The organism is Peribacillus sp. TE19612, assembly GCF_056279465.1.
In genome coordinates, this window is record NZ_JBWCCL010000014.1 from 57,672 (window position 1) to 113,778 (window position 56,107).

At 41.4% G+C, this 56,107-nt stretch carries 62 protein-coding genes, 1 pseudogene and 1 other annotated feature (2 of these 64 only partly in view); of the genes and pseudogenes, 20 read left to right on the top strand and 43 right to left on the bottom strand.

The genetic code is table 11. The features are described 5' to 3' along the window. From nikB to ACZ9AO_RS21730, 6 genes are all read left to right on the top strand, one after another. Positions 1-527: the 3' portion of a nickel ABC transporter permease gene (gene nikB, locus ACZ9AO_RS21705; RefSeq protein ID WP_241591365.1), read on the top strand. 394 nt of this gene lie to the left of the window's left edge; only the last 527 of its 921 coding nucleotides appear in the window; the start codon falls outside the window, past its left edge; the stop codon is at positions 525-527. Between the two features lie 12 nt (positions 528-539). Then, positions 540-1,562, top strand: coding sequence for an ABC transporter ATP-binding protein (locus ACZ9AO_RS21710; protein ID WP_063594781.1), 1,023 nt, complete (start codon positions 540-542; stop codon positions 1,560-1,562). Next, a complete protein-coding gene (locus ACZ9AO_RS21715; RefSeq protein WP_476110373.1) occupies positions 1,562-2,551 on the top strand; it encodes an ABC transporter ATP-binding protein in 990 nt (329 codons plus the stop codon). The genes ACZ9AO_RS21710 and ACZ9AO_RS21715 overlap by 1 nt, the downstream gene beginning before the upstream one ends. 88 nt (positions 2,552-2,639) lie before the next feature. Next, a complete protein-coding gene (locus ACZ9AO_RS21720) occupies positions 2,640-3,404 on the top strand; it encodes a sensor histidine kinase (protein WP_476110375.1) in 765 nt (254 codons plus the stop codon). Continuing rightward, a complete protein-coding gene (locus tag ACZ9AO_RS21725) occupies positions 3,401-4,099 on the top strand; it encodes a response regulator transcription factor (RefSeq protein WP_251544204.1) in 699 nt (232 codons plus the stop codon). The genes ACZ9AO_RS21720 and ACZ9AO_RS21725 overlap by 4 nt, the downstream gene beginning before the upstream one ends. A gap of 3 nt (positions 4,100-4,102) precedes the next feature. Beyond that, entirely contained in the window at positions 4,103-5,428 is a 1,326-nt protein-coding gene (locus tag ACZ9AO_RS21730; protein WP_476110378.1) for a sodium:solute symporter family transporter, read from the top strand. Positions 5,429-5,486: 58 nt separating this feature from the next. On the opposite strand, the gene ACZ9AO_RS21735 is transcribed toward ACZ9AO_RS21730, so the two are convergent. Further along, positions 5,487-6,074, bottom strand: a complete 588-nt coding sequence (locus ACZ9AO_RS21735; protein WP_476110379.1) for an NAD(P)H-dependent oxidoreductase — start codon at positions 6,072-6,074, stop codon at positions 5,487-5,489. A gap of 120 nt (positions 6,075-6,194) precedes the next feature. Between ACZ9AO_RS21735 and ACZ9AO_RS21740 the strand changes: the two genes are divergently transcribed. Next, positions 6,195-6,623 (top strand): MarR family winged helix-turn-helix transcriptional regulator, encoded by a 429-nt coding sequence (locus ACZ9AO_RS21740; protein WP_251544197.1) that lies wholly within the window; start codon positions 6,195-6,197, stop codon positions 6,621-6,623. Positions 6,624-6,714: 91 nt separating this feature from the next. Here the strand turns inward: ACZ9AO_RS21740 and ACZ9AO_RS21745 are convergent, their stop codons facing one another. Further along, positions 6,715-8,172, bottom strand: a complete 1,458-nt coding sequence (locus ACZ9AO_RS21745) for a protein adenylyltransferase SelO (RefSeq protein ID WP_476110381.1) — start codon at positions 8,170-8,172, stop codon at positions 6,715-6,717. 354 nt (positions 8,173-8,526) lie between these two features. Beyond that, positions 8,527-8,913: a hypothetical protein gene (locus ACZ9AO_RS21750; protein WP_476110383.1), complete on the bottom strand. Its 387-nt coding sequence runs from the start codon at positions 8,911-8,913 to the stop codon at positions 8,527-8,529. 720 nt (positions 8,914-9,633) lie between these two features. Between ACZ9AO_RS21750 and ACZ9AO_RS21755 the strand changes: the two genes are divergently transcribed. Continuing rightward, the gene (locus tag ACZ9AO_RS21755) at positions 9,634-10,329 is read left to right on the top strand and encodes an FHA domain-containing protein (RefSeq protein ID WP_144528787.1); all 696 of its coding nucleotides are present in this window, start codon (positions 9,634-9,636) and stop codon (positions 10,327-10,329) included. Positions 10,330-10,425: 96 nt separating this feature from the next. Here ACZ9AO_RS21755 and ACZ9AO_RS21760 read toward each other — a convergent pair whose 3' ends face one another. Then, the gene (locus ACZ9AO_RS21760; protein WP_476110385.1) at positions 10,426-12,228 is read right to left on the bottom strand and encodes a hypothetical protein; all 1,803 of its coding nucleotides are present in this window, start codon (positions 12,226-12,228) and stop codon (positions 10,426-10,428) included. Positions 12,229-12,419: 191 nt separating this feature from the next. On the opposite strand from ACZ9AO_RS21760, the gene ACZ9AO_RS21765 reads away from it, so the two are divergent. After that, complete coding sequence (locus ACZ9AO_RS21765) at positions 12,420-13,808, top strand: hypothetical protein (protein ID WP_476110387.1); 1,389 nt, start codon at positions 12,420-12,422, stop codon at positions 13,806-13,808. A 371-nt stretch (positions 13,809-14,179) separates the two neighbouring features. Here the strand turns inward: ACZ9AO_RS21765 and ACZ9AO_RS21770 are convergent, their stop codons facing one another. Together ACZ9AO_RS21770 and ACZ9AO_RS21775 are read right to left on the bottom strand one after the other, a co-directional pair. Further along, positions 14,180-15,145 (bottom strand): quinone oxidoreductase family protein, encoded by a 966-nt coding sequence (locus ACZ9AO_RS21770; RefSeq protein WP_251544220.1) that lies wholly within the window; start codon positions 15,143-15,145, stop codon positions 14,180-14,182. 114 nt (positions 15,146-15,259) lie between these two features. Next, positions 15,260-15,406: a hypothetical protein gene (locus ACZ9AO_RS21775; protein WP_100298038.1), complete on the bottom strand. Its 147-nt coding sequence runs from the start codon at positions 15,404-15,406 to the stop codon at positions 15,260-15,262. A 158-nt stretch (positions 15,407-15,564) separates the two neighbouring features. Between ACZ9AO_RS21775 and ACZ9AO_RS21780 the strand changes: the two genes are divergently transcribed. Continuing rightward, the gene (locus tag ACZ9AO_RS21780) at positions 15,565-16,089 is read left to right on the top strand and encodes a GNAT family N-acetyltransferase (protein WP_251544187.1); all 525 of its coding nucleotides are present in this window, start codon (positions 15,565-15,567) and stop codon (positions 16,087-16,089) included. A gap of 204 nt (positions 16,090-16,293) precedes the next feature. Here ACZ9AO_RS21780 and ACZ9AO_RS21785 read toward each other — a convergent pair whose 3' ends face one another. Together ACZ9AO_RS21785 and ACZ9AO_RS21790 are read right to left on the bottom strand one after the other, a co-directional pair. After that, positions 16,294-17,124 (bottom strand): STAS domain-containing protein, encoded by an 831-nt coding sequence (locus ACZ9AO_RS21785; protein WP_476110390.1) that lies wholly within the window; start codon positions 17,122-17,124, stop codon positions 16,294-16,296. Between the two features lie 128 nt (positions 17,125-17,252). Beyond that, positions 17,253-17,684, bottom strand: a complete 432-nt coding sequence (locus ACZ9AO_RS21790; RefSeq protein ID WP_034304284.1) for an Lrp/AsnC family transcriptional regulator — start codon at positions 17,682-17,684, stop codon at positions 17,253-17,255. 150 nt (positions 17,685-17,834) lie between these two features. Between ACZ9AO_RS21790 and ACZ9AO_RS21795 the strand changes: the two genes are divergently transcribed. Continuing rightward, positions 17,835-18,419: a DJ-1/PfpI family protein gene (locus tag ACZ9AO_RS21795; protein WP_251544180.1), complete on the top strand. Its 585-nt coding sequence runs from the start codon at positions 17,835-17,837 to the stop codon at positions 18,417-18,419. A 218-nt stretch (positions 18,420-18,637) separates the two neighbouring features. Here the strand turns inward: ACZ9AO_RS21795 and ACZ9AO_RS21800 are convergent, their stop codons facing one another. Both ACZ9AO_RS21800 and ACZ9AO_RS21805 read right to left on the bottom strand, forming a co-directional pair. Beyond that, positions 18,638-18,793 (bottom strand): hypothetical protein, encoded by a 156-nt coding sequence (locus ACZ9AO_RS21800; protein ID WP_476110392.1) that lies wholly within the window; start codon positions 18,791-18,793, stop codon positions 18,638-18,640. Between the two features lie 62 nt (positions 18,794-18,855). Continuing rightward, on the bottom strand, positions 18,856-19,026 hold the full coding sequence (locus ACZ9AO_RS21805; RefSeq protein ID WP_153246157.1) for a hypothetical protein: 171 nt from the start codon (positions 19,024-19,026) through the stop codon (positions 18,856-18,858). 321 nt (positions 19,027-19,347) lie between these two features. Here ACZ9AO_RS21805 and ACZ9AO_RS21810 point away from each other — a divergent pair, with 321 nt between their 5' ends. Next, positions 19,348-19,779, top strand: a complete 432-nt coding sequence (locus tag ACZ9AO_RS21810) for a DUF1641 domain-containing protein (RefSeq protein ID WP_048687523.1) — start codon at positions 19,348-19,350, stop codon at positions 19,777-19,779. A 39-nt stretch (positions 19,780-19,818) separates the two neighbouring features. Further along, on the top strand, positions 19,819-21,000 hold the full coding sequence (locus tag ACZ9AO_RS21815) for an NAD(P)/FAD-dependent oxidoreductase (RefSeq protein WP_063594794.1): 1,182 nt from the start codon (positions 19,819-19,821) through the stop codon (positions 20,998-21,000). A gap of 111 nt (positions 21,001-21,111) precedes the next feature. Here the strand turns inward: ACZ9AO_RS21815 and hxlB are convergent, their stop codons facing one another. The 6 genes from hxlB to ACZ9AO_RS21845 form a co-directional block, all read right to left on the bottom strand. Continuing rightward, positions 21,112-21,663, bottom strand: a complete 552-nt coding sequence (gene hxlB, locus ACZ9AO_RS21820) for a 6-phospho-3-hexuloisomerase (RefSeq protein WP_476110394.1) — start codon at positions 21,661-21,663, stop codon at positions 21,112-21,114. After that, positions 21,660-22,292, bottom strand: coding sequence for a 3-hexulose-6-phosphate synthase (gene hxlA, locus ACZ9AO_RS21825; protein WP_476110396.1), 633 nt, complete (start codon positions 22,290-22,292; stop codon positions 21,660-21,662). Before hxlA ends, hxlB begins: the two co-directional genes overlap by 4 nt. Beyond that, complete coding sequence (locus ACZ9AO_RS21830; RefSeq protein WP_048683980.1) at positions 22,289-23,572, bottom strand: MFS transporter; 1,284 nt, start codon at positions 23,570-23,572, stop codon at positions 22,289-22,291. Before ACZ9AO_RS21830 ends, hxlA begins: the two co-directional genes overlap by 4 nt. A gap of 2 nt (positions 23,573-23,574) precedes the next feature. Continuing rightward, on the bottom strand, positions 23,575-24,525 hold the full coding sequence (locus tag ACZ9AO_RS21835; RefSeq protein WP_476110398.1) for a sugar kinase: 951 nt from the start codon (positions 24,523-24,525) through the stop codon (positions 23,575-23,577). After that, a complete protein-coding gene (locus ACZ9AO_RS21840; RefSeq protein ID WP_476110400.1) occupies positions 24,512-25,282 on the bottom strand; it encodes a sugar phosphate isomerase/epimerase family protein in 771 nt (256 codons plus the stop codon). Before ACZ9AO_RS21840 ends, ACZ9AO_RS21835 begins: the two co-directional genes overlap by 14 nt. Positions 25,283-25,354: 72 nt before the next feature. Then, positions 25,355-26,392 (bottom strand): LacI family DNA-binding transcriptional regulator, encoded by a 1,038-nt coding sequence (locus ACZ9AO_RS21845; RefSeq protein WP_476110402.1) that lies wholly within the window; start codon positions 26,390-26,392, stop codon positions 25,355-25,357. A 254-nt stretch (positions 26,393-26,646) separates the two neighbouring features. Between ACZ9AO_RS21845 and ACZ9AO_RS21850 the strand changes: the two genes are divergently transcribed. Further along, positions 26,647-27,069, top strand: a complete 423-nt coding sequence (locus ACZ9AO_RS21850; RefSeq protein WP_476110404.1) for a hypothetical protein — start codon at positions 26,647-26,649, stop codon at positions 27,067-27,069. Positions 27,070-27,150: 81 nt separating this feature from the next. Here ACZ9AO_RS21850 and argS read toward each other — a convergent pair whose 3' ends face one another. From argS to ACZ9AO_RS21870, 4 genes are all read right to left on the bottom strand, one after another. Continuing rightward, positions 27,151-28,824, bottom strand: coding sequence for an arginine--tRNA ligase (gene argS, locus ACZ9AO_RS21855; RefSeq protein WP_251543998.1), 1,674 nt, complete (start codon positions 28,822-28,824; stop codon positions 27,151-27,153). A gap of 40 nt (positions 28,825-28,864) precedes the next feature. Continuing rightward, positions 28,865-29,083 (bottom strand) — a binding site (T-box leader). 67 nt (positions 29,084-29,150) lie between these two features. Then, complete coding sequence (locus ACZ9AO_RS21860; RefSeq protein ID WP_476110407.1) at positions 29,151-29,696, bottom strand: response regulator; 546 nt, start codon at positions 29,694-29,696, stop codon at positions 29,151-29,153. Positions 29,697-29,789: 93 nt separating this feature from the next. Next, complete coding sequence (gene desA, locus ACZ9AO_RS21865) at positions 29,790-30,821, bottom strand: Delta(5) desaturase DesA (protein WP_048683962.1); 1,032 nt, start codon at positions 30,819-30,821, stop codon at positions 29,790-29,792. Positions 30,822-31,084: 263 nt separating this feature from the next. Then, positions 31,085-31,594, bottom strand: a complete 510-nt coding sequence (locus ACZ9AO_RS21870) for a DinB family protein (protein WP_048683959.1) — start codon at positions 31,592-31,594, stop codon at positions 31,085-31,087. A 189-nt stretch (positions 31,595-31,783) separates the two neighbouring features. Here ACZ9AO_RS21870 and ACZ9AO_RS21875 point away from each other — a divergent pair, with 189 nt between their 5' ends. Next, entirely contained in the window at positions 31,784-33,274 is a 1,491-nt protein-coding gene (locus ACZ9AO_RS21875; protein ID WP_476110409.1) for a LysM peptidoglycan-binding domain-containing protein, read from the top strand. Between the two features lie 24 nt (positions 33,275-33,298). On the opposite strand, the gene ACZ9AO_RS21880 is transcribed toward ACZ9AO_RS21875, so the two are convergent. Together ACZ9AO_RS21880 and ACZ9AO_RS21885 are read right to left on the bottom strand one after the other, a co-directional pair. After that, a complete protein-coding gene (locus ACZ9AO_RS21880) occupies positions 33,299-34,195 on the bottom strand; it encodes a DMT family transporter (protein WP_476110411.1) in 897 nt (298 codons plus the stop codon). Between the two features lie 43 nt (positions 34,196-34,238). Further along, the gene (locus ACZ9AO_RS21885) at positions 34,239-35,372 is read right to left on the bottom strand and encodes an NADH-dependent flavin oxidoreductase (RefSeq protein ID WP_476110413.1); all 1,134 of its coding nucleotides are present in this window, start codon (positions 35,370-35,372) and stop codon (positions 34,239-34,241) included. 133 nt (positions 35,373-35,505) lie between these two features. On the opposite strand from ACZ9AO_RS21885, the gene ACZ9AO_RS21890 reads away from it, so the two are divergent. Further along, positions 35,506-36,372, top strand: a complete 867-nt coding sequence (locus ACZ9AO_RS21890) for a LysR family transcriptional regulator (protein ID WP_476110415.1) — start codon at positions 35,506-35,508, stop codon at positions 36,370-36,372. Positions 36,373-36,437: 65 nt separating this feature from the next. Here the strand turns inward: ACZ9AO_RS21890 and ACZ9AO_RS21895 are convergent, their stop codons facing one another. The 8 genes from ACZ9AO_RS21895 to ACZ9AO_RS21930 all read right to left on the bottom strand — a co-directional run bounded on the left by ACZ9AO_RS21895 (position 36,438) and on the right by ACZ9AO_RS21930 (position 41,700). Beyond that, on the bottom strand, positions 36,438-36,641 hold the full coding sequence (locus ACZ9AO_RS21895) for a zinc ribbon domain-containing protein (RefSeq protein WP_034304303.1): 204 nt from the start codon (positions 36,639-36,641) through the stop codon (positions 36,438-36,440). 427 nt (positions 36,642-37,068) lie between these two features. After that, positions 37,069-37,611 carry a hypothetical protein gene (locus ACZ9AO_RS21900; RefSeq protein WP_471798819.1) on the bottom strand — a complete coding sequence of 181 codons (543 nt, stop codon included), beginning with the start codon at positions 37,609-37,611 and terminating at the stop codon, positions 37,069-37,071. Positions 37,612-37,691: 80 nt separating this feature from the next. Further along, positions 37,692-37,847, bottom strand: coding sequence for a hypothetical protein (locus ACZ9AO_RS21905; protein ID WP_251544013.1), 156 nt, complete (start codon positions 37,845-37,847; stop codon positions 37,692-37,694). Between the two features lie 152 nt (positions 37,848-37,999). Then, a complete protein-coding gene (locus ACZ9AO_RS21910) occupies positions 38,000-38,953 on the bottom strand; it encodes an ABC transporter permease (RefSeq protein ID WP_476110418.1) in 954 nt (317 codons plus the stop codon). Next, positions 38,953-39,885 carry an ABC transporter ATP-binding protein gene (locus ACZ9AO_RS21915; RefSeq protein ID WP_476110420.1) on the bottom strand — a complete coding sequence of 311 codons (933 nt, stop codon included), beginning with the start codon at positions 39,883-39,885 and terminating at the stop codon, positions 38,953-38,955. Before ACZ9AO_RS21915 ends, ACZ9AO_RS21910 begins: the two co-directional genes overlap by 1 nt. Before the next feature lie 261 nt (positions 39,886-40,146). Continuing rightward, complete coding sequence (locus ACZ9AO_RS21920) at positions 40,147-40,389, bottom strand: hypothetical protein (RefSeq protein WP_251544017.1); 243 nt, start codon at positions 40,387-40,389, stop codon at positions 40,147-40,149. A gap of 49 nt (positions 40,390-40,438) precedes the next feature. After that, the gene (locus ACZ9AO_RS21925; RefSeq protein WP_476110422.1) at positions 40,439-40,933 is read right to left on the bottom strand and encodes a GNAT family N-acetyltransferase; all 495 of its coding nucleotides are present in this window, start codon (positions 40,931-40,933) and stop codon (positions 40,439-40,441) included. A gap of 113 nt (positions 40,934-41,046) precedes the next feature. Beyond that, entirely contained in the window at positions 41,047-41,700 is a 654-nt protein-coding gene (locus tag ACZ9AO_RS21930; RefSeq protein ID WP_476110424.1) for an HAD family hydrolase, read from the bottom strand. A 290-nt stretch (positions 41,701-41,990) separates the two neighbouring features. On the opposite strand from ACZ9AO_RS21930, the gene ACZ9AO_RS21935 reads away from it, so the two are divergent. After that, positions 41,991-42,788, top strand: a complete 798-nt coding sequence (locus ACZ9AO_RS21935) for a peptidoglycan-binding protein (protein WP_202311830.1) — start codon at positions 41,991-41,993, stop codon at positions 42,786-42,788. 93 nt (positions 42,789-42,881) lie between these two features. Here the strand turns inward: ACZ9AO_RS21935 and ACZ9AO_RS21940 are convergent, their stop codons facing one another. From ACZ9AO_RS21940 to ACZ9AO_RS21955, 4 genes are all read right to left on the bottom strand, one after another. Then, entirely contained in the window at positions 42,882-43,397 is a 516-nt protein-coding gene (locus ACZ9AO_RS21940) for a GNAT family N-acetyltransferase (protein WP_251544023.1), read from the bottom strand. An 11-nt stretch (positions 43,398-43,408) separates the two neighbouring features. Then, positions 43,409-44,413, bottom strand: coding sequence for a phosphotransferase enzyme family protein (locus ACZ9AO_RS21945; RefSeq protein WP_476110427.1), 1,005 nt, complete (start codon positions 44,411-44,413; stop codon positions 43,409-43,411). Between the two features lie 195 nt (positions 44,414-44,608). Further along, entirely contained in the window at positions 44,609-44,803 is a 195-nt protein-coding gene (locus tag ACZ9AO_RS21950; protein WP_476110429.1) for a hypothetical protein, read from the bottom strand. A gap of 61 nt (positions 44,804-44,864) precedes the next feature. Then, positions 44,865-45,128 carry a hypothetical protein gene (locus ACZ9AO_RS21955; protein ID WP_476110431.1) on the bottom strand — a complete coding sequence of 88 codons (264 nt, stop codon included), beginning with the start codon at positions 45,126-45,128 and terminating at the stop codon, positions 44,865-44,867. A gap of 576 nt (positions 45,129-45,704) precedes the next feature. Between ACZ9AO_RS21955 and ACZ9AO_RS21960 the strand changes: the two are divergent. Beyond that, a pseudogene (locus ACZ9AO_RS21960) lies at positions 45,705-45,893 on the top strand (SDR family oxidoreductase); the annotation flags it as partial. A 52-nt stretch (positions 45,894-45,945) separates the two neighbouring features. Here the strand turns inward: ACZ9AO_RS21960 and ACZ9AO_RS21965 are convergent. From ACZ9AO_RS21965 to ACZ9AO_RS21990, 6 genes are all read right to left on the bottom strand, one after another. Then, positions 45,946-46,341, bottom strand: a complete 396-nt coding sequence (locus ACZ9AO_RS21965; protein ID WP_476110474.1) for a VOC family protein — start codon at positions 46,339-46,341, stop codon at positions 45,946-45,948. An 89-nt stretch (positions 46,342-46,430) separates the two neighbouring features. Then, entirely contained in the window at positions 46,431-47,330 is a 900-nt protein-coding gene (locus tag ACZ9AO_RS21970) for a DMT family transporter (RefSeq protein ID WP_251544028.1), read from the bottom strand. A gap of 765 nt (positions 47,331-48,095) precedes the next feature. Then, complete coding sequence (locus tag ACZ9AO_RS21975) at positions 48,096-48,593, bottom strand: SRPBCC family protein (RefSeq protein ID WP_251544029.1); 498 nt, start codon at positions 48,591-48,593, stop codon at positions 48,096-48,098. A 22-nt stretch (positions 48,594-48,615) separates the two neighbouring features. Continuing rightward, on the bottom strand, positions 48,616-48,927 hold the full coding sequence (locus ACZ9AO_RS21980) for a hypothetical protein (protein WP_476110433.1): 312 nt from the start codon (positions 48,925-48,927) through the stop codon (positions 48,616-48,618). A gap of 96 nt (positions 48,928-49,023) precedes the next feature. Further along, complete coding sequence (locus ACZ9AO_RS21985; protein ID WP_476110435.1) at positions 49,024-49,668, bottom strand: Type 1 glutamine amidotransferase-like domain-containing protein; 645 nt, start codon at positions 49,666-49,668, stop codon at positions 49,024-49,026. Between the two features lie 130 nt (positions 49,669-49,798). Then, the gene (locus ACZ9AO_RS21990; RefSeq protein ID WP_476110437.1) at positions 49,799-51,001 is read right to left on the bottom strand and encodes a macrolide family glycosyltransferase; all 1,203 of its coding nucleotides are present in this window, start codon (positions 50,999-51,001) and stop codon (positions 49,799-49,801) included. A gap of 288 nt (positions 51,002-51,289) precedes the next feature. Between ACZ9AO_RS21990 and ACZ9AO_RS21995 the strand changes: the two genes are divergently transcribed. Beyond that, positions 51,290-51,865: a pyridoxamine 5'-phosphate oxidase family protein gene (locus ACZ9AO_RS21995; protein WP_476110439.1), complete on the top strand. Its 576-nt coding sequence runs from the start codon at positions 51,290-51,292 to the stop codon at positions 51,863-51,865. 44 nt (positions 51,866-51,909) lie between these two features. After that, on the top strand, positions 51,910-52,557 hold the full coding sequence (locus tag ACZ9AO_RS22000) for a DUF2306 domain-containing protein (RefSeq protein ID WP_476110441.1): 648 nt from the start codon (positions 51,910-51,912) through the stop codon (positions 52,555-52,557). A 329-nt stretch (positions 52,558-52,886) separates the two neighbouring features. Here ACZ9AO_RS22000 and map read toward each other — a convergent pair whose 3' ends face one another. The 3 genes from map to ACZ9AO_RS22015 form a co-directional block, all read right to left on the bottom strand. Further along, positions 52,887-53,627, bottom strand: coding sequence for a type I methionyl aminopeptidase (gene map, locus ACZ9AO_RS22005; protein WP_476110443.1), 741 nt, complete (start codon positions 53,625-53,627; stop codon positions 52,887-52,889). Positions 53,628-53,797: 170 nt separating this feature from the next. Continuing rightward, on the bottom strand, positions 53,798-55,153 hold the full coding sequence (locus ACZ9AO_RS22010; protein WP_476110445.1) for a TrkH family potassium uptake protein: 1,356 nt from the start codon (positions 55,151-55,153) through the stop codon (positions 53,798-53,800). A 453-nt stretch (positions 55,154-55,606) separates the two neighbouring features. After that, on the bottom strand, positions 55,607-56,107 hold the 3' portion of the coding sequence (locus ACZ9AO_RS22015; protein WP_476110447.1) for a cysteine hydrolase family protein. The gene runs 57 nt beyond the window's last position; 501 of the gene's 558 nt are visible here — the last part of the coding sequence; its start codon lies off the right edge, out of view; its stop codon occupies positions 55,607-55,609.

Below are 56,107 nucleotides of genomic sequence, written 5' to 3' on the forward strand. Positions count from 1 at the left end.
TCATGATCGTTGCTTTATTGGGAATCTCGTTACCTAGTTTTTGGCTGGGCCTCATGCTTATCTACTTCTTTTCCGTCAACCTTCATTTGTTTCCGGTTTCAGGTTGGGGAACCTTCAGCCATATGGTTCTCCCAGCCATAACCCTTGGGGCCGGCGGTGCGGCCATCGTTGCCAGGATGACCAGGTCGAGCATGCTTGAAGTCGTTCGCCAGGACTATATCCGGACCGCAAGAGCCAAGGGATTGAAAGAATATATCATCATTTATAAACATGGCCTGAAAAATGCGCTTATCCCCGTCATCACCGTCGTTGGCCTCCAGTTCGGTGCACTCCTCGGCGGCACGGTATTGACAGAATCCGTTTTTGCCATCAATGGACTTGGGAGATTGATAGTCGATGCAATCAGAACGAGGGATTTGCCGATGGTCCAAGGCGGGGTCCTCATCGCTTCCGTCATCTTCGTATTCATGAATTTGGCAGTGGATGTCCTCTATCGATACTTTAACAAAAGAATAGACTTGAACTAAGGAGGTAGGATGATGAAACAGGTTGCTGATAAAATACTGGAGGTAAAAAACCTGCAAACCCACTTTTTCACTGATGAAGGAACGAGTAAAGCAGTCAATGGGATCAGTTTCTCCCTCAATAAAGGGGAAACGCTTGGAATCGTCGGGGAGTCGGGAAGCGGGAAAAGCATAACATCGCTCTCATTGTTAAGGCTCATTCCATCGCCACCCGGCAAGATTGCCGGCGGCAGCATCCTTTTTAAAGGGGAGGATCTGCTTACGAAATCTGAAAAACAGATGCGGTCCATACGCGGGAATGAAATTTCGATGATATTCCAGGAGCCGATGACGTCATTGAATCCCGTATATTCAGCGGGCGAGCAAATTGCGGAAGCGATCCGGCTCCATCAAAAGCTGGGAAAAAAGGAAGCATGGGATAAAGCCGTCGACATGCTTCGGCTCGTCGGGATTCCTTCACCTGAAAAGAGGGCAAAACAGGAGCCGCATGAGCTAAGCGGCGGAATGAGGCAAAGGGTCATGATTGCCATGGCACTTGCCTGCCACCCTGAGGTTTTAATAGCCGATGAACCTACAACAGCACTGGATGTAACGATCCAAGCCCAAATCCTCGAACTGATCAAGACGCTGCAAAAGGACTTCGGGACGGCTGTCATTTTGATTACACATGATTTGGGTGTCGTATACGAGACCTGTGATCGTGTCGCTGTCATGTACGCAGGGAAAATCGTTGAATACACCTTGGCCAAGGAAATATTCACAAACCCAAAACATCCTTACACCATTGGTTTATTGAACTCCCTTCCGCGTCTGGACATGGACCAGGAAGAACTGACTACAATTCCAGGGACCGTTCCAAGTCCTTACAATATGCCCAAGGGATGCAGCTTCGCTCCCCGCTGTGCACATGCGAAGAGCATTTGTGAACAAGCCGTACCGGATCTCCAGGCCATCGGCCCAAGCACAGAGGTCAGCTGCTGGATGTTCACCCCTCAATGGGAGAAGGAATATGACGCTCAAGAGAAGGTGGGGGTTTAATGATGGGTGTACCAGCTGCAGAGAAAAAGGTTCTGCTTAAAGTGGATCAATTGAAGCAATATTTTCCGATCAAGGGAGGATTTTTCGGAAGGACCATCAATCATGTAAAAGCCGTTGATGACATTACCTTCGATATCAAACAGGGTGAAACCTTAAGCATCGTCGGCGAATCCGGCTGCGGAAAATCGACTACCGGAAGGGCCATCCTTCGATTGGATGAACCGACGAGCGGGAGCATTCACTTTCAGGATAAGGATTTACTGAGTTTAGGCAAAAAAGAAATGCGGCGTACCAGGAAGGATCTGCAGGTTATTTTTCAAGACCCCTTTGCCTCCCTTAACCCAAGACAGACGATCGGCAAAATTCTCGGGGAAGCTTTGGCGATCCAAAATGTAGTCCCTAAAGAAAACCGGAAGAGCCGGATTGAAGAATTATTGGGACATGTCGGGCTGAGACCTGAATCCATGGAAAGATACCCGCATGAATTCAGCGGCGGCCAGAGACAGCGGATCGGGATTGCGCGGGCCCTGGCAGTGGATCCCAAATTGATCATATGTGACGAAGCTGTATCTGCACTGGATGTCTCCATTCAAGCGCAAGTGCTGAATTTATTAAAATCCTTGCAGCGCCAGTTCGATCTTACCTTTCTTTTCATTTCACATGATTTAGGTGTGGTCAGGCATATCTCGGATCGGGTGATGGTCATGTATCTCGGAAAGATAGTCGAAATAGCCGATAAAAAGTCCATTTTCGAACAGCCGCAGCATCCATATACAAGGGCATTGCTATCGGCCATCCCAGTACCGGATCCTGTACATGAAAGAGAACGGATCCTATTGACGGGTGATGTCCCGTCACCTATCGACCCGCCAAACGGCTGCCGCTTCCATACACGGTGCCCTTTTGTACAGGATATCTGCAAGACACAGATGCCCGAACTGAAACGATCCGCACAAAACCATCAAGTGGCTTGTCACATTGTGTCATAAGCTGTAGATTTCCCGTGGGGACTTTAGTATGATACTAATAAACAGAATCATTCAAGTTATTTAAAAATATAACCAGCAGAGGTTCTCCATGCTAAGTTACGAGGGATTCACGTTAATTATCATGCTCTTCATTTTAGCTCCCATCATGGGAGCTATCGCTCTTTTATTTCTATTCATATTCGAGAAAAGGATCGATCTTCTTGAAAATAAAAACAAGGAGATCCGCCTGGAGCAAGCACTGCAAGAAGCACAATATAATAAATTGAACCAGCAGATCCAGCCGCACTTTTTGTTTAATACACTGAATGTCATTCTGGGCTTGGCCCGCCTGAACAGGACGGCAGAATTGATACGGGCCTTAGAGGCTTTTTCGCAATTCCTGAAATTCAAGTATAAAGCATCGGAACCATTGATCCCCCTTTCCCAGGAAATCCAGTATACCCAGCATTATCTCGACATCCAGACCCTTCGCTTCGGTGATCGGCTCAAGATTGATATGGAGTGCCCGGAACCGTTATCAACCGCACTGGTCCCCCCCTTCATTCTCCAGACACTGGTGGAGAATTCATTTAAACACGGGTTGGAAAAAAAAGTCGGTGAAGCCCTGCTGCATATCCGGTTCTATCTGGAATCGCAGATGGTGTATCTGGAAGTGGCGGACAATGGATTGTTGGGAAATGAATCTTCCGTTACGGACGAAGGCGGCCATGGCCTTGATAATATCCAAAAACGTTTATATTTTTATTTCAATGACCGTGCACAATTGAATATAGCTTCCAATGAATCGGGAACAAAGGTAGAGGTATCATGGCCACTGGTTTTTGATAGGAAAATGGAGGAGGCGGAGAAATGAATGTATTATTAGTTGATGACGAACCATTGGTCCTTGAACAAATGGAATATATGATTCAGTCCATATACCCTTTTTGGAAATTTCACAAAGCTGCTGATGCCTGTCAGGCACTGACCCTCAATCAAAATCATAAAATCAACCTCGCTTTCCTGGATATTAATCTGCCGGGGCGATCGGGTCTTGAATTTGGTGAAGACTTAAGGGCGCTGAACAAAGATGTCGAAATCATCATGGTGACCGCGCATCAAAGCTTCGATTATGCCCAGCAATCCATCAGGATAGGCGTCGTTGATTATTTAACGAAACCTGTAATAGAAAGTGATTTGCATAAAGTCCTGGCCAAGTATGATAAAAGGGAATCTTCCCATAACTATTCAACCCTAATTCACCATTCGCTTTCATTCATTCATGAAAACTATGCCGAAAAACTCTCCCTTTCGGACATCGCCAGTGAAGTGCATACCAATCCGACTTATTTAAGCAGGAAATTCCATGAAGAAGTCGGCACTTCGTTTTCGGAATATTTAATGCACTATAGAATAAAGGCCGCAAAAAGGACCTTAACCAATAACACCAGCTGGAGCATATCAGACGTCGCTGAAAAATCGGGTTTCAATAGCCAGCATTATTTCAGCACTTTATTCCGGAAGATAGAGGGAATCACGCCCAAGGAGTTCCGCGAGAAAGGAAAATGAACATTGCGATCACGTACATTTCAAGAATACGTACAAGGCCCCATTCAAATCGGGATGGGCTTAGGGATCATCTCCCTCCTGGCACGCTGGGTGACAGGAACCACAATATTATCCTCCCCCGAATCGATGGTGAAGTATGGAGTTTTCGGAGGGATCGGATACGCCCTGATGGGAGCGATCGCCCTGTTCATGTTCAGCTTCATCGGGAAGAGGGTCCGGCAGGATTTCCCCGTGGGCTTGACCATGGGGGACTATTTGAAAGCAAGGCTAAATCCGCTAGGATATTGGATATTGATCGTGATTCTGGTCATAACCAATCTACACATTCTATTCATTCAGGGAATGGCCGCGTCCACCCTATGTCAGTTTCTTTTCGATACCCCGCTCTATGTCGGGCTGTTCTTTTTTTTCGCTTTCTGTGTCCTTTATGCTGGATTCGGCGGGTTAAAGCTCATTCATGGATTCGCCGCTTTTCAGGTCATTTCCATGTTTGCCGCAGTTATCTTGATTCCTTTATACTTTTTCGTCAAGGAAGGGATTCAGCCAGTTTATGATGGGATTCGTTTATACCATCCATACATGCTCGTAATCAATAAGTATGATCTTTGGAGTTTTCTTTTTGCAGGACTCCTTGTCGGGTTCGGCCAGTTTTTCTTTGACCTGACTTCGTGGCAGCGATTATTCATGATAGAGATGAAAAAGGTTCGATTGACATTCTCTTTATCAGGCCTTATATGGATCATATTCCCGCTCTCCTTTTCATCCCTGTTCATCATGGTAATCTTTACGGGCGGCTTCACTGATATACACTCGATTCTGGCTGGATTGGCAAATAAAATAACGACACCATTCTTTTTCATCCTTTTTGTGCTCTGCGCGTTCAGTGCAATCACCTCAACATTCGGTGCCTGCCTGCATTCATTGGTAAGCCTGATCGTAGCCAATATCCTTGAACCATTACAAACAAAAAAAAGCGACCAGCAAAAAATAAGGATGGCCTGCCTGCTTTCGATCTGTATTGGAGGATTGGTTTTCGTTGCTACACTCTTCTATTCTCCAAACCTATTGGAGCTCTTATTTTATTCAGGCAATATATACTCGGCATTGCTGGCTCCGATCCTGGTTATCGTATTCAGTAAAGGAAAAGTCGCTGATTACATACCGATAAGCGCGGTCCTGGCGATTGTGGCTTCATACATCATCCAGCCTCATGTAAGCGAATTCCAAAGCATATGGTTCAGCGGTTTGGTTTCATTGACGATCCTAGTGATTTGTACGATCCTTACCCTCATCAAGAACAAATGGAGGATCGTGAAAACAAAACTATGAATACGGCCAACCCCATTCATTATGCATGAATGGGGTTCTTCTTTAATCTCGTAAAAACTTAGCTAGTCACCTTCCTGAAATACCGATAAACCTTTTCTAGCTTTTGGGTTTGTTTCCCCTTTGGGCTTTCCATATTCCCGAATTCGAAAAACTTCACTTTCTTGATTCCGACAAAATTGAATAGTGCTCTTTTCATCAATATTTTATGCGCATCATTCAACCAGAGAAGCGGATACTTTGCAGGTCCCTTCATCGTGGACACACATACGACCGACTTTCCTTTCAAAAGGCCTTCCGGGAACAAGCCCTTTTTGTCCCTGTAGGCAAAATTCGCAGAAAATAATTGATCGATGTATCCCATCAGCATGGCCGGTGGCCTCCCCCACCAGATCGGATAGACAAAGACAATTTTGTCGGCCCAAGTAATTTGATTTCTATATTTTTCAAGCTGAGGATCACGATGCATATCACGCCTTCGTTTATGCTCATTGAACTCCAAGAGCGGATTGAAGCCCTCTTCATATAAATCCAAGACCTGCAGCCCCTTTATGTTCGGGTTCTCCTTACTTCCCTTGACGACTTTTTCTAAAAAAGCATGGCTTAGGCTTTTATGATTTGGATATGTGTAGATGACCAGCATGTTCATGACGTACCCCCTATTTACTTATCATTTGATAACAATCATATAACACCATCTTTTTTGTTGTCAAATGATAATTGTATTTTGATAATATTTTTGATATCTTCTCAGTAAGAGGTGAAAGTTATGGACAAAAAAGCTCTTTTTGAAAAAATGGTCACATTTACAACTTCCGTACATCAAGTGACACATGAATTGACACAAAACGCCAAATCCGATTCCATCACGCCGGTACAATATAAAATTCTTGAATATATAACCGTCAGTCAGCCTGTCACACCAAGTGAAATCAGTGACTGTCATCATATCTCCATGCCTAACACGAGCCGTGAACTGAAAAAATTAAGCGAAAAGAATTTAATTGATAAAATAAGTGATTCGGAAGATAGACGGAAACAATACATCCGCCTCTCCAAAGAAGGGGAAATGATGATGAACGAGGCTTTTGCAATCGTGGAATCCCGTTTCCAAAGCCGACTGCAACATGCATCAAAGGAAGATTTAGCGGAGATTGACCGTGCCCTGGACATTCTTCAAACAAAACTTTTTTACTGATGAACACAAAAAGGGCTCCCGCAATTGAAGTTGACGAAGAATCGACTTCAATCGCGGGAGCTCTTACATTATCTCCATGCATGTTTTATGATCAGGTACCGCAAAAAGTCCGATAAGGTCTTGTTGACTCAGGCAGTGCGGCGTATTCTGCTTGTTTTTCGCAGTGTGCATAAGGATTTGCAAGAACATCCAACAGCCGTTCCATCACGCTGTAGTCCTCTTGTTCCACTGCCGCCTCCAACGCCTCTTCCACCCGGTGGTTCCGCGGAATCACTGCAGGATTGCTGTTCTGCATCAACTGATTCGAAGACTCTTTCGATTCCTTCTGCCTCCCTAGCCTCGCCTGCCAAAGCTCCTGCCACTGGGCGAATTCCGGTGTCCCGAAAAGGACCGTATCCTCCTTTTTATCAAAGGTCAGAGCCCGGAAAGTATTGGTATAGTCGGCACCATGCTTCTTCATCATACTGAGGATGCCATTAATAAGGGCTTCATCCTGAGTCTCTTCGTTGAATATCCCCAGTTTCGCCCTCATTCCCGCTAACCAATTGGAGTGATACAGATCATTAAAAACGGAAATCTTATCTTGGGCCAGTGTAACGGCCTGATCCTCGTCATCATGCAACAGCGGCAATAGGGATTCAGCGAATCGTGCAAGATTCCACCCCCCAATTACCGGCTGGTTACCATAGGCATAGCGGCCTTGCCTATCAATTGAACTGAATACGGTTGCAGGGTCATAGGCATCCATGAAGGCGCAAGGGCCATAATCGATGGTTTCCCCGCTGATCGTCATGTTGTCGGTGTTCATCACTCCATGAATGAAGCCGACCAGCTGCCATTGGGCAATGAGCTCAGCCTGACGCTTGACCACTTCCTGCAGCAGCGAAAGATAACGGCTTTCATCTGCTGCAATGTCTGGAAAATGACGCTCAATGGCATAGTCGGCAAGTGTCCGAAGCTCCTCGATCGTACCCCATTTTGCAGCGAATTGAAAAGTTCCGACACGAAGATGACTCGAAGCCACACGGGTCATGATCGCACCAGGCAGCCCGGTTTCACGGATCACCGTTTCACCGGTCGTCACCACTGCCAGACTTCGGGTGGTAGGAATGCCGAGCCCGTGCATCGCCTCGCTGATGATGTATTCGCGCAGCATCGGTCCAAGTGCAGCCCGGCCATCGCCACCGCGGGAATATGGCGTTCTTCCTGGACCCTTCAGCTGGATATCGACCCTCCCGCCTTCTGGCAACACCTGCTCGCCAAGCAATATCGCCCGGCCGTCCCCTAACATGTTAAAATGACCGAATTGATGGCCCGCATATGCTTGGGCAAGCGGCGAAGCACCTTCCGGGATCTCGTTTCCGGCAAACACCGCCACACCATCCTCACTATTCAGCGACTTCACATCCAAACCAAGAGAATCCGCCAAACTCTCATTGAGAATGATCAACTCCGGTGAACGCACAGGAGTCGGGTTCGTGCTTGTGAAAAACTTTTCCGGAAGACGCGCATAGCTATTGTCTAAATTCCATCCTGTTTCATTAGTCATGGTTTCTCCTTTTCTTATTTTGACTTTTTTATAAAAGATATTTCGCTCAAGATTCAGTTAAAACACGCGATAAAACTAAGTTGCAGTCCATTTTTTAATGTCTGCTTCTAACAATTAATTATACCTTTTTTGCATAAAAATGGCTCTTTTAAAGTCGTGTTAAATCCATGACGCCCCAGGATTTCATAAAACGATTGCGGTTCTTAGAATGAAAGAAAGCAGGTACCCTTAATGGGTTCCTGCTTCTTTTCCTAAAAATACCTTTGTCGATCATCGTTCCGTTTTGCGATGGTGATACGGTTTACGGTCCCGTACGGAATCGGTTCAAGATTTAAGGTTCTGCTCTATTGATTTTTAAATTGCATCATGGTTCCCGCTATTTAGTTCTATTTTTATGATTCCTTCTCCGGATATTGATTCAAATGAACGAATTGTATCTCCTTTTATTTTTTCAGAGAAAACCTTTTTCCCCGTTGAATCTATTATTATATATTCTGATTCACTGCCAGTTTGATCTATGGAAATTGTATTTTTTTCTTTTAAAGCAGTTTTCATTTCTAGCGTTTTCTTTTTATGAATATAGCCAGAGACACTCATATCAGCCACTGATTCTTTCGAGTTTTTAATATAGGATGTATTAATTTCAAGTCCATCAGGTTTCATTTTTCCTGAATCCGTATAAACATTCATTAAGATTAGTCCAAACAGCAAGGATCCTATTAGCACTATTAATTTTTTCATAATTAAAATCTCCTATCTCATTTTTCCAATCATGATATGAATACTCACTTTAGTGGCCTCGATCAATATTACTACTATTACAGCTGATATAGGTATATTTTATTATAAAAAAACTATTTTTTATGATAAAAATAAAAATTATATGCCAATGGTTATAATTTCACCTTGAAACATTATGCATCAAACAAGCCTGCCATTGATTCGGCAGGCTTGTTTCTTCTCTTCTTATTGGTTCCGTCCTCCACCCATTCAAAGGTAGTCTTAATTCAGTAAAGTCAGGCTGATAAAGGCAATGCCAAATATACAGTACAGAATGAGGGTAAAGGGCTCGGGAAAAATAATATATACGATCATACTAATGATCATCAGCAGGATGCTGAAGGCATTTATCCTATCTCTCCACATACTCACCTTTGGTCAACTCCTTTTCCACAAGCGTAAGGTATATTTTCATCGCAAACTTCTTCCGGTGCTGCCTGGCCGGCTTTGAGGAAGCACTTCTCCCACAGTCAAAGCGAACATCAGCAAAAATTGAGTTTCTTCTTCATCCTTCGTTCCTCTTTGTTATAATGGCTGTGTGCCTAATTTGGATTTTTTTTATAAGTAAGCGACTGATAATTTATAATTATAAAATTGAACCCACTAAACAGCCATGTAGCCAAAATGATAAATTCATGAAAATAATTTAAATTTTCAGATTTTTTAAGGGGTATGAAGTGAATGATCTATAAAACTTTCAAGGTTGTATTGAGGACCATGCACAAAGGCCAAACCGAGGAATTCGCCTATGTATATGAAGGGAAAAGCCTGCTGATCGGCCGGGCAAGCCAGCACTCCAAAGCTGATTTCAGGCTTTACAATGACTTTGTTTCCAGGGAACATTGCCGGATTTATATGGAGGAAGGGCAGCTCCTCATTGAGGATTTGGCAAGTAAACACGGCACCTCCGTGAACCAGATGCCGCTCGTACCGGGCAATCCATGTCACATTGAACCGGGGGATTCGATTGCTTTGGTCAATGGATTGATTGAATTCATAATCTCCATCGACAACGATTTAACAATGGATTTCACGCCGGTGAACCCCGAATTCCTGCAAACCGTCGCTATCAATGAGCACCTTCAGACCGTGATCATCAATGAAGAAGCACCCATTAAAATGCCGACCAAGGAATTCAATTGCTTTAAACTGCTATATGAAAATTTGGACAACCTAATTTCAAAGGAAGAAATTGTCCAGCAAGTCTGGCCAGAGCGAGTCGGAGATCCCGAGCAAATTGTGACGGCAGAGGAAATCGCTTCACTTCTATACCGCGTGCGGAAACGGTTAAATGGGCACTTTGCCATAAAAGCCGTCATTCAAAAGGGGTATTATATGGAATCCATCCATTCATTCAATTTATCGGACTTATCATGACAATCATTCGAAAACATGAAAAAAGCATTGTGGATAACAATGCTTTTTTTCATGCTTATATTGGAGATGGCAAGTGTATATGTCCACGGTCCATTATCATTTCTTTGGTAAATCCAGATTAGTGAATTCATCGACTGGAACGATGTCTTCTTCCATATCCATCACCTTCAGCACAACCCGGTCTCCTACATTCGTCAACACCACATCAGATAGCGCATTGACACCTGGGTCCACCGAGAACCTCTTGGCATTGCCTTCGACGATTAAATGGAATACGTATCCATTCGAGAGATTGGCATCATTGATCCTCATTACCTTCCCCTTTATTTCTTTCATCTCAAATCCTTTTTGAGGCGTCACACCGTTTACTTTCCCTAAAGAGGCAATCAGCTTTTTATAATTGCGGAAAGCTTCGTCTTTCGTTTTCCCAAAGACCACTTGGGGATTATCGCTATTGGCGTAAACGATCGCCACACCTTGGAACTTGCTGCCCTTTGTAACCGGAATCACATATGTGGGAGCACCGTAAATCGTATAGAAAATTCCATTAGTGGCTTTCCAGCCTGGATATTTGGACAAAAACTCACTCGCATTGGCATTGGATTTTGCTTCCTTTCCGGTCAGAACGGACGTGACGCCTTTGTAGTACGTCATTTCACCGGTTTTGGCATTGAAAACACCATAACCTACAAGGGTTTTGGAGTTGCCTTTTGATTTAGCCCGGGTAAAGTCCACTACATAAATCAATTCGCCTTTTTCGTTAAACGTAACCTGCATATTATCCTCATTAGGAATCAGGACATCTTTCTTCGGCCCAATCAGGGACTGGTTTTTCCAACCGTGAATATATTTTCCCCAGTAAGTCCAATATTCCAGGGCTGTTTCCAATGTGAATGTCCGATCTACCCATTTAGGTTCTTTTCCTTTTGGATAGTATTTCGTGTCCCCCGTTTCCGGATTCACCAATACCACCCCGTCCACCACGGGACCGCTGCGGTATTTCAAATAATGTCCGACTGAAGCTACGAAGAAGGGCTTTCCATCTTCATTCGGTTCCAAATATGAATCATGGATGATTTTATTCGGATATGCCTTGCGGATGGTCCTTTCCAAATCATGATCAAGGTACTGTGATGGAGCATACAGCATCTTCCCTTTGACAGTACTTGCCCCTTTATCCGTCGATACGGCGGAAATCAGATTATAACCTGGCGTGTATTCCGCTTTCCCGGCTTTTAAAAACCCGTCCATTTCAATGGGTGATGTATAAGCCAATTCATCATTGATATTGGTCAGACGGTATTCTCCTTCAGTGAAATATGAAGCATTTTCTATTTTATTAATCGCCGCATCGCCTTTTGCGTCAGCCATTTTCACTGTAACGAGCGGCATGGTTTTTATATCTTGAACTTCTTCCAGCTCTTTTTTCTTATCGACCTTCGCCAATCCATGCAGCTCTGCGGCAAAAGTGAGCGGGTAAAGCAGCATGATGACCCATGCGGCAATCAACACGACACCCATCAAACTGTTGAAATGTACGTTCCAAGGTGTTTTTGGCTGCTTTGCCGCTTCATTTCCCCTCCGATTCCGTCGGGTGCTTGAAGATTCACTGGCACTGTACATATACATTCTTGAATCGATGATGAGAATGAGCCCAAGAATAATGGCAAAACTCGAAAAGAATGCTGCGGCAGTAAGATCCAGCAGCATGATATCGATAACGAAAAACAATACGGAAGCAGAAACTAAAAGTCTCAGTCCTTGTTCTATGAAAAAAGGTATATCTTTTTTGGTGATGGCGTTTGTCCATCTCTGCGGAATCAAGGAAAGCCCCAATATGGCAAATGGTATTTTCATTAAAATTCCTTTTAAGATGAAACCGAGTAGTGAAAGTATCATGGTTTGAAAAATCTCTCCTTGTCATGCATGTTCCTATTTACCCATTTTACCACTTTTGTGCAACTATTTTACTATTTTTTAAATCTAGCGAAATTACGTCAAAAACTATTTACTCCAACGATGCTACTTTTACCGATTCAATGTTTATATAGACTTTAGAAAAGAATGGATGCCAAAGGGGGAGAAGCCTTATGATTTATGAAGAAACATACCAATACCTATTAAGAAATGTATCCTCCACTGAATTCGATACGTGTTTGTACGCCTTGCTCCACAGTGATTGGGACGGGGTCATTCAGAGCCCGCTTCATATGATGGCCCGGGGAGTCGGAACGACAGAAAAGTACTTAAGGCAGATCATCCATAAATTCACCGCACCAAAAGGATCACTAAAAAAAGTGTTTGTGCCTGTTCATCAAGGTGATGATGTTTTGTACAAGTTTAACCTTGGTCCTGCAAGTAATCTTGGCTATAACAGGAACACGGACCGTTATTGCAAAAAGTACCGTTTCTTTTATAGCGCTGCTTTCAAAGCCTTAACGATTCATGGAAAACGGCTGCTGCTTATGGGTGCCTTCCGAATGTCCGTTTTGAAGTCTGAAGAAGTCCTGTTCGATTATCATGAAATCGTTCCTGATTCCAACTCGCCATTCACAAGGCAGCGCTTATTGGATGCAGTCGCTGCAATCCATGACGCTTTAGGCCATATCGTGACGATTTCTTTTGCGAGCAGGGCTTTTTCAAAAAAAGAAATTCTGGTATTCACCTTTACCGAAGGCGTCTTAGAGGAGTATAAGGAAAATAGGGCGGAACGGACATTGTTGCGGAGAACGATTTTTAACTCTGGCTACCTTGGGCATATCAATGATTCTGTATGCAGGGAATTGGAACGGGTCGGCAAATATATTTTCCGTTCATTTCTGCAAGAAGCGACGAACATCTCCCATGATATCCAAAAGGAACTGCAGAAGTTAGCCCGTTTCATCTATTCTCATTCCCTTAAGAAATTTGGCCAGGCTCTACCCGCCAATAAGCAGTTGCTTCTTGCCCCAAAACAAGCCTCTGCTTATTTAAGCAAAATCATGTACAATGAAGCATTGGAACAAATGGTCAAGTATGCCCACCAGTCAGAATCCATCAAAAGCCTGCTTGAACGCGACCATTTTCATAGAAACATCTCTGAGAAAGCTTTCCGCAGGGAAGTGAATGATTTGGAAATGGATGAACATATCGAGCCCATTCTCCGTAAATACCATCAAGCGGACTTCATCCGCCATGTGCTGAACGACTGGTGCGAAACATGGCTCATTTCCCGTGTAAAGACAGTGACCGATGAATTCCGGGCGGAAGGAAAAAGGAAAAGTACCGATGATAAACGGGTCGCGGCCGAATATATGGCCCGAATAAGAAACGATACATATGACCAGTTGGACAGGCTGTTGACCTTGCTTCTCCAATTCGGCAATCATGCAGTGGCACCGGACGTCAGGAACTTCCCTCTCACAAAGAAAAAGGAAACCCTCCAATCCTATTTCGCGATCCAAAAGGAGCGTCTCGATGTTCTCTCCATTTCCTCTTAAAATCACACGGTTTTAATATGTTTTCCAAGAGAACGGATCCGTTCTCTTTTTTTTGCTTGTAACAAATGCCGATTGTGAATTGCAGAATGACGATTGTGGTTTGGTGATGGCGCACTGTGGATTTCTCCTCTGAATTCGTGTGTTGCATATGGCTCTTGTGGATAAGGGGACTTGGGCAGCAAGTTGTTTTGACGGCAGGCCATAACCTGTAAGGGCAGGGGCATTTATTATGGAGTTATTCCAAGGGTCTAAGAATCGGTCTAAATAAAGGACCTGAAAAAGGTTTTAATCATCAGTATGAATAAGGGGTTGAATCTCGGCAGACAAAAAGAAACAGGCCCCCATTTAGAATGGAAAGCCCTCATGATTTGCTATGGTATTAATAATAGTTTCCCCGAACTTTTCCGGCTTTCAAGAAGCCGATGTGCATCCGCCCCATTTTCTAACGAAAAAAGAGTCGGTTCTTTGATGTCGATTTCCCCTGACAGAATCCATTGGAACAGCTCTGCTGTCCTTCTTGTCCGTTCTTCATGGGTAGTCAGGACGTTCCATAGGTCTCCGCCTATCAATGCCTTGGATGTATCCATTAACATCCTGGGATCGATTTTCTCAGGATCACCGCCTGCCATCCCAAAGAATACGACGGTTCCTCCAGTCTTGGTCGCACGAAAACTATCCATCAAGGTTTGGCCCACTGATTCATAGACGACATCAACGCCATTACCGCCAGTGACATCCTTAATGGACTCCACCCAGTCCGATCCGTAAAGGAAAACATGATCCGCCCCCATTTGTTTGGCAACAGCCGCTTTATCATTCGATGAGGTCAAGCCAATGACCTGACCGCCCTTCATCCTGATCATCTGTGTCAGTAATTGACCGACTCCGCCTGCAGCGGCATGGACCAGAATGGTTTCCCCTTCTTTAACTCGATGGCTGTCATGCGTTAAATATTGGGCAGTCAATCCTTGAAGTAAAACGGAAGCGGCCGTTTCAAAGGAAATGCCCTCAGGCAGAGGCAACAGCTTATCAGCTGGAACTGAAACCAGCTCTGCATTGGCATGGGGAACATCAGCGAACCCGACACGGTCTCCTGCTTTCACATGATGGACATCTTCCCCGGCATATTCGATGACCCCTGCCCCTTCATACCCTAGAATGAAGGGGGGATCACCCACCAAATGATAATTCCCTTTCCTTCTATATACATCAGCAAAATTCAATCCAATTGCTTTCATTCGAACGATCACGGCTGATTTTGAACGTTCAGGTTCTGCAATTTCCCTTACAGACAGAACTTCCGGACCGCCGAAATCATCAAAGACAAGTGCTTTCATCATCCTAACTCCCTTCACTGCTTCTTTCTTTAAGATATAGGATGGACCCTTTGATGGCAAGAAACACAAAAGACCGCCCTGCCCATTAAAGGCAGGAGCGGTCACTACGTTTACTCAATCTGTATTGGAACCAGGACCGTTCTTTCGTTTATTTGCAGAATATTCCTTACCGTGTGCTTCATGTTCTGCAATGATATCCGCTTTCGGTATATGGTTATTCTTTTTTGGTGAAGCGATGCGGTTGCGATGTTTTTTTCCCATGATCTATCTCCCCTTCATCCAATGTTTTTTTATATTGAACTAATGTTAGCTTGTCCGATTACCACCGAAAATACCGGCAAAATAAACACTTCATAATAAAGGAAAAACCTTTGTGGGGACCGAATAGATAGAAAACTGATTTATGAGGAGGGAAAAAAATGTTTCCTGAATTGAACACGGAAAGGTTGCGCTTACGGGAAATTCGTGAAAGTGATGCGGAAGCTCTTTTCCAATGCTTATCAAAAGATGAAGTCACCCGCTTTTATGGACAGGATTCATTGGAGAATGTCGAACAAGCCAAGGATATTGTAGCAGCCTTTGCGAAAAACTATCATGAAAAACGAGCCGTTCGATGGGGAATTGAAAGAAAAGATACACAGGAATTGATTGGCACCATCGGTTTTCATGCCCACAGTCCCAAATACAGGCGGGCGGAAATCGGTTATGAAATCCATCCAGCACATTGGCGCAAAGGATTTGCGTCAGAAGCGCTTAAGGAAGCTATCGCCTACGGTTTCACCGACCTTGATTTAACCCGTATCGGCGCGGTCGTTTTTCTGGAAAATCAGCCATCAAGTGAGCTCTTGCTTAAGCTGGGTTTCATCCAGGAAGGAGTATTAAGGAGTTATATTTACCAAAACGGGATTCCTCATGATACATATGTCTATTCCTTGCTGAAGTGAAACCTTTGGAAGGTTGCACCTGAAGAAATTCGCGACAGTCGGCGGAAAGGGTGCGAATTTACCAAGATTCGGTTCTGTCCGGAGCATCCTTCCCCCATTCCATTTACTTATTTTGACAGGATAAAATCGCAAATAATCTTCCTTTATATTCCAAATTACCTACAAAAAAAAGTCACCTAAACATGGCGACTCCCACTTCACGATTTAGGTAACTACAAGATAGTCCTTCAAGGCCTGCTGCAGCGTACCCTTTGTTTCTGCTTTATTTTCGAGCTGAATCCCTGAACGGATCATTTTCGTAACAACCTCTGGGCGTAATCCAGTCACCACAGCTTTACATCCCATCATTGCCGTTCCATCGAGGATTTTCATCAAATCATTGATCCTTTCAACTTCGATTTCGATGATACCGGACAAATCCAAGATCAAGGTTTGTATCCGCAGTTTACCTATCTCCATCAATACCTTTTCTTCGATTATCTGTATTCGTGAATAATCGATTGTCCCAATTAACGGAAGGACACAGGTGGTGGAAGTGACGGGAATGATCGGGACGGATAGATTTTCCACCAAGTTTTGCTGAGCGAGTATCAATTTGTCTTTGTAATCGGAGTAACTGACGAAAAAGGATTTAAGAAAATCATCAACCTTTTCATTCACTATTTTCTCTAAATCAAAAAAGACCTTGGAATCCTCAATGAACGCTTTCTTTTCTTGTTCGAACTTATAAAGAAAGGTCCAAAGCGTTCTGCGAAGGGCCTGAATCCATTCCAGCTTGAATGAAAGCGTCAAGGAGTGGGTTGCCCACGTAACTCCCTCTTGTTCGGCAAAGGCAATCAAATCCGTTTCATTCTGCTCCACTATATAACGGACAAGCTTATGTGCATTATTCAAAAGATCGACATTTCCAATCAGAAGGATTTCTTCGATTTTATCCCTGACATTGACCGCTGCTGATAAAAGATATTCTTCAAACTCACTTTTATTCTGCAAAAGGAATTCCATTATTTTATCTTCATCATAAACAAAACTCACTCTTCTCCACTCCCTTTTTGAACATCCAACTGTGATTTTTGTTACTATTTACTTTCTATATGCGTGGAGTTATTTCCTGCTAATTGCTCATATATTAAAGAGAAGGAAAGTAAATGTGTTGAAGCCGGTTAAATCTCCTCTCCTGAAAAAACATTTTTCGATGCGGAAGAAAAGATCAGATGGGTGGAAGATTTCCCGTATTTAATGGCTTCATCGACGAAGTCTTCCAGCGTTTCCATCGAATATGTACTTATTTTAATAAGATAACTGTATTGACCGGCTAACCGGTGGCATTCCAGAACTTCGGGATGGCTCAAGCTAAATTGATAAAAATCCTTGCATCTATCCGTTTCGAATAATATGAATGCCGTAATGCTCCTATCAAGTTTTTCAAGTGATATTTCCGTTTTATATCCCTTTATCACTCCGCTTTCCTCTAATTTATTCACACGTTCTTTCGTTGCTGGAGCCGTTAAGGACACTTCTTGTGCCAGTTCTTTCATGGACATGCGCCCATTATTCTCCAGCAAGGAAAGTATTTTTTTATCCGTTCGATCCAACTCAATCGCCCCCACTTTTTATTATTAACAGAATCCTTTCAAATACATTATAAAATAAAAAGAAATGTGATGAATACGTAATTAATCGTATGTATTAGGGAATTTGCTTTTTATATAATTAATTCAAATATAAATAAGGGGGATGCTGTTATGAAAAAAGTATTGATGCTGCTATCCAATGGATTCGAAGCGGTTGAAGCAAGTGTGTTTACAGATGTATTGGGGTGGAATAAATTAGAGGGTGATGGCACCACTGACCTGGTTACGGTGGGACTTCACGAACGATTGAAATGCACCTGGAATTTCATCGTGCAGCCCGAACTGACCCTCGATCAAGTGAACCTTGATGACTACGATGCTTTGGCCATTCCAGGAGGGTTTGAAGAAGCCGGTTTCTATGAGGATGCCTATGATCAGAGGTTTCTTGATGTGATCAAGCATTTTCATAATAAGAACAAAATCATCGCTACCATTTGTGTAGGTTCCCTCCCACTAGGAAAAAGCGGGATATTGAATGGAAGAAAAGCCACAACATACAACCATCCAACCAGTAAGAGACAGGTGCAGCTAAAAGATTTTGGGGCGATTGTCGTGAACGAACCGATTGTCGTCACGGACAATATCATTACATCCTACAATCCATCCACAGCTTTCGATGTTGCCTTTACGCTCTTGGAAATGCTCACTTCACAAGCTAATTGTGAACATGTGAAGGAATTGATGGGCTTCCATTAAGAATGACACGATAGGGATATTGATTTCCGCTCCAGGCACTCACTTATCCAGAGGCGGTCGTGGGACCTTCCTTTAGACGCGCTTTGCCGCAGGAGTCTAGAACCTTCCATTCCAATCATCTGGAACGTTTTTCAACTAAAAAGTGCAGACCAAACTCACTATTCTTCGAGTTTGATCTGCAGTCTGTGGTTCCGAGTGAATTCGGAACCTGTTTCACGTTATTTCCAATAAGCCAATGAACGGGTTTTCATGGATGCACGGAACTGTTTTGTTGATTTCGGCAAGGCTTTATTCGTTGCATAATCGATGATGACACCATACCGGCGAATGACATCGAGACTATCCAGCTCACCATTGGCGAATTTATCTTCCACGCTTTGTATGTTTTCCTCAAGCCAGTTTTTCCTGTTATTTTAAGTATGCTTACACAACAATATTATTTATCAGGTGTTTCCGATGTGCCTTCCTCGCTGTTTTTGAGGTAAACTTCAGAAATTCCATTCATACCTTCCATTAGTTGCGCTTTAGTATATTCCATACTGCCAACCAGTTTATGAAGCTTCTTATCATTATTCTCTTCTGTAAGTTTAGATTCTGAATCAGTCACATTTTTTCACCTCCATCATTTAGGATGGCAAATCAAGATGGAAATATGTATGACAGGCGTCGATGGCAGACACCCTCTTAAAGTAAACTTTAGGAAAAAACAGGTAATTTTCGTTAAAATCTGTACTTCAAATAAACAGGAAAAGATGATTTTATGAATCTTTTTTAAAAAATCAGCTGTTTTCAAGCCACTAAAGGGATATACTATAGTTTAGCTTTTATTACATTTTTGTTAGTATTTTTTCTTGTCTCACATTGTGTAATATTTTACAAGTTTTTCTAATTACATCAACAAAATGCTTATTGCAAAGGAGAATTGGATATGTCAGAAACGATTACCCAATCACAAACTGAACAACTTAATGCCCGCCAAAAACAATTAGATGTACTGGACCAATTATTAAAGCCTGAGGTTCAGGAATCATTGAACACTTTAGTCGAGCAGTTACCAAAACTAACTGAGTTAGTGAATATTTTAACAAAGTCTTATGATTTCGCTCAATCGGTTGCAACTGATGATGTGTTGAAAAATGATACGGTCAGCGCCATTTCGGAGATCGCGACACCTGTGGTCCATTCAGTGAAAGGACTTGCGGCTAATGCCATCGAAGCTAAGGATCGTGCAGAAGCGAATAATGATGTGATCGGTCTTTTTGGTCTGTTAAGGATGATGAAAGATCCGGAAGCACAAAAGCTTTTCCGTTTCGCCCAAGCTTTTCTTGAAGTCTCTGCAGAACGTAAAAACCAAAAATAATTTGATAAACTTTCAATCAGTAAGGACGGGGGATTAACTATGTCAAAACAAATCGTCATCTTAGGTGCAGGTTACGCAGGATTACTATCTGCTTTATCCGTACGTGAATATTACAATAAAGATGAAGTGCAGGTTACAGTGGTGAACCAATTTCCAACGCACCAAATCATCACCGAATTGCACCGTCTTGCAGGCGGATCCATTTCTGAACAAGCCGTTTCCATTCCGTTGGAAAAGCTTTTCAAAGGAAAAGATATCGACCTTGTCATTTCCAAAGTGGAGTCATTCTCGGTTGATAATAAAGAAGTGAAACTTGCCAATGGTTCCACATTATCTTATGATGCCCTGGTTGTTGCTTTGGGAAGCCAAACAGGATTCTTCGGCATTCCGGGACTTGAGGAAAACAGCATGGTCTTGAAATCCGTAAATGATGCTAACAAGATTTACAAACATATCGAAGATCGCATCCGCGAATATTCTCAAACGAATAATGAAGCGGACGCAACCATCGTGATCGGCGGCGGCGGATTGACGGGCGTTGAGTTAATCGGTGAAATTGTGGATCATTTCCCTAAAATCGCCAAAAAGTTCGGAGTGGACTTCAAGGACTTGAAAATCAAGCTTGTGGAAGCTGGTCCAAAAATCCTTCCGGTCCTGCCTGATCACTTAATCGAACGTGCCATGACAAGCTTGGAAGCACGCGGCGTTGAATTCTTGACAGGTCTGCCTGTAACGGGTGTTAAAGGAAATCAAATCGAATTGAAAGACGGACAAACGATAACGGCCAATACGCTTGTTTGGACAGGCGGAGTTGCGGCTCTTCCTATCGTAGGCGAATCAGGCCTTGAAGTGGATCGCGGCAAAGCAACCGTCAATGAGTATTTGCAATCCAAATCCCATAATGACGTATTCGTTGTCGGCGACAGTGCCGTTGCGTTCCCTCCAGAAGGCGGCCGTCCATATGCTCCTACTGCACAAAATGCTTGGCAAATGGGTGAGCTTGTTGGATACAACCTATATGCAGCCTTTGAAGGCAAGAAACTTGAAGAATTCTCACCTGTAAACTCAGGTACACTTGCGAGCCTAGGCCGTAAGGATGCGGTGGCAACCGTTGGGGCCAATAACACGTCCCTTAAAGGTCTGCCGGCTACATTGATGAAAGAAGCAAGTAATGTTCGCTACCTATCACACATCAAAGCCCTATTCAGCCTGGCTTATTAATTCTAATCGCCGTGACATGTTCACGGTTCATGCCCTTTATTCCCGTTTGGGAGTAAGGGCATTTTTCATATCAAAAAAGGCGGGAACCCGCTGAAGGGGTCCCGCCATATTTCACTCTACATTACTATGTTTGAAATAAGTAAGCTCGTGGCTTATGGACTCCGTTAATGAATAGTCCAAGCAAACTGCATCACATAAAACATGTACACATTGATCAAACAAAGAACTTAACGGCTGGACGCTTTTCGTTTCATGTTCCAAGCGATTCTTCGTTGCTGCCGGTATGACCAAGACCTCATGAGAGACATTCGCTAATTCCGATTGGTCATTCGTCGTGATCGAAAACACCTTGCAGCCCACTTCCCTGCCTTTTGCTGCAACGGATATCACACTTTTGGTCGAGCCGCTCCCGCTAATGGCTATGATCAGATCGCCTTTCGAAATAGAAGGAGTAATCGTTTCCCCGACTGCATAGACGTTTAAGCCAAGGTGCATCAATCTCATCGCAAAGGCTTTGGCCATGAAGCCCGATCTGCCTTCACCCACGATGAAGATCCTGGTGTCGGACCGTAAATGTTTTAGGAGCGCATCCGTTACCCCTTCGTCCATTTTTTGAAATACACCGTTCATTTCTTCTAAAATAACCCCAATTTCCTTATTCAAACTTCCTTCACACCTTTCTTCCCATTCACCGTTTCCTTAAATAGACGGGCAGCTTCTGCGGGATCCTTTGCTTTTGTAATCGCCGAGCCAACGATGATGACATCCAGCCCCTTCCTGATCATTACAGGCAAGGACGAAAGAGTGATCCCTCCTGCTGCAGCCCTCAAGGACCCAGCATGATTTCTCATATTGATCATGGCATGACCCGAATTTTCCTGTCTGTCCTTGCTTACATGCTCACAGAATATCGCCTGCCTGTAAATCCGTAATTGCTCAAGCCGGGTATCGGATACATTCAATAAATCAATCATGATCTGCCCCTTGTATTCACACGCTTTTTCCAGGCATTTTTGGATGGTTACATCTGAAGCAGCCCCCATTACCGTAGCTACATCAGCCCCGCTTTGAAAGCAAAGATCCATTTCATAAGCCGCATTGTCCATCGTCTTCATGTCGGCAACGATTTTTTTATCCGGAAAGTGGTTTTTCATTTCTTTAATGCTATTCACTCCGAATTCTTTAATCAGGGAAGTCCCCACCTCAATCCAGTCAATCGAGGCTTCCACGCTTCGTGCCATTTCAATGGCTTCCTCCATATTCATGCGATCCAACGCCAGCTGAATTTTCATGACGAAACCGCCTCCATTTGCTTGACTGACGTAACCGCAGGCTTTTTAACCATTAATGTGAGTAACGCTGAAATCAATAAAGATCCCGCCATGAAAATATAGGATGCTCCGGGCCCGCCGGTCAATCCGTTTAAATATCCGACGAAATAGGCACCTACAAATGAGCCAAGCGCCCCCATACTATTAATCAGGGCCATTGCTCCGCCAGCCACATTCCTTGGGAGGATTTCAGGAATGATGGCAAAGAACGGTCCATACGGTGCATACATCGCACCGCCTGCAATAACCAACAGGGCATATGAAAGCCAGAAATTCGATGTGCCGAGCATGAAGGAACCGAAGAATGCGATTGCCCCCACAAGCAGCGATGTCCAAACGAACGTTTTTCGATTTAATGTTTTATCCGAAAAATAGGATAGTGCCAGCATCGAAATGACCGCTAACAAATAAGGTCCGGATGAAAGCCAGCCCGTTGCCACTATATCCATGCTCGACGCTTGTTTAATAATGGACGGCAGCCACATGACGAACCCATAAACCCCGATGCTCCACATGAAGTATTGGATACTGAGCACGATGACCTGCTTTGACTTAAAAGCTTCCCTATAATTTTTAACAGGTTTTAATGCAGCCTGTTCTTTCTGGAGGGTCGCTTCCATATCTAGCTTTTCCTGATCTGTAAGCCACTTGGCATCTTTGGGACGGTCATTGACGAGCTTATACCAGATAAACGCCCAAAGGACAGCCGGAAGTCCTTCAATGATGAACAGCCATCTCCAGTCGAATGCCTTCAATAGGTAGCCGGAAAGGATCGACATCCACAATACAGTAACTGGATTACCCAGAATCAAAAAGGTGTTGGCCCGGGAGCGTTCTTCTTTTAGAAACCAATGGCTTAGGAAAACGAGCATCGCGGGCATAACAGCGCTTTCAACAACACCAAGCAAGAAGCGAATCGGATAGAGCCATGCCACACTTGTCGCCATCCCCGTCAATGTCGCCAGTCCTCCCCAGAGAATCAAGCTCCAAAAAATCAGGATTTTGGCACTTTTCTTTTCTGCGTAATGTGCACCTGGAACTTGAAAGAAGAAATAACCAAGGAAAAACAGCGCGGCCAGAAAGGAGGATACCCCGGCTGTGATATTAAGGTCTTCCCCCATTCCTCCCGCTACGCCAAACCCATAGTTGGCACGGTCGAGATAGGCGAGACTGTATGTGATGAACACTAGGGGGATCAATCTCATCCACCTTTTTCTCGAAGCTACTTGTAATTGAGACATGATTAAAGCACTCCTTTTTTCATAAAGTGTTCTAGCTCTTCCATATTAGGGAGGCCTTCGTGATCTCCGGAAGACATCACGGCCTTGGCCCCTATCGCATTTCCGCGTAAAACTGCTTCTTCATTCGATGCCCCTTCCAGTAAAGCGCTGATTACCCCGACAGCAAACCCGTCTCCTGCCCCTACGGTATCCACGACTTCCGCTACGGTAAAACCCGGTACCTCCTTCCTTTCATCTTGGGTTGCAAAGTAGGCTCCTTCTTCCCCGAGTTTAATCACCACAAGCTTAACACCGAGCTCGAGGTAGTAACTGGCGATATCCTCTTTGTTGCTGTATCCTGTAAGAATTTCACCTTCCTGAATTCCGGGAAGCAGCCAATCCGCCTCTTCCGCAAACATATTGACGATGCTGATCATCTCCCTTTCATTCGGCCAGAGTGATGGACGCAGATTTGGATGGAATGAAACGGTTACACCCTTTTGTTTCAGATGCTTCAAGACTTGCCATGACAGCTCTCTGAAACTGCCGGAAATGGCAGGAGGTATCCCCGTTAAATGCAGGTGCTGTGTTGAAGGGAGTTTCTCCAAGGGAAAGTCCTCCAGGGAAATCTTGCTGGCGCTTGAATTCTTCCTAAAGTATTCAACGACCGGATCTCCTTGTTCGACTTTGGATTTTAACTGGAACCCAGTTGGATTGAGTGGATCCATCAAAACATTGGAGACATCCACCCCCTCATTTGTGAGCGTTTTCATAATCATGCGCCCGAACGAATCATCCCCCACCTTGCTCATCCATGCAGTTTTAATCCCTAACCTTGACAGGCCAATTGCTACATTGGTTTCGGCCCCTGCCACATAACGCTTATAACGCATGCAATCATCGAGGCTGCCCGAATCCTCAGCAATGAACATCGCCATTGCCTCTCCCATCGTCAGTACTTTAAGCTCGTTCATGGCTGACCTCCTGTTCCATTTTCATAAGTGAAATATAAGTCGCTGCATTTTCCAATGTTACCGGGAACTCAATCGCTACCGGACAAGCGTCATTAAACTTTTCCAATAACTCCATTACCTCAGGCAGCAGCGGCATCGATACCGGCTCAGTCACCCAACCCTCTTTCTCGCGCTTCACTTGCTTCAAATGAATATAGTCCACATATCCCGCTAAATCCTTCGCAGCTTCCATTGGAACTTCTTCTGTATACAGCCAATTGCCCGTATCAAATGTCAGTCTAATCGGGATATCCAACTTTTCGGAGCAACTCAGGAAATGAGCGATCCGGTTTACATTTCCACCGCCAAGCGTCTGATCGTTCTCGATGGTGATTTTCAATTCACGGTTTTGCAGATTTTCCACCAAGGCTTGATTTATTCGAAACATATCAGTTTCAAAAAAATCGTAGTTTCCTAGAGGCATCTTCAGCAATTCCGCTCCCAATTCATCCGCTTCCCTTGCCAAGCATTTAAAACCTATTTCATTCATTTGATGGTTTGAACCGATCAGGAAATCAGGAGCGGAATAATAAATGGCCAAGTTAAGTTCCCTGCATAAGGCACCCAATTCTTCCAGAGAATCATCCGTCGTCAACAATTCCTTTCTGATTTCGATTCCATCAGCTCCAGCGGCTGCTACGAGTTTTATGATTTCAAGATGTCCGAGCGCTTGAAGCCTTTCGGCCGGTATTGAATTCATGCATACAAATACTTTCATATTAATCCTCCTGACCCCAAAATGGTATCGGTACCATTTTGGGAGTTAATAAAGTCTTCAAGTTTAGAAGACTTATGATTTTTTTATAAATGGAGTCGTTTCCCTTATATTCAATTTCGCTTGATACGCCATTGTCTGCGCTGGGGAAGCCTGTCCATCAATGCGGCGCAGGATCATTTCCATAGCAGCGACCCCGATTTGGTATGTGGGCTGTTCAATCGTTGTAATGCCCGAATAAACGATGGTGCTCCAATCCGGATTATCAAATCCCATCATTGCTAAATCTTCCGGGACCGACAGTTTCTTTTCTTGTAAAAGTAAAATTAATTTTAATAGCACGACACTATTTGCCGTCAATATAGCTCTTGATACACCTTTTGAGTCATCTAAAAAATGCTGGAGCTTGGACTCGACATCTTTTAAATCATCGACATTGACCTCATAAACATCTTCTGAACTCGGATGACTGTGGCTCATCAACGTTTGCTGAAAGGATAGCCGCCGCTCATGCCTGGTACTGACATTGCTGGCAGGTTCACTGAAAAATGCAATTCGTTCATAATTTTGGCCAACCAAATAATTGACAGCTTGTGAAGTAGCCTGAAAATTATCCAATCCTACCGTATCGATTTCAAGATCTGGCACCTTCCGATCCAAAAGGATGACCGGGGTTTTTTGCTCTTGCATCTGTTTTAGCATGTCGTGATTACCGCCAGTCGTATGAATGATAAGCCCGTCGATGCGATGGGATAAAAGCATATCAAAATAGCCTCTTTCCTTCTCGGGGTTATTATCCGAATTGCAAATCATCAGATTATATCCATTCTGGCTGCATATATCCTCAGCCCCCCGAAGGATGGCCGTCGTATATGGATTGTTGATGTCCGCCACGATGATTCCAATCAAATAACTCTTATTGCTTTTGAGCCCTCTTGCCATCGTGTTTGGGCGGTACTCCATTTTGTTGATCGCCAGCTCGATTTTCTTACGGGTTTTGTCAGAGAGTTCATCAAATCTCCCCCCTAAATACCGGGAAACAGAGGTCTTTGAAACACCTGCTTCTCTAGCAACATCGTAAATTGTAGCCTTTGCGTTTTCTTGTTTAACCATTACATTCATCCATTCGCGAATTTTGGAACCGGTTCCATTTTTATAAATATTAACACATTACCAATGAATGTCAATCCATTTTATTCAAATTCTTTTTCTTCCGCTGAAAATAGATAGCCGCATGGATCGACGCCAACTTCAAATGCCAAGCTGACAGCCCGTTGCTTTTTTCACCGTACTCCTTCATTTCCTATACTAAAATATATTAACTAAACTGTATAATATAAACAGCTACAGAGAGGGGAAGGCTTTTTTTGATGAAAAATAAATATTCAAAATGGTTACTTGTTGTAGTTATATGTATGGGTGTTGCTATCGGAGGTTATTTGTATTATTCCAGTATTGCAATTGGAGGCACATCTGATAATGGTATGTGGAAAGCAAATTATAAGAAAAACTCTGATGAAACAGTTGGCGGATGGATTGGACATCTTCAACAAAAGTCTGGTGGCAAGGTCAAGATAAAAGAAGTAACCTTTACTGATAATGGAAAAATAGTAGTGGAACATAAGGGATTTACAGAAGGAAAAAGTGAAGATGGCTCTATTACAAAATTAAATCCATTATCAACGGATTTTTATTTGGGAGATCCTCCAAAAAAAGAGCATGTGTACAAGTTGCATATTACATGGGAGAAAAAAGGACAGCCCATGACAGATACCTTTCTTCTAAAATAAAAGAGCATACGTTCATGCCAGGATTTATCTGATAAATTATGGAGCCATTTTGAAACAAAATGGCTCCTTTTATAGACATCATTACATTTTATTCGGCGCTGAAATTCCCAATAAACTTAGCGCATCCTTCAATACAATCGCAACGGAAAAAGCGAATGAGAGCTTCATTTGTTTCCATTCATCTTCCACTAAGATTTTTGAATGTGCATAATATTTATTGAATGCACGAGATACATGCAAGCTGAATTTCGCGATTTGTGATGGATCGGCTTGTTCAAATGATTTTTGGACAATGATCGGGTATTGCTCCAGCAGCTGGATGACTGGCCACGCATATTCGCCTAAAGTGTCATATTGGATGTCCTGCTCTTTAAAATCACCTTTTTCAAGCAAGGAGGAAATTCGCGCATATGTGTACTGTACATATGGGCCCGTTTCTCCCTCAAAATTCATCATTTGCTCTAATGAAAAATCAATATCGTTCATGCGGTTATTTTTTAAATCATTAAAGATTACCGCTCCGACACCGACTTGTCTTGCAACCAGTTCTTTCTGTTCAAGCGCTTGATTTTTTTCTTCAATATTGCGCTTCGCAGTTTCGATCGCCTCTGCCAATACATCCGCAAGCAGCACGACTTTCCCTTTACGGGTCGACATTTTCTTACCGTCTTTTAGCATCATGCCAAATGCTACGTGCTGTAAGTCTTTTGACCACTCATACCCCATTTTTTCAATGACGTTAAAGAGCTGTTTAAAGTGCAGGGATTGTTCATTTCCGACCACATAAAATGTTTTCTTTGCCTCATACTGTTTTTTACGATACATGGCTGCAGCTAAATCACGTGTGGCATAAAGTGTCGCACCATCCGTTTTCGTAATCAAACACGGCGGCATATCTTCCAATTGCACGACATAGGCACCTTCGGATAGGGCAAGCAGGCCTTTTTCTTTTAGTTCCCCGACAACCGCATCCATTTTATCATTGTAAAATGCTTCGCCGGCATAGGAATCAAAACGGATGCCCAATAAATCATAAATCGTCTCGAATTCTTTTAAAGACGCATCCCTGAACCATTTCCACAATGCCAGTGCTTCCTCGTCCCCGTCTTCAAGCGACTTGAAGCTTGCGCGTGCTTGTTCATTCAATGATTCATCGGTTTCTGCTCTTTCATGGAACTTCACATAGATTTTCAATAATTCCTGAATCGGCGAAGCTTCGATTGCCTCTTTGTCCCCCCACAGCTTATACGCGACAATCAACTTACCGAATTGCGTGCCCCAATCTCCTAAATGATTGATACGCACGGCATTGTAGCCATTTTTTTCGGCAATGTTGGCCAGTGCATTCCCTATGACCGTAGAGCGTAAGTGCCCCATGGAAAAAGGCTTGGCAATATTCGGGGAGGAATAATCAATCACGACATTTCCCTTTCCAGTCTGCATCGAACCATACTGATCCTTTTCCCTTAATATCGTTTGCAGCACATTTTCCGTCACCATCTGCTGATTGACGAAGATATTCAGATAACCTCCCACTACGTTCACTTCCTGAATCAACGTACTGTTTAATTGTTGGGCTATTTCCGACGCAATCACCTGAGGCGATTTTTTGAATTTTTTCGCAAGAGTAAAGCACGGAAAGGCGACATCACCTAACTCCATCATTTTCGGCTTTTCCATTAATTTTTCTATTTCACTTGCTGGCATTTCATTGTTCAAAGCAGTTGAAATCAATTCTGCAATTGGTTTATTCATCGACATTTTCCCTCCTAAACAAAAAAGCCCCCGCCTCTAAATAAGAGACGAGAGCATGAATTCCCGTGGTACCACTCTAGTTGCCACAAATTGCGGCCACTTTCCATTGTTAACGAGGTGACTCCCCGATATTCCCTACTGAACGTTTCAAGAAATTTCTCCAAAGTGCGCTTCATTCATCCGACCTGCATTAGGCTCCCACCATCCCTAACTCGCTTTCCATTTCAAAATGAACTACTCTCTTCATCTCAGAATTTTCAATATTATAATTTAATCCATCGTACACAATTTAAAAAAACGTGTCAACAGAATTTAAGAAACAAATCCTAACCAGCCGGTAACTTCATTTTATCCTTGATCGTCGAAAAATACTTCCTTACTGTCCCAATTGTGCCGCGTTGATTGGACGGCTCAATATTGGATGGTGGACCATCGGCTAACAGCCCTAACACTCCCATTTCCCGGCCATTATGGCTGGAAGGCCCATCAATAAGCTCTGGGGAGTATATTCGCTTGCCATCCATTATGCAGCGAATCGAGTAGGCTAACTCTTCACCCGGGTTATCCTTCAATAAATAACCACTTACATCAGCCTTTAACGCGAGTTGAAAATAACCAGTCCTTCGAAATGTCGTTAAAATGACCACTTTGCATTCAAATGACCTTAATGCTTCTGCTGCCTCAAGTCCGTTCATTACAGGCATCTCCATATCCATGATACACACATCAGGCCGTAATTGGTGTACAAGAGCCATCGCTTCTTCTCCGTTACTGGCTTGCCCGACAATTTCTATATCTTCTTCAAGATTGAGTAGAGAACTTATTGCCTCTAATAGCATTTGCTGATTCTCTGCAATGACAATTCGAATCATTATTAAGTTCTCTCCTTTATCGAGTTCCTTATATGAAGCAAAGACTCCCCAAATCCGAGGATTATTAAGGGAGTCTGGAATGATACATGAACGTTACAGTTCAGATTTCACTTGAGTGGGAACACTTTTTTTCGTTAAATATTTTATGTCCTTGAAACTGACGAAATTCTTGGATTCCTCATCCCATAAACGGAAACGGAGTGAGCGCAAGCTTGTTGCAAGAGTTATCGTCGGAACGTTCTCTAAAGGCTGCGTATTATTATGCGCCATTTCCAATTTATAGTTAGGCACCCTTGGACTTAAATGATGAACATGATGGTAACCGATATTACCAGTAAGGAACTGCATCAGTTTTGGAAGCTTATAAAAAGAACTTCCCTCCACTGCTGCCAATACATATTCCCACTCTTCATTTTCTTCAAAATAAGAGTCCTCAAATGTGTGCTGGACGTAAAACAGCCAAATGCCGATTGAACCAGAAATCATGAAAATGGAACCTTGTACCAGAAGGAACGACTGCCAGCCTACTGCCAGGCAAAGCAATGCCGCAAAAACGACGATTAATACATTCGTCAAATACGTATTATTTTTTTCCTTCTTTCTAGCACCTTTACGGTTAAATCTATTTTTAAGAAGGAAAACATAAATCGGCCCCAAACCAAACATGACCAATGGATTACGATAAAAACGATAAGCAAAACGAAGTTTAAACGGTGCAGCCAAATACTCATCTACCGTAAGGGTCCAAATATCACCTGTACCCCGCTTATCCAAATTACCGCTTGTTGCGTGATGCACAGAATGCTCATGTCCCCATTGATCAAACGGGAATAAAGTCAAAACACCCATGATCGTACCGACTATTCTATTCGCACGGCGGTCTTTGAAAAATGAATGATGCGTACAATCATGAAAAATGATGAATATTCTCGTCAAGAATCCTGCAGCAAACACAGCTGGGATTAAAGCTAACCAATAAGAAACGGAAAGACTTATATATGCTAGGTACCATAAAATGATGAACGGCCCCAGGGTATTGATGATCTGCCATATACTTTGCTTTGTCGTTGATTGTTCAAAAGGAGCAATTTGTTTTCTCAAGGATTTCGTATTTTGCAAGGTCATATTTCAATTGCACTTCCTTTTATTTGTCGTTATCCATAGTATAAAGAATCCAACCTGATTTTATTAGTACCAGGTGTCATGACTAGAAGATGACAAATGTCATGTACAAGTCATTTCCAGTGACAAACGTAAAAAAGGCCAACCAGGATGAACCGGTTAACCTGTACACATATATAGGATTTCGTTATCTTCAAAATGACAGGCGGCCTTACTTTAAGAACAGGACTGTCAATGCTTAACATCAGTAAGCAAATGAAGGCCCGTTACTCTCCTTTTAAAAATAAATAAAGACCATAATCCGTCGAAGTTGAGGCATAGCCCATTTGGCGCAACATGGCCGTGATATTGCCGCGATGATAGGTTCCATGATTCACGACATGCGGTACCAATTCGGCTGCACTTGTTTTCATTTGTCCTCCAGCTGGATTCTCAATTATAAGAGGTTTATGTATATTTTCTTTTTGGCCAAGCAGCGATTTGTACCGCTCGGACAACTCAATAAACATGGCCTCCATTTCCTCTAATTCCTTTGACTCCATTTGTTCTTTCAGTTGTTCAGCCAGCTCCAATGCATGTTTCATGCTTTTACCGGAAAAAACCTCCGCCCACCCCAGATCGGAAAGATACACATGGGCCATCACACTCGATATCGATGAAAACACACTTTGAACTTCCTGATGGTAAACATCCTTTGGAAGCTCTTTTAAACGGTTGAAAATCTGATTATTTGCCCATATGTTGAAATCATAAAACTGTAATGAAAAATTTGACATATAAACTCTCCCCTTCTATTTACAAATCAATTGCCCTTCATACGGAATAATTCGTCCCACACGAAGGTTAGTAATGCCTTTCCACAATGTACCTCTATTTATATGGCTATTCTCCATAGTAAACTAGTAAAGTTAAATTTTACAAAGGGGAATAAAATCATTGTGAAAAAATTCTTTGGATGTTTTATCATGTTAAGCCTTCTTTGTATGTGTCTCTTTCCAACCAGTGGTCATTCATCAAGTAAAACCCAATCCATAGGTTCTGTTAAATTGGACAATACAAAAGTTTTTAGTTCTCCTAAATTAGGTTCCACTCTATTAAAGACCTTAAAGAAGGGCGAAGAGTTTCCCATCATTTCTACTTCGGTTGGGGATTCCGCGGGGCCCATCATTCATAAAGTGAAGTCTGGAAACACACTATGGAAAATAGCAAATCAATATGGTGTTTCAGTAAGTGAGCTGCAAAAAGTAAATAAATTAACCTCTTCCGAAATAACTGTTGGCCAAAACCTGAAGATCCCCCAGAAATATAAGATCCATAAGGTTGTATCAGGCGATACATTGTGGAAGATCTCTAATAAATACAAGGTAACAACAAGTGATTTGACGAAATTAAATAACTTACACACGGTTACCCTTAAAGTGGGCCAAAAATTGAAGGTTCCGGATTATTACTGCCAGGTTCAATTGCTTGGCGGAAAAAAGGGCTGGATAAAGAAATCCCAGCTTCAAAAAAAGGCGCAAAATCGAATCGTCATGGGCTGGAAGCATAATGGATCGAAAGAAAGCTATACCCAGCAACTTAAACACCCCAATTTGAATGTAGTATCTCCCCGTTCTTATACGCTGACGGATACCGGTAATTACGTTTCCGTTTCTGTAGATACAAAATACATCCAAGCTGCCCATAAACAAGGAAAACAAGTTTGGCAGCTTATCGGGAATAAATTTGACCCTGTATTAACTGGTTCTGTACTAGGCTATACAAAAAAACGCCAAAAATTAGTTTCAGCTTTACGCGATTCACTTGTTAAAACGAAAAGTGATGGAATAAATGTAGATTTCGAAAACATCGACCCAAAAAATAAAAAGGACTTTGTACTTTTCATCGGCGAACTAAAAAAGGAACTAAAACCGCATGGAATTAAAGTGTCTGTGGATGTCACCCGAGAAAATGAAGACCCTTATTGGTCAAAAAGCCTAGATAGGAAAGCACTTGGCAAAATAGCGGACTATATAATCATAATGGGTTATGACGAGCATTGGGGAGGGAGCCCAGTAGCCGGGTCCGTTTCCTCGTTACCTTGGATCAAAGAAGGAACCAATCTTTTAATGAAAGAAGTACCTGCTCATAAGATCATATTGGCTGTACCATTTTATACGAGAGAATGGGAAACCGATTTGTCGACCAAAAAAGTGAAAAGTCATGACCGTACCATGGCTGAGGTTAACAAAATCATTTCAACTCAAAAACTTAAAAAGCTATGGGATAAACAGACGCAACAAAATTACGTGGTGTACACTTCCAAAGGGAAAAAGCATCAAATTTGGATAGAAGATAAAAAATCGATGAAACTCCGTATGGACCTGGTTAAACAAAATCATCTAGGCGGTGCAGCTGCTTGGTACATTGGATCAGAAACCCCTGACATTTGGGATGTCTATCATTTTAATCAATAGGTAAATGCATTAAGGAAAAAGGCCTCACATTGTGTGGGGCCTTTTCTGCATGACATCATTTTCAGTCGGTCCAGTCGTCTTAAGTGAATAGACCACCCCAATAAATATCAAGGAAATACCCAGAATTTGAATAACGTCCGGTTTAAATCCTGAAAGCAGAATATCCAAAAGGATGGCAACTGCCGGATCGACAAAAATCATGAAAGATACTACATTTGTAGGCAAATGGCGAATACTATTAAAAAACAGCAAATACACAACGCCTGTATGGATGATGCCGGTAAGCACCGTATAAAACCATTCGGAAGATTTTAACGTTGTATATACGGAATAATCGACAAAAGGAATCAGTAATAGAAATCCAATGAACATTTGCAGAAATGTGGTCGCATATACACTCGTCTTTGTAATGCTCTTTCCTAAAAGCATGGTTGCCGCATAGAAAAAGGCAGCAATGATTCCATACACGATGCCCTCCCATTCAGGAGAAGATGATCGAAATCCATCTGTTCCCATAATGAATAATGTGCCAGTGAAGCAAAGGGAAATGGCCAAGATGGAGAATACATTCATTTTCTCCCTAAAAATGAGGCTCCCTATAATGAGTACAAGGATCGGCGCTAAATGATAAAGCGAAATGGCGATTGTCACCGATATCAGCTCAAAAGATTTAAAGAGGAATATCCAGTTTAACAAGTTGGCCACCGCGCAGAAAATGATCAGCATTACCTCCCTGCCATTCCATATTTCGTTCTTGAAATGTCCGGTAATCATCCAGGCTGCACATAAGAATACGGCAGCACAAATGCAGCGAACAAAAACCAATTCCAATGCAGGAAGTCCTGATAGTTCCGAAAAGAAACCGACAGAACCAAAGATTGTCATGGCTAGAGACAGTTGAAGAAGTGCTATTTTATTCATTTAATTTCCCCTCATGAAACTTCCAATTTTTACATTTATACTATCATTTCTCGGGCATGCCGTCACGAGTAATGATATTCGCCCACATTTGTTCCGGAATACTTAATGTACACCTGCTATTGCGCGGTAAGGTCGTCATGATCTCGTCTTCCCTGCCTTCCATTATTTTGGCGGCCCAGTCCGGTTCCATCAGCAATTCCCTTCCTAATGCGAAAAGCGGTATATTTTTCTCAAGCACAGCATTTGCTTCCTCTGGAGTATGGATCGATCCAAGTGATATGAAACTGGTCCTGCCAGCGATGACATCGCGGAGAATTTCGGTCCTTGTCAATCCCCTGTTCAATCCGCTTCTAGGCATGGACCAGACATTTTTAACAGAAAGATGTAAATAGGAAAGCCCCTGAGTTGCCAATTCATCTACCCATGCAGCTGTATCATCCATTTTCAATCCGCCTTCTTCCGGTTCTTCGGGGGAGAAGCGATACCCAATAACGAATTCCTTGTCTGCATAAAGATCACGGATCCGCTTCACCTCCGCGATGACGGCAAGTGGAAAATGCATTCTATTCTTCAAACTCCCTCCCCAATGATCTCTCCGTCTGTTGGAGTGGGGTGAGAAAAACTGCTGAAGGAGATAGCCATTCGCTCCATGGATTTCCACACCGTCGAATCCTGAACGAATGGCATGGCGGGTGGCTCTTCCAAAGTCTTGAATTGTGGATAGAATCTCAGTGTGGCTCATTGACCTTGGAATGTACTCTTCGCCCATTCCTTTATAAACGCTTGCAATGATTCCGCTCGGACTAACCATTTTTTCTCCGCCTGTACAGCTTGGAAGGCTCTCGCTTCCGCCATGATGAAGCTGGAGAATGGCTTTTGCACCTTTGGATTTGATTGTTTTTGAAAGCTCAGTGAGTCCAGCGATGCTTTGTTCATCATATACTTTCATTTGCCGGGGAAAGCTTGTCGCAACAGGGGAAATGGCGGCAGCGGCTGTAATGAACATGGCAGGTCCATCTGCCCTTCTTTTATAGTAGGCTAATTCCTCGTCAGAAACCAAGCCATCCTCTTGACCTGAATAAGTGGTCATCGGCGCAACTACAATCCTATTTTTAAGAACCGTTCCATTAGAAAGCGTGTACGGTGAAAAAATTTGCCCGTGTTTCCGTTTCAACATTTTCCATCACCCATTCGTATTTTAATTTGTAATTTTATTGTATTCTCGACCACATCATAAGTAAAATGAATGTTTTTCATTACTTGGATTAGAGTTTCTCATGTATAATTCATAGAAGAAGGGTGTGGGGCATTTGAATTTTTTTCAATTGGAAGTCTTTTTACATGTTGTTGAACACGGAAGTTTTACGAAAGCGGGAGACCGGATCGGACTGACTCAATCAGGCGTGAGCCATAACATTACAGCACTTGAAACGGAACTTGGTGTGGCTTTACTGAAGCGTGACCGAAAAGGAATAACACTCACGACTGCGGGAGAACAAGTTATTCCACATATGCGGGCCATTGCTGCCAACCTTGCACATATCGAACAAAAGATTGCAGCTGTGAATGGAATGGAAATCGGTAAAATAACGATTGGCAGTTTTCCAAGCTTCACTGCCAGATTCATACCAAAGCTATTCTCCATCTTTAAAGAAAAATACCCTAATATCGATTTGCTGATTCATGAAGGTGGATATGAGGAAATCTTAGCATGGATCGAAGAAGGAACAGTGGACATCGGCTTTGCAGCAAAACCAGTAAAGAACGTGGAATTCATCCCTCTGCTAAATGATCCTCTATCAGCTGTCGTATACGAAGGCCATCCGCTTTCAGGGAAAACCTCATTGAACCTGGAAGACTTCGTTGATCAACCATTCATCATGCTGAGATCTGGCTGTGAAACACTCATAGAAGATAGATTCCTGGAAGCCAAGATAAAACCAAACATTTCATACGACATTAAAGACAATCAAACGGTGCTCTCAATGGTAGCAGGAAAATTAGGCATCACGATTATGCCAGACCTGGCTTTACCGGAAAAACCCGAACGCATCAAAAGCCTGCCCTTGAACCCGGAACTTTCACGGGAGATCGGATTGGTCATGAAATCAGCTAAACACCTATCACCCGTCGCCAAGGAATTTACAAAAGTCGTTCAAGATCACTTCATCGGGTAATGGGCAGTATGAAAAAAACAAGAATCCCCTTTTCATGTAAAAGGGGATTCTTGTTTTGCCGATGATCATCCCAAGAATAGATCCAGCAGATTACTGCCTGCAGATGATTGCCTATTATAAAACTCCGAATAACCGCACTGCTTGCAATACACAACCGTAAATTGATTATTCTGGACATCGAACATTTTTGACAAGCCTGTTCCTGTCATGGCTACATCCTTCTTAGCAGCATCATTGCTTCCGCATTTCATACAACCCTTTTCGCTCATGATCCTTCATCTCCCAAATTTATTAAAATGATAAATGCTTATAAATACCGGAGCTTCCCGGCACCGTTCATAATTACATATACGGATAACCTGGATAAATGGTTTCGGAATTCATGCAAAAATATGTAAATTCCATTGAGTACTGTTTTTTTGGCTCCTTTTTTTATTACGGTTAGATTTTATGGTAGGCAAAGCATTATACACACTAATGGCAAAATAATAGATTAAAATCATTGCATAGCATCACTTATAGGAACGGGGGTATCATCAAGCTTAAAAATAGCAAATAATGCATATACCCCAACAAATATGATCGGATAAATGATGTAATGATAGATGAAATTTTTTATGAAAATATTCTTTATCGCATCGCTTTCTTATTTACTTAAACAGCTAAAACCGATAATCGGGGACGCTGGTGAAATCATTAAATCACATCTGCATCATCCAATCGTATTTCTGCGACCCTTCCACCTGGTACACACCAGAATTCCAAGGTAATATTTCGTTTATGGTCAATGTATCCGATAATATCGGCTCCCTGTTCATAACTTTTATAATAATGATCTCCGTACTTCGAAAGGACGTCCGCTTTCTTACTTCCTAATTTAATGCCTTTGCTTGTTTGAAGGGAGTTTTCAAATTGGGCGTCGTCCGTACTTGAAATGATCAACCGCATGATTTTCCCTTTATCCTCGTCTGTATTGATAGAGGCCGTTTTTAACCCCCCTTTCCAATAATAATAATCATAAGCCTTATTATTATCTTGATCGATGGGTTCACCATATTCCCTAATGAATTCTGGACTCGATATGTTATCAAACACTTTAAATCCCCCGATAGATTCATCAGACAAATCTGTTGATTTTGTCAATTTTTGAGAGAATGCCGAGTACACGTAGAGCCCTAATGCTGTTCCAATAATTATAAATACAATGACTAACTTTCGTTTATAATGCATTTTCCCCATCTTTAAATCTGCTCCATCTCTATCAGATTATTTCCGCGAAGTCCGCAATTAACTAGTGTATTGTTAATATGTACATGGAGCTACTGACTTGCAAACAGGTAGGAACTGATCCCCATTACGAGCCCTCCGCCTATCCCGATCACTACGCCAGCAACTGTCCATTGTGATATCACCATGCCCATTAGAAATAAAGAAAATCCTATAAGTCCAATTAATAGAACCTTGTTTTCATTCATTTTACACCCCTAAACCCAACTGAATATCCTCATATTATCTTATACGGATAATTTTGGATAAAGGTTTCACTTTATGCCAGATTCTAAGCAGCAACATTCCTGTTGCATAAGAAAAACCGAAATCAGCCACTGATTTCGGTTTTTCGCTCTATTTAATTAGTGATATCTTTTTTCTGGAAGAAGAAGAAAGTTAGCGCTAAAAAGATAAGATAATAGATTCCCAGTACCCCCATCGAGAATCCAAGTGTAGCTCCATCGAACATGTCTATGGTTCCGGAAATATAACCCCTTAAATCGAGATGGGGAAATAGGACGAATTTTAACCACTCGTATTTTCCGATGAATGATTGAATGACCATATTTAATGTCGAAGAGGCAAATAGTATGAAAATGGATATACCTACTGCAAGTGCTTGGTTCTTAAATAATGTGCTTAACATGAAAGCGATGGTCGTGATGACTAGGAATCCTGGTATCCAGTAAACGATCATGTCCACGAAATATTCGCCGACTACCACCGGACTGAATTCGAAAGATGCAGGATCCATGATTTTGTCTGAATACGAACCATTGCCAAAGAATATGATTCCGATTAGATAACTGAATATAAGCAGGCTCGCAAGTAGTAAAGCTGCAAATAACAAGGAAGTAATATATTTGGAAAGAAGGATCTTCCAACGTTTATAAGGCCTGATCAACAGTTGTTTAATGGTGCCATCGGAAAATTCCGAGGAAACGAGCGAGCTGCAAACAATAACGACGAATAAAGTGACAAATGATGTTAATGATGTAGTCCATTCAGCCATATAGGTCCAATTCGTGTTTAAGTCAGGGTTTATATTATCAGCCAACAGTTGCTTATTGTAATTAATTTCTTCCATGATGGCGGCTTTTTCTTCTTCACTGATTTCCTTAGCTCCCAAAGCCTTTTCCTGTTCTTGGATATCGGCGTTTAACTCTTGCTTCCAATCTTTATTCGTTTCGTCAGGGCTTAGTTTATAATCGATGACCGCAGCCCCTAATGCTGCCAATAATAGAAAAGCGATGAATATATAAGTTGATACTTTTGAAAAGATTTTCATCCATTCATTTTTTACTAAGGACATCATACAGACTCCCTCATTTCCTGCTCAGTGATTTCGAAGAATTTATCTTCCAGTGATTTTCTGGTTATGCCAATTTCAAAGACATCCAGATCATTTGCATTAAAACTCCTGTTTATATGGGCCGTTTGTTCTCGGGTGGCCGAAACAGAGATTTTCTTCGCACCATTTTTTAGGATCGTGATATCCGCAAACTGTTCTTGAAGGATTTTTTTAGCTAGCTTCCCATCACTGACGGTGAATGACACTTCATTGATGGTTTCGGTTTTTTCATCAACAATATGTTCTTTCGTATGAATCAGTTTTCCCTTTTCGATAACGGCAAAACTATCACACATCAATTGCATTTCCGATAGTAAATGGGATGAAATCAATATCCCGACGCCTTCACTTGCCAGTACTTTCAGATAATCACGAAACTCGCGAATCCCCTGCGGATCCAAGCCATTCGTCGGTTCATCAAAAATCAATAACGACGGTTTATGTAAAATGGCCTGTGCCACGCCAAGGCGCTGGCGCATTCCCAATGAATAGGTTTTAACCTTCTTATCGATGGCATGATCCAGTTTGACAAGCTTAATGACTTCTTCTATTCTCTCATTGGATATGTCATTGGATGACATCCGGGCATAATGCAGGATATTCTTTCTGCCTGTCATATACTTATAGAACTCCGGATTTTCAACAATGGCCCCCAATTCATTCATCGCACCTTCGAAATCATGATCGAGGTCACTGCCATTGATCATGACTTTACCGCCCGTACGATTGATGAGACCTGTGATCATACGGATGATCGTGGTCTTCCCAGCACCATTCGGACCAAGTAAACCAAATATTTCATTGCTTTTTATTTCAAAGCTCACATTGTCTACGATGGTTGCTTTTCCAATTTTTTTAGTTAAGGATTGAACCTTAAGAACCGCTTCAGACATATAATACCTTCCTTTTTTATGAATTTCCAAAATCACACAAATTCAACATTACCATATTATGCATATTATTACTATACTGATATTCTTCTAATTGGGTATATTGAACCAATGCAGCCGCCGGCGTCAACTTCCCGCCCCCATTATCCTAAACACTGCCTTCACTTTTTTCTTCGAAATAGCAACAACCCCTATATATCGTTACCATTTTATACGATTACGTAAGGAGAAAGTTTCAGTATTATTTTATTTGATAAGGAAAATTCACCATAATTTATACAATATATAGGAAAATCCGATAGAAATGGCCAGACCCAATGCCAATAGAAGGATTTTTCTAATAATGGAAGGTAAGAGCTTATATATCATCATTACAATTACATCGATGAAATTCGTGGGTACTCCGGAGCCGAACTCTTTGATTTCTTTCTTTTTGCCAAATAGGGCGAACCACATTATAAAAAGACCGCATAAAATAAAAATGATGGAAAAAATCTTATATCCCATTGAATGTCACCCGTTTCCTCATAGGCTAAACGATATTGTTATTATTATCTTAACTTTCAAGTTTCAAAATGAATTCTTCTACCTCTTTGCCTCTTGCATGAGAATATCCTTTGTCCTCATCGCATCTTTCAAATCCGCATTTTTCCAGCACCCGGATGGATGCAAAATTATCCTTGGCTGCACGGGCATAAACAGGGCGGACTTTTATTTTCGGCAAAAAATGGAGCAGTGCACATGTAGCGATCCCTTTACCCCAAAATTGCTTCCCGATCCAATAACTCACTTCCGGGTTACCAAACTGTTCAAACTTGAGAATGCTGCCTGCCACACACCCGTTGCAGAGTATGGTCATTTTTTGAATATCCCGGTTCGATAAGATGTTCTTCCAGTGTGTCAAAAAAGCCGCCTTGTCTGATGGATCCTTAGATGTGAAAGCAGCCATATAGTTTGCGTCAGGATCTAATTGCTGCTCGAAAAAGATAGGAAGATCACTCTCCTTGACCTCCCGCAGCCGGACTCCTTCGTCATTCGTTTGCAATCCCATAAACTCATCCCCCACACCAAAATATAACATTCATTAAAATCAGAAAAACCGAAGACTCTGCCATCTTCGGCGCGGTTTCATTCTTTCATCTTACTATAATTACCGTTGAACTGTTATTGCTCAATATGCTTGATAACGTCAGACAAGCTCTTATCCGCCATGGATCGGAGGCGTAAATGATGGTTTTCAAAAGCTAAAGCGTCCGTCACGGGATTTGGTACGATTACACACTTTAACCCAGCAGTCAGGGCCGCTTGAAGCCCATTTAACGAATCTTCAAATGCTACGGCTTCTGCAGGCTGAATGCCTAGGACTTCTATTGCCTTTACATACAAATCAGGCGCTGGTTTAACTTTATCAACATCATCCCCTGTAATCATAACTTCAAAATAGTGTAACAGTCCGAGTTTCCCCAAATGATGAGTGACCCACTCTTTTGTCGAGCTTGAAGCGAGGGCGATTTTATATCCATTTCTCTTTGCTACTTCTAGATAATCCTTCACACCTTCACGTGCCTGTGCTGTTTTCATCTTTACTTCATGGAGGCTTTTTGCTCTGGATTCAATTTCTTCAATATTACACCTTTCCCCCAGCTGATCTTTGAAGTACTGATTTAGCTCAGTATTATCGGTTCCGATACATGTAACAAAATGTTCGAGAGGCAAATCAGATTTATAAAAAGCCATCGTTTCTTTATAGGCCTCATACCAAACCGTTTCCGTGTCTAAAATTAAGCCATCAAAGTCGAAAATAACTGCCTTAATCATATGATTTCCTCCTTTAATCTTACAATAGAATTTATATTAACTTAAACGTACATGAATGAATGCCCCTGCTCAACCAAACGGTTCCGTTAGTTTCATATGAAACTTGATTTTTTCCCATAATTCGACAATTAATAAGGATATGGTAACCCGATGTCCGCCTCATTTCTTTTCTTTCTGTTACATGTTTTAACAATTACTTAGTGCCTTCGCGGTGTTTTTCCTTAACTGCGCCTAAAAGAGTGATAGTTTAACGAATAGTTTAATTGCAGGAAACAACGAGGAGGATAAACATGAAGAAAATTTTATTAACGATCCTAACGGCTTCTGTATTCATTCTAGGAGTTTGCATGCCAACTAAAGGCGAAGCCGCAGCTTTGGATCGCACACTTTCATTTGGAATGAGTAATAGTGATGTTAAAGAATTACAAGAATTATTACTGACAAAAGGGGTTTTTCCCTATCATGAAGCAACAGGTTACTACGGACCGATTACAAAGGAATCCGTAAAGAAGTTTCAGGAAAAATCAGGGCTGAAAGTCGATGGAATATCAGGAACACAAACGAATCAGAAAATACAGACACTGAAAAGCGGGGATATGGGAAGACCTGTAGCTGAACTGCAAAGGCTATTGAAAGCCTGGGATGTTTACTCATCAACGGTCGATGGCATTTATGGAACAGGTACAAAACAAGCAGTCATGAACTTTCAAAAGCAAAAGGGATTATCCGCTGACGGTATAGCCGGTGCACGGACCTTCAGTAAATTAGAAGAAAGAGCCAGTTCAGCAAGCTCAGCCGTTAAAGAACTGACGGTTACAAGTACAGCTTATACAGCAAGCTGCGAAGGATGTTCAGGCACTACAAGAATGGGTGTCGATTTAGAAAAATATGATGATGCCAAACTGATAGCAGTCGATCCGAACGTGATTCCGCTAGGCTCCATCGTGGAAGTCGAAGGCTACGGACAAGCCATCGCTGCAGACACGGGCGGTGCGATCAAAGGAAACAGAATCGATGTATTCATCGCAAAAGAAGCGGATGCTCTAACGTGGGGAAGAAAGCAAGTGAAGGTAAGAGTAATTAGATAATGCATGACATAAATATCGATTTACTATAAAAATAGATACATAACCAAACCGCAAAGAGCATGTAATGAATCCATTCATGCTCTTTCGGTCTGTTCAAACCATTTTGTACATGATAATATCATCGACGTATTCACTTTCGCTCATCTTGAATTCTTTGATTTTACGGCCTTCTTCAACAAACCCCAGCCTTTTATACAATGATATTGCCCGATGATTTGTTGAAAAAACTCCTAAACTCACCTTTTCAATCAACGGATTGGCTTCTGCCCAATCCAATAACGCTTCAATAAGCTCTTTTCCAATTCCCATCCCTCTGAAATTTTTTCTGATCATTACCCCAAATGAGCCCTTATGGAACATTCTCTTCCTATTTTCCGATTGAAAGGCTATCCATCCAACCACTTCTTCATTCATTTCAGCCACGATGATGGTCTCCCGTTCATTTTCCAATAACCTTCGTATCCAATCTCGTTGCTGTTCAGGTGTTTTATTGAACTCCTCCGATACGGCAATAAAATACTCGCCTTCAGAAATAACGGAATTCTGTACATCCAAAACCGCTTCCGCATCTTCCAATACACCAGTCCGGATCATATATACACCTGACATGCCAATCCCCCTTAATGAACCATGTTCGGATCGAAGTGAACAATAGTTCGTCCTTCCATGATTCTTTGTTCGATTTTTTGAACGGTGTTGGATAATGAACGATCCGCATTCTTCAAATCATACTTTTTATGAAAAAAGTTATATAACGTTAAATCCCTTAGCTTTAAAAATAGAGGAATCGTTTCGTATTCCACAGGTGCCAGGATATTTTCCGTCTCATACCCTCTTATGAATTCCCTCATGAACTTGGCCGCATATTCATCGAGCCCTTTTATCCCTTCACGTTCCAAACTCCACATCAGATAGTACAGAGGGATCGCCAAATCGCTGGCAAACCAGTGATATGAACAGTCATCAAAGTCAAAAACATGAATCTGCCCCTCATGATAATGGAAATTGCCGTTATGTATATCAGAATGAATCAAGCCAAAATTATCTGGATGAACGGGAAGGGCATTTAAATGCTTGTTGATTACTTCTTGTTGACGGATCACTTGCTCCGGTACATCGGATTGATAAAGCTGGACATTCAATAATTCCTCTTCATACCAATCCAGCCGTTTATATTTCGCTTCGGGCTTATAGCTTTTTGTTTGTTTATGCATTTGGCCAATGGTTCTTCCCCATTCAAAAAATAAAGGTCCATCGAAATTTTCATCAGTGACTTTCATCCTAAAACCAGGAGCTTTTTCAAACAGGCAACAATAAAATTCCGTACCATCCGAGCCCTTTACAATTTCAACTAAGTTCTTTTCTTTCGAAAAGAGAACTTTAGGAATTTCACTCCCATTATTCTGTAAATGCTCAATCCACTTTAACTCAGCAAGCACTTGATCTTTTGTACGATGTGATTGATGGGTCATTCTTAAGATATATGGCGTTCCATCCCTGTAAACCTCAAATACGTAGTTCTCTGCATCTCCAAGTTTAACCGGATTCCCAGCATTCACTTGAAAAAAATCCCCCGCCAATTTCACCAATTCATTAGAAAAAATTCGTTCTACCGCTGCTTCCATGATCTTCACTCCCATTGCCAACATTATTAATAAAAACGATTTATACTATGCTTTATACGATACTAAGATGCCATTTCCCTTTATTTGTATATTATTGTTTTTTTAAATTTAAAGGTAAAGCTTTTGCATATTAAGTTATTAGGGGCTCCTTCTACCTTTTCAAAAAAAAAACGCCCTATAGGGCGCGTCCAAAAATCAAGTTTCCTTTTCTTCTTCATTCGCTATTTTATTGAACTTCAAGATCGTTTCTTCGATTACAGGATTATTGAATTCCTCTTGGATGGCTGATTGTACAAATTTATCTTCACCATTCATTTCATCCCACTCATTAACTTTGTAATCTGGATCCCGACGATTTGATTTACCGTTTTGTTCCTCATTATTTTCCAACTACCTTCACCTCTTAACCATAGTGGAGTTCGGACCATTCAAGCGGAAAGAATATATCTTTTCAATAATCATCCTTGATTGAAATGGGTGAACCCGTTGAGGTATGTTGATTGACCCAGTCGAGCGATACTTTTGAAACGGCATCCCATTCAGGTATTTGGGCTTTATGTTGTTCCACCCAGCTCATGCAATATTGCGGGTCAATATTGCTTTCTTGAGATTTCGCCAAAAATGACTGAATTGTGGCTTCCGTACAATTTTCCCATGATCCACATGTATCCTGCCAAATATGTTCCATTTTCATTTGGATATTTTCGTTAGCCATTGGGTTTCCTCCTTAATTAAATATTACTTATTGATATCTTCATTAAGTATGTCCAAGGCTAAATAAATCATTACAAAAATTTGGTTTTTTCAGCGAAAGAATGAATTTACAGTCGTAAAAATGATGAATAAACTGAATACGATAAACCAAAATCCGCCAAAACCAATAACTGCTTACGAAAGGAAAATCATTGCCTTCTTCAATCTCCTTTACACCTTTATACAGCCAATTATATTGAAACAAACCAGTTTTGGAGCATTTCCAGTAAGTTTCGGGCTATTATGCGTGAATTGGGGCATATACTCGTGAATTTTTCACGCTTTTATTTGTCGAATCTGCGTTTTACTCGTGCGTTTTAGCGATTTACTCGTGAGTTTCATGCTTTTACTCGTGAGTTTAGCCGATTTACTCGTGAGTTTTAACCATTTACTCGTGAGTTTCACGCTTTACTCGTGAGTTTATTTTGTATTGATCTTTTCTTACTAAAAATGTTTATAATCCGATACAAATAGTGGACAATGTGTCTTACATTCACTCCATTCCCTCCAAAAAATGGCACAAAAAAAGCTGAGTGCTTGGACTCCGCTCATCCCGGCGACGTTCGACGAACAATCCGTTGCCGAGTTCGGCACCGAGGCACCGCTTGGCCGTCCTGGGCAGCCGGCAGATCATGCAGGCGCCTATGTGCTGCTAGCATCTGATGAAGGTGCTTATATAACAGGACAGTGCATTCATATCAATGGCGGGATCACGATGTCCTCATAAACCCAAAACGACCGAAAAGCATGGTGCTTTTCGGTCGTTTCCTTTGTGAAATTTAATTTCCTATGCCAGGCGAATTCATCAATACAATTCTCCAACCATCCGGATCTTCAATGGTAACACCTGATTTTTCCCAATATGGATTCTCCGGAAAAACCGGTTCATAGCCCATACCTTTCAACCTATTCGTGATTTCCTCAATGGTTTTACGTTCAGGAATATAAAAGACAAGCAGATTATCTTTTGATGGGGCAGGACAAGGACTGCCATCTTTATGTTGAGTAAACTCTAAATGATAGCTGGAATCCGGAAGCCCGATCATGATGCCATCATATCCCTCGTGCCCTTCGAAAGAACCGATTTTTTTCAATCCTAATCCTTCACAATAGAAGCTTACTACCTTTTTTAGTTGATCAGTTGGACGTGCAACCCGGATCTGTGCTACTTTCATTTCAGTTGGACGTGCAACCCGGATCTGTGCTACTTTCATTTCAGTTGGCCATTTACTTTCCATTGTCCCATCCCTCTCTGTAAATCGAATTACATTTCTTCTTTCAAATTACTTTTACCAATATTCATGCCAAAACCTAATGCAATCGCCGCACCTAAACAACTGAAAAGACAGCCAGCTCCCAAGAAAATGGTTGGATCTGATTCACCAATCATCACTGAAGCTATACCTCCAATTGCCGGAAAAAGGGCAACCATGTATCCACTTTTCGCCCCGCCTATCTTTTCTACAAGCTTGAGGTAGAATAGCCAAGCTCCAAAGGAAGCGAATATAGTTAAATAGAACAAAGCAGATAAATATGTAATGGATGTCGGTATAGTGACTGCTTGTCCTTGGATGAACACAATGGCCGCCAAAAGAATTCCTCCTGCTGCAAATCCAAGTACATTGGCATAGATTGGGTTCACTTTCTCCCTGGCATTTCTAGCAGAGCTTGCATCGCCCAATGCAGTGAGGATGGTACCAAGAACAGCCATCATGATGCCCTTTATATCATCGAATCCATGAATATCATGTAAACTCGGATAAATAACAATACAAACAGCCAGCACACCTATTATCCCGCCAATTAAGATACGTGAATGCAATGGTTCCTTCAAAAAAACACGAAGGGCAATGGGCGTTAAAATGACTTTCAATGAAAATATTAACGTAACCATTGCTGCTGAACTTAAGATAGTGGCGTAATAAAGGCATAAATAGCTTAAAGCAAAATTACAAATTCCAAACACAATAATGAATGGAACATCCTTTTTCTTGGGTTTTCCTTTAGGTCTAAGCATGCACAATAGAATGAAAAATAGGATGGCCGTCAAACCTAAACGATAGGTTAAAGATAATTCTAAACTCACAGGTGTACCTTGAATCTTAACGGCAATAAAATTAAGTCCCCATACTAATAAACAAAATATGTACATAAAGTTAGTCATAATAACATGACCAATTTGCGATATTGCCCACTTTCTATCAGTTTATGAAACTCGTCGTAACTGATTTTCCCATCCATAATTAAACCGCCTTCTATTAAAAATCACTTATGTAATAATAAAGTAAATATTACCAATTAAAAGGGGATTGTCAATATATAAAACTACATTTCGAAAAGCCCTCCAGTTAATTTGGAGAGCTTTTCATTGGCAAACGACTATTAGCACAAACTCGGTAATTGAGTTTCAGAAACATTCCATCTGATTTCAGAAATCCAATAAGGAGTACAGGAAAAAACTTTAAGGACCTAGTCTTATACATATTTCGGTGTGAGATCAACCTACAGTTTTTTCAAGAAGACGTTCCAGTCGATTTCAGAAATCCGCTCCCTTTCCGCCGACTGTCTGCCAAGCCTCCTCGGCACAAGCGCCTGTGGGGTCTCGGCTAGCCAGTTTTTCGGCAGGAGTGTCACAAATTTCTTCAATCCAATAAGGAGTAGAGGAAAAAAACTTAAAGGACCTAGTCTTATTCATAATTCGGTGTGTGATCAGCCTACAGTTTCTTTAAGAAAACATTCCAGTTGATTTCAGAAATCCGCTCCCTTTCCGCCGTCTGTCTGTCAAGCCTCCTCGGCACAAGCGCCTGTGGGGTCTCGGCTAGCCAGTTTTTCGGCAGGTGTGTCGCAAATTTCTTCAATCCATTCCAACCTTCAGGGTTCGGGATGTGATTCCGGTTCCCTTTTGTCTAAAAACTGTGGCCAACGTCCATTAACCTTTATAGCTGACTTGTCCAGTTTCAACCAATTCTTTCAGTCCCATAAACATTAAATTCCAGCCATGTTCAGATCCATCGTGATACTCTCCAAGAGCTTTTTCGATATCGGATTCTGTCCAATTTTCTTCATGAGGAACGGTGATGCTTTGTGAAAATGTCATTTCACAGCCCTTTTGATGTTCTTTCAGCTCAACTGTAATCGTATCTGCCGCTTCACTGAATTGCGGCATTTTAAACGTGAACACTAATTTATTGGGCCGGTCCATTTCAAGGTACTCCCCTATTGCCCGATAATCTTTTCCTTCGCGATGATCAATAATCTCCCAAGCTCCTCCCACTTGAGGATCATTTTGTGCCACTTTATTTGTCCCCTCCAATGTAAAAAACCATTTTCTCATCATCCCAGGGTTCACCCATGCATCAAATACCCTTTCAGGCATTACATCAAAATTTCTAATCATCTTTAAAGTGGTTGTTGAGTAATTTTCCATTTTCATACTCCTTATATCATTTTTATATACTTTTCAATTCCTCTTTTGAGACAGCACGCCAACCGTGTGCTTCCAGTTTCTCCAAATAAGTTTCCATCCTGATTTCCTCGATATCGATCGCAAGCGGGTGCAGGGATACCAAACATTCATCGGAAGCATAATTTATGATAACCTTTACAACTTCATATCCATTATGAAATCGTGGATCAAACCCGGGATCATCAATTATATCCCCTGTAAAAGGACGAATATCAGATTCAAATGTTTTCATCATTAACCTATTCTTTTCTTGTTCTTTTATTGATGTAATGAAGATCATTAAATTTACTTTCATTGCAGTCTCCTTTTCTCTATCCTTAGCTTCCTGCGACCATGCTCCCGCATATGAAAAATGCTGCCGCTGCTTATTGGGATAAAGCGCCTGCCAGTTCTATAAAACTTTGGAATTCACTATTTCCTTTTTCATATTTTGAAACGAATAGATATCATTTATACCTTTATATAGTTCCCCGTTCTTGGAGAAAACTGCACTTCCATTTGGTATTGCATATATCTTTCGTTCATTTGATAGGGGAAATAAATCTCCATCTATATTATCCTCGTAATGGACCTCAACGCTAAACCCCACTAATCCTAAGCCCTTGATCACTATCGTTTCTGGATAGTCTTTATCTTTTGTGATTATGCAATCTTTGCCGAAAGCTAATGAACCCGCACTATATCCAATGATTAATCCTTGAAAGTTTTTGATAATCGGGGTAAGTCCTTTTTCTTCAATTACATGGATTAACCTTTCTGGCTTTCCACCTATAAAATAAAGAATATCATGTTCTATTATAGACTTTTTCATTTCTTTGTCTGAAAGGTCTTCAATTAATAATTCAATACTTACATTCTCCATGATTGAAAAGGCTTGTGTAATACTTGCCATCCAACTTTCATACCTGGAATTTTCGGTTGCAAAAGGGATTATTAAAATCTTAGCTTCAGGTTTAATCATTTTTGAGAGTTCCAGGAACACTTCACCTAATTCATTATTCGTGTGATTTCCACCACCAATTAAACAAATTTCCATATATTCCTCCCATTTTATTTTCTATGTAAAAAGGACATACCTTTATAGGTTAACGCTCTTCATGCTCCAAGAGTGCCACAAGAAAATGGATTTCCATACCCACTAAGAAAATGCCGCCGATCATTCATATTTAAATATCGTTTTGGCTTTTAAATTCAAAAATCTCATCAACAGCTTGGTGATATCCACACGATTTTTGAAAGGATTCTTTTAATTTTGAAACAGTATTATGGAAAGTTGGGTCGTTTAACACATGATCTGCGGCCTCACGCAGCTGATTTGCAGTCAAGCTTTGCATTTGTAATGTAATACCGGCTCCGATATTGGCAACTTGCCCTGCAATCATCGGCTGATCCGCGCTTTGCGGGATGACAATTAGCGGAACTCCATAGTAGAGACCCTCATTGGTACTATTCATTCCGCCATGTGTGATAAATAATTTAGTGTATTTTAGCACTTCTGTTTGTGGAACATATTTTTTCACAATGAAGTTTTGGGGGATCTCTCCTAATTCAATTAGTGGGGTTTGTTGACCGAACGACATGACAACCGTGTGATTGCTATTTCCAAATGCTTCTAAACAAAGCTTATAAAAATCAAGAGACCGGTTAAAAACTGTCCCAAGAGAAATGTACAGGGGACTTTTTCCTTTGATATCAGCAAGGTCAAAGTTATCCTGCTTTAATCGTGAAGAGATGGATGGACCTACAAATTTGTAAGTTTGGTCGAATGCTTCTTTAAAAGGTTGAAACTCCCTAGTTGTATAAACGATTGAAAGTGGTGCAGGATTACAAAAAACTTCGTAAGCAGAATGGATCTCCACATCATATTTTTCCTTCACCATTACCGTCAGTCTTTGAAATTCATCGTGTATAGCTTTACCTATTTCTGGTGGAATTTCTTTAGAAAGCTGTTCCAGCATTTTATCGAATGTTGCTTTTGTCTGTCCAAAAGAAGTACAAGAATTGATTGCGGGAAGCATAAGGAGTTGGGCAAGCATACGTCCACAGCCAAACATGGAATCATGGATGATGTAATCAAAATGCTCTCCTTTGATCTGTTCAAGCACGCTAGGTATGACGATATCTACCGTATGTAAAAGACCGTTGATTCTTTCGAGTAAATAATTTCTTCCCCCTGAGAGAAAAGCTTCTATAAATTTTTCACCGTCAATTGTTCGTACAGTAGCTCCCGTCCACTCAATACGTTCTCGAAAAGCTTCTATCGTAAAGTACACTACCTCTTCTCCACGCGAAATAAGCTCTTGCACAACTCCAATAGTTGGATTGATATGTCCTTCTGATCCAGCATTAATAAATAAAACACGTGCCACTTTACCACTCCTTAGATGATTCTGTAAGAGTCTGGTCATTATCCTATGTCCTTCCAAATTCAAACGATATAAATTTATCATAGTACAATACTGGAAAATCTCAAATTCTTAATCACCCTTGTAATCTAAAATTAATATCGTCCATAAAGGTCAGCCGGATTCTCAAAGGGAAAATAAGCGATGTATGTAGCTATCGCTTTTTTCATCAGGGGAGTATAGCTGAAAAAGGTAATCCACTCATTAATAGAGAACTTATATTTTAAAATGGATTTCTTTGGAGGGATAATGATGGCAAAGTATTTTCCGGAAATGTTAGCTGAGCATCAAAACTTCATAAAGAAACAGCATTTGTTTTTTATTGCAACGGCACCTTTGGATGCGGCGGGGCATGTAAACCTTTCTCCAAAAGGGTATGATACCCTTCGCATCCTATCATCTACCGAAATTGCGTATTTGGATCTAACTGGGAGTGGTAACGAAACAAGCGGACATATTAATGAAAATGCCCGGATCACCTTTATGTTTTGTGCATTTGAAGGTCCACCGATGATCTTGCGCTTATATGGTTCAGGCAAGGTGATTCTGCCTGAAACAGAAGAATGGGATCGGATGATAGGTCATTTTGAAATGATGCCCGGTGCAAGACAAATCATTTTAGCCAAAATTCATAAAGTCCAAAACTCTTGCGGATATAGTGTCCCCTTCATGACCTACTCCAGAGAACGTGAAACATTGAATCGGTCCAACATGAAAAAGGGTGAAGCTGAACTGGAAAATTATTTGCGTGAAAAGAATTCCTCCACCATTGATGGTATTCTGACACCATTAGGGAAAAAATTATCGAATGACTCTAAAACCACCTAAAATTCTGCCTGTTACGTACAAACAATAAAGGAGTTAAAAAAGGTATGATGCAAAAAAAGGGTTGGTGGATTTTAGTTATAGTCTCGGTTGGGATTATGATTCCTTTCATGATCCCCTATCTAACTTTAAATCCTGCTAACAGCCGTGTAGATATTACTTCGACAACACAATATTCTATACTGGTTACACATATTGGTTGCGCCTTTATTGCCTTAATAACAGGTTTTCTTCAGTTTATGGATCGTATTCGTTTGAAAAACCCCATGGTTCATCGCTATGTAGGAAGGATTTATGTTGTCAGTGTTTTTATTAGTGGAATTCTTGCTCTTGCAGTTGTCTTCTATATAGAAAATTTCACAAAAGCAGCAGCTTTTCTTACTCTGGCCATTCTGTGGTTATTCACATGTTGGAAGGGTTACCGTACAGCTGCTAAAGGACATTTTAATGCACACCGAATATGGATGATGCGCAGTTTTGGTATAACTCTAGTAGCAGTCAGTGCACGTGTACTAGTACCCGTACTTCTCATTACTTATTACACTTTTAATGGATTTATGCTTCCAGAAGGAAGAGATAAGATGATCGAGGAAGTATTGAATGTAAACATTTGGGCAGGGCTCGTTCTCAACTTTGTCATAGTAGAGTGGATTATCCTTAATAAAAAAAACCGGGTAGAGAAATCAGCTAATTGACTTGTTTAGTGAAGATTCTTTGTAACTAAAAAAAGTAACTATTCGCCGCTAAGAATAGTTACTTCAAATGAACCGGATGGGAATAAATAGGACAGGAGAGAGTTGTCCTATCTACTTTCATTATATGGAGTAACGATTACAAGGTGAATAAATTAACTGTTAGAGAAACAGTTTGAAAAACCTTTGCTTAACCTGCCCCTATAGTTCGATAAGAAAAGGAGCTGCAAAAGCAACTCCTTTAGATGCGAGAAACATTCTTTTAAACTGTTACGAGTTTATATGTTACATCAGGCGAACTACTTATATCGTCTTTTCCGTCTATGCTTGAATTAAAGCGTGACAATGATCGGTCCATTTTTAGTAAGGATAATCGTATGTTCCACTTGAGCTACAAAGCTTTTTTCAGTAGCATAGGTCCAACCGTCTTCTTTTTGGAATACTTCTTCTTCAAAGGTTGAGATAAATGGTTCGAATGCGATAACCATCCCTTCCTTTAATATTTCATTATCCCATGGATCATAATAATTACAAATATGGTCAGGTGCTTCGTGTATTCTACGTCCAACACCATGTCCTGTAAGGTTTTTGATAACCGTGAACCCATGCTGTCTCGCTGTTTCGAACACCGCTTTTCCGATTCTGCTTTTTTTGGAACCGGGTTTTGCTTTCTTTAGGCCTGCTTCAAATGCCTTTTTGGCGACGTCGCATAATTTCGCTAATACTTCTTCTCCTTCGCCTACTACAAATGAGATACCTGTATCTGCGAAATAACCGTTCTTTGAAGCGGATACATCTATATTTACTAGATCCCCTTCACGAATAACCCGATCACCCGGAATGCCATGCGCCACTTCATCATTTATGCTGATGCAAGTATAGCCAGGAAAATCATATTCACCTTTTGGAGCTGAAACTGCACCCGCTTGTTCTAAACGTTCCCCGGCTATATCATCAAGTTCTTTGGTCGTTATGCCCGGAATTGTTCTTTGTACCAATTCATCTCTAATGGAGGCAATAATTTTGCCAATTTCCTTCAAACCATTAAAATCATCTTCTGTTTTTGCAATCATTTTTTTTCTACCTCATTATCTTTTATCATCAATAAACTATATAAGCATTCATTATACCTTTTATTTTAGCGAAAAATAAAAGCAATGTACATAATTGGGTACGATGCCCCTCAGCTTGAATTTTTCCTCGATCAAGAAAAAGACAACAACCTTTGCAGCAGTACCTTTTTTTATCCTATAATGATGCGCTCTTTAGGATAGTGATATGCATGTTTTAATGGTTTGCCCCCCATACTGAATAAGAAGGTAAACATCCCGATTTTCCCTATAAACATTAAAGTCATGATTACGACCTTCCCGGCAGTACTCAATTCCGGTGTAATGCCAAGCGAAAGGCCTACAGTGCCAAAAGCAGAGGAAACTTCGAATAAAATTTCCGTTAGGGAAAAGGCAGATTCAATGCATTCAAGAATGACAACTGCCACACTGCACAGGATCATACCTGTTGTGAAAACGATGAATGACTTGATGATATCTTCCTCATCGATCTCCCTTTTGAATATTTTTATTGTTCTGTTCCCTTTCGCATAGTTGTAAATGGTAAGCAGCATCACAGCAAACGTGGTGGTTCTTATCCCACCCCCAGCACTGCTGGGGGATGCCCCTATGAACATAAAAATACACAGTAACAAAATGGTAGGTACTGAAAATTGATTGACGTCGCTGATCGCCATTCCGCCAGTCCTTGAAGATGTCGAATAAAACAAAGAATGGACAAAGGATTGATGCCAAGTCGTTTCCACATAGAAATGACTGTACTCAAACAGATAAATGAGAATGGCTCCAATTACGATCAGTATGAAAAAAGTTGCGGTTGTAATTTTTGTGAATAAGGAGAACCGGAATGGCATCTTTCCCTTATGCCTGAGCCACTGACTTACCTCCATTAAAACAGGAAACCCAAGGGATCCGATAATAAAGAGTATTATATTAAGGGTCAGGACAAAATAATCGTTTGCAAACGGAATCAGTGATTTTCCAGTGATATCAAAACCGGCATTTGTCGTAGCAGACACAGAAGCGAAGAAACCCTGCAAATAAGCCTCTTGCCATGTTGGGAAATACTTCAAAAAATATGTACCGAAGACAATAGCCCCTAATAGCTCAATCATGACAAAGAAAAAGAAGATCATTCGTATGAACCGAACAATCCCGGAAAAAGTGGGGCTGTTTTGTTCTGTCGTCATGAGTATTCTTGCCCTGAGTCCTATTTTCCTTCCTGATACAAGCCATAGTATGGTTCCGAAAGCCATGACCCCAATTCCACCAAACTGGAGGATGATGGCAAAAATAAACGTACCGGGAACACTGAGCAGCTGGCTTACATCTGCCGTGGATAATCCCGTTACAGTCACCGCACTAATAGAAATGAATACTCCATCAATAAATGAGAGCTCTGCATTCTCCGTTTGAGTAATAGGAAGCAACAATAAAATGGTTGAAACCACTACAGCTACCAGGTAATAAAAAACAATGATTTGAGCAGCAGATAGCCGTTTTGTTAAATTCTCTATTTTACTATTCATTTCTCTCCAACTTCTATATGTTTTTTGACAAACATATACCTGATTTGAACGTACCATTGCATAACTTCAACTTATATTAATTTGTCCATTCAATTAAGAAAATAAACTACCCCGTTAAAGAAGACCTCATAGGATCGAATGACTGCGTTATACAAATCTAGTTTGCATAAACAGCTAAAACCCCTTAAGGACCTCAAGGGGTTTAATCGTTCGTCAGTTCCGCAAGAAAAAAAGGCTGCCGAAGCAACCCCACTCATTGAAGAAAGCATATCCTTGCTTAGCTTCTCAAATAAACAACACTGTTTCTTCGTTCTACTTGAAAATTCAAATCTTCCTTACTATTAAACATATAACCAACATCTTTATTATTCTCCAAATCAAAAGATATGCCATATCCAGCTGCCTTAAAGGCAGCTCCGATCTTCAGCTTACGAACCCGTTAATTGAAGATGATTATCGATAATTATTGTGAACGGGTGTAAACAAATCTTCATTAGAATTTCTAACAAGTGAAAAATTGTCTACATTATAGTGACCGTGAAGGATTTCATTGTGATGAAGGATTATTTGATTTGCAGATAAGTTCTTGGAATCAGAAGTGGAATGACCATCACCAACTAATGTTACATCAAAATGATTGATTGTTGCTGTTCTAACGGCTGAATCAATACAATGTTCCGTCTTACATCCCATTATTACAATATGATCTACATTGTTTTCACTTAAATGTTCGTGTAATGGAGTGCCATAAAACGAATTTGTGGCAGCTTTATCAAATATGATAGCAGTTGATGGCACCTTAATATCCCTGTGTATCTGGAATCCAGGTCCTTCACCATTTGAAACATCTAAATCTCTTATAAAAACAACAGGGATATCTTCCTTTATCGCTTTTTCAATGACAGCATTAATGTTAGTAATGATTTTTTCTTTTTCAAAGACTCCTTGTTCTTC

What these genes read in the sequence shown, in the direction of transcription:
- ACZ9AO_RS21710 (WP_063594781.1), top strand. Translation starts at nt 540, where the DNA reads ATGAAACAGGTTGCTGATAAAATACTGGAGGTAAAAAACCTGCAAACC.
- ACZ9AO_RS21715 (WP_476110373.1), top strand. Translation starts at nt 1,562, where the DNA reads ATGATGGGTGTACCAGCTGCAGAGAAAAAGGTTCTGCTTAAAGTGGAT.
- ACZ9AO_RS21720 (WP_476110375.1), top strand. Translation starts at nt 2,640, where the DNA reads ATGCTAAGTTACGAGGGATTCACGTTAATTATCATGCTCTTCATTTTA.
- ACZ9AO_RS21725 (WP_251544204.1), top strand. Translation starts at nt 3,401, where the DNA reads ATGAATGTATTATTAGTTGATGACGAACCATTGGTCCTTGAACAAATG.
- ACZ9AO_RS21735 (WP_476110379.1), bottom strand. Translation starts at nt 6,074, where the DNA reads ATGAACATGCTGGTCATCTACACATATCCAAATCATAAAAGCCTAAGC.
- ACZ9AO_RS21740 (WP_251544197.1), top strand. Translation starts at nt 6,195, where the DNA reads ATGGACAAAAAAGCTCTTTTTGAAAAAATGGTCACATTTACAACTTCC.
- ACZ9AO_RS21745 (WP_476110381.1), bottom strand. Translation starts at nt 8,172, where the DNA reads ATGACTAATGAAACAGGATGGAATTTAGACAATAGCTATGCGCGTCTT.
- ACZ9AO_RS21750 (WP_476110383.1), bottom strand. Translation starts at nt 8,913, where the DNA reads ATGAAAAAATTAATAGTGCTAATAGGATCCTTGCTGTTTGGACTAATC.
- ACZ9AO_RS21755 (WP_144528787.1), top strand. Translation starts at nt 9,634, where the DNA reads ATGATCTATAAAACTTTCAAGGTTGTATTGAGGACCATGCACAAAGGC.
- ACZ9AO_RS21760 (WP_476110385.1), bottom strand. Translation starts at nt 12,228, where the DNA reads ATGATACTTTCACTACTCGGTTTCATCTTAAAAGGAATTTTAATGAAA.
- ACZ9AO_RS21765 (WP_476110387.1), top strand. Translation starts at nt 12,420, where the DNA reads ATGATTTATGAAGAAACATACCAATACCTATTAAGAAATGTATCCTCC.
- ACZ9AO_RS21770 (WP_251544220.1), bottom strand. Translation starts at nt 15,145, where the DNA reads ATGAAAGCACTTGTCTTTGATGATTTCGGCGGTCCGGAAGTTCTGTCT.
- ACZ9AO_RS21775 (WP_100298038.1), bottom strand. Translation starts at nt 15,406, where the DNA reads ATGGGAAAAAAACATCGCAACCGCATCGCTTCACCAAAAAAGAATAAC.
- ACZ9AO_RS21780 (WP_251544187.1), top strand. Translation starts at nt 15,565, where the DNA reads ATGTTTCCTGAATTGAACACGGAAAGGTTGCGCTTACGGGAAATTCGT.
- ACZ9AO_RS21795 (WP_251544180.1), top strand. Translation starts at nt 17,835, where the DNA reads ATGAAAAAAGTATTGATGCTGCTATCCAATGGATTCGAAGCGGTTGAA.
- ACZ9AO_RS21810 (WP_048687523.1), top strand. Translation starts at nt 19,348, where the DNA reads ATGTCAGAAACGATTACCCAATCACAAACTGAACAACTTAATGCCCGC.
- ACZ9AO_RS21815 (WP_063594794.1), top strand. Translation starts at nt 19,819, where the DNA reads ATGTCAAAACAAATCGTCATCTTAGGTGCAGGTTACGCAGGATTACTA.
- hxlA (WP_476110396.1), bottom strand. Translation starts at nt 22,292, where the DNA reads ATGAAAATTCAGCTGGCGTTGGATCGCATGAATATGGAGGAAGCCATT.
- ACZ9AO_RS21830 (WP_048683980.1), bottom strand. Translation starts at nt 23,572, where the DNA reads ATGTCTCAATTACAAGTAGCTTCGAGAAAAAGGTGGATGAGATTGATC.
- ACZ9AO_RS21835 (WP_476110398.1), bottom strand. Translation starts at nt 24,525, where the DNA reads ATGAACGAGCTTAAAGTACTGACGATGGGAGAGGCAATGGCGATGTTC.
- ACZ9AO_RS21840 (WP_476110400.1), bottom strand. Translation starts at nt 25,282, where the DNA reads ATGAAAGTATTTGTATGCATGAATTCAATACCGGCCGAAAGGCTTCAA.
- ACZ9AO_RS21845 (WP_476110402.1), bottom strand. Translation starts at nt 26,392, where the DNA reads ATGGTTAAACAAGAAAACGCAAAGGCTACAATTTACGATGTTGCTAGA.
- argS (WP_251543998.1), bottom strand. Translation starts at nt 28,824, where the DNA reads ATGAATAAACCAATTGCAGAATTGATTTCAACTGCTTTGAACAATGAA.
- ACZ9AO_RS21860 (WP_476110407.1), bottom strand. Translation starts at nt 29,696, where the DNA reads ATGATTCGAATTGTCATTGCAGAGAATCAGCAAATGCTATTAGAGGCA.
- desA (WP_048683962.1), bottom strand. Translation starts at nt 30,821, where the DNA reads ATGACCTTGCAAAATACGAAATCCTTGAGAAAACAAATTGCTCCTTTT.
- ACZ9AO_RS21870 (WP_048683959.1), bottom strand. Translation starts at nt 31,594, where the DNA reads ATGTCAAATTTTTCATTACAGTTTTATGATTTCAACATATGGGCAAAT.
- ACZ9AO_RS21875 (WP_476110409.1), top strand. Translation starts at nt 31,784, where the DNA reads ATGTTAAGCCTTCTTTGTATGTGTCTCTTTCCAACCAGTGGTCATTCA.
- ACZ9AO_RS21880 (WP_476110411.1), bottom strand. Translation starts at nt 34,195, where the DNA reads ATGAATAAAATAGCACTTCTTCAACTGTCTCTAGCCATGACAATCTTT.
- ACZ9AO_RS21885 (WP_476110413.1), bottom strand. Translation starts at nt 35,372, where the DNA reads ATGTTGAAACGGAAACACGGGCAAATTTTTTCACCGTACACGCTTTCT.
- ACZ9AO_RS21895 (WP_034304303.1), bottom strand. Translation starts at nt 36,641, where the DNA reads ATGAGCGAAAAGGGTTGTATGAAATGCGGAAGCAATGATGCTGCTAAG.
- ACZ9AO_RS21900 (WP_471798819.1), bottom strand. Translation starts at nt 37,611, where the DNA reads ATGGGGAAAATGCATTATAAACGAAAGTTAGTCATTGTATTTATAATT.
- ACZ9AO_RS21905 (WP_251544013.1), bottom strand. Translation starts at nt 37,847, where the DNA reads ATGAATGAAAACAAGGTTCTATTAATTGGACTTATAGGATTTTCTTTA.
- ACZ9AO_RS21910 (WP_476110418.1), bottom strand. Translation starts at nt 38,953, where the DNA reads ATGTCCTTAGTAAAAAATGAATGGATGAAAATCTTTTCAAAAGTATCA.
- ACZ9AO_RS21915 (WP_476110420.1), bottom strand. Translation starts at nt 39,885, where the DNA reads ATGTCTGAAGCGGTTCTTAAGGTTCAATCCTTAACTAAAAAAATTGGA.
- ACZ9AO_RS21920 (WP_251544017.1), bottom strand. Translation starts at nt 40,389, where the DNA reads ATGGGATATAAGATTTTTTCCATCATTTTTATTTTATGCGGTCTTTTT.
- ACZ9AO_RS21925 (WP_476110422.1), bottom strand. Translation starts at nt 40,933, where the DNA reads ATGGGATTGCAAACGAATGACGAAGGAGTCCGGCTGCGGGAGGTCAAG.
- ACZ9AO_RS21930 (WP_476110424.1), bottom strand. Translation starts at nt 41,700, where the DNA reads ATGATTAAGGCAGTTATTTTCGACTTTGATGGCTTAATTTTAGACACG.
- ACZ9AO_RS21935 (WP_202311830.1), top strand. Translation starts at nt 41,991, where the DNA reads ATGAAGAAAATTTTATTAACGATCCTAACGGCTTCTGTATTCATTCTA.
- ACZ9AO_RS21940 (WP_251544023.1), bottom strand. Translation starts at nt 43,397, where the DNA reads ATGTCAGGTGTATATATGATCCGGACTGGTGTATTGGAAGATGCGGAA.
- ACZ9AO_RS21945 (WP_476110427.1), bottom strand. Translation starts at nt 44,413, where the DNA reads ATGGAAGCAGCGGTAGAACGAATTTTTTCTAATGAATTGGTGAAATTG.
- ACZ9AO_RS21955 (WP_476110431.1), bottom strand. Translation starts at nt 45,128, where the DNA reads ATGGCTAACGAAAATATCCAAATGAAAATGGAACATATTTGGCAGGAT.
- ACZ9AO_RS21965 (WP_476110474.1), bottom strand. Translation starts at nt 46,341, where the DNA reads ATGAAAGTAGCACAGATCCGGGTTGCACGTCCAACTGATCAACTAAAA.
- ACZ9AO_RS21970 (WP_251544028.1), bottom strand. Translation starts at nt 47,330, where the DNA reads ATGACTAACTTTATGTACATATTTTGTTTATTAGTATGGGGACTTAAT.
- ACZ9AO_RS21975 (WP_251544029.1), bottom strand. Translation starts at nt 48,593, where the DNA reads ATGGAAAATTACTCAACAACCACTTTAAAGATGATTAGAAATTTTGAT.
- ACZ9AO_RS21980 (WP_476110433.1), bottom strand. Translation starts at nt 48,927, where the DNA reads ATGAAAGTAAATTTAATGATCTTCATTACATCAATAAAAGAACAAGAA.
- ACZ9AO_RS21985 (WP_476110435.1), bottom strand. Translation starts at nt 49,668, where the DNA reads ATGGAAATTTGTTTAATTGGTGGTGGAAATCACACGAATAATGAATTA.
- ACZ9AO_RS21995 (WP_476110439.1), top strand. Translation starts at nt 51,290, where the DNA reads ATGGCAAAGTATTTTCCGGAAATGTTAGCTGAGCATCAAAACTTCATA.
- ACZ9AO_RS22000 (WP_476110441.1), top strand. Translation starts at nt 51,910, where the DNA reads ATGATGCAAAAAAAGGGTTGGTGGATTTTAGTTATAGTCTCGGTTGGG.
- map (WP_476110443.1), bottom strand. Translation starts at nt 53,627, where the DNA reads ATGATTGCAAAAACAGAAGATGATTTTAATGGTTTGAAGGAAATTGGC.
- ACZ9AO_RS22010 (WP_476110445.1), bottom strand. Translation starts at nt 55,153, where the DNA reads ATGAATAGTAAAATAGAGAATTTAACAAAACGGCTATCTGCTGCTCAA.